The sequence below is a fragment of the Nonomuraea aridisoli genome, assembly GCF_003236395.1.
GTDB classification, from domain to species: domain Bacteria; phylum Actinomycetota; class Actinomycetes; order Streptosporangiales; family Streptosporangiaceae; genus Nonomuraea; species Nonomuraea aridisoli.
Genome location: NZ_POUD01000004.1, coordinates 55,183 through 98,753 on the forward strand (window position 1 = coordinate 55,183; position 43,571 = coordinate 98,753).

The following is a 43,571-nucleotide window of genomic DNA, read 5'->3' on the forward strand; positions in this document are numbered from 1 at the left end:
CGCGCCGCGGGGGATGAGGGCCTCGAGCTGCGCCAGCTCCTCGGCGCTGAGGGTGACGCGGCCGCTGTCGATCATCGTGGCGACCTGCGCCAGGCGCCGCGCGCCGACGACCGGCACGATGTCCTCGCCCTGGGCCGCGACCCACGCGATCGCCAGCTGCGCGACCGAGGCGTCCTTCGCCGCGGCCAGCTCCTCCAGCCGTGCGACGAGAGCCGTGTTGTGCTCGAGGTTGGCGCCCTGGAAACGCGGCGACATCGCTCGGGCTCCCTCGACGGCTCCGCTGCCGCCGATCAGACCGCGGGACAGCACACCGTAGGCGGTGACGCCGATGCCGAGCTCACGGCACACGGGCAGGATCTCGTCCTCGATGTCGCGGGTGAGCAGGGAGTACTCGATCTGCAGGTCGCAGATGGGTGCGACGGCGGCGGCGCGGCGGATCGTCTCCGCCCCGACCTCGCTGAGGCCGATGTGACGCACGTAGCCCTTCTCGACCAGCTCGGCGATCGCGCCGACGGTGTCCTCGATGGGTACGGACGGGTCGAGCCGGGCCGGGCGGTAGACGTCGACGTGGTCGGTGCCGAGGCGCTGCAACGTGTAGGTCAGGAAGTTCCCCACCGCGGCGGGCCGGGCGTCGATCCCGAGCAGCCCGCCGTCGGGGCCGCGCATGGCCCCGAACTTGACGGAGAGCACGACCTCGTCACGGTCGCGGCCCTGCAGCGCGCGCCGGATCAGCATCTCGTTGTGCCCCGAACCGTAGAAGTCCCCGGTGTCCAGCAGGGTGCCGCCGGCATCCAGGTACGCGTGCACGACCCGCACGCCTTCGTCGTCGTCCAGGGGGCCGTAGGCGCCGGACAGGCCCATGCAGCCGAGACCGGGCGAGGAGACGGTGGGACCGGTGCGGCCGAGGCGGCGGGCGCCGAGTTGCGTCTTCGTTGTCATGTCCCCACTGTGTGCCCCCGCCGCGCACCGGGAACAGGCCTGACCCATCCAGGGACAACCTGTCCCTGGATGCCCGGCGAGACGCGGCCGATACTGGTGAACGTGATCGACCGTGCCGGGCTCGCCGACTTCCTCCGCCGCCGCCGGGAGCTGCTGCGCCCGTCCGATGTCGGCCTGCCCGACGGCGTACGGCGCCGCACACCGGGCCTGCGGCGGGACGAGGTGGCCCAGCTGGCCGGCATGTCCACCGACTACTACGCCCGGCTGGAGCAGTGCCGCGGCGCGCACCCGTCCGAGCCGATCGTGGCCGCCCTGGCCCGCGCGCTCCGCTGCGACCTCGACGAACGCGACCACCTCTTCCACCTGGCCGGACTGACGCCCCCGGCTCGCCGTGCCGGCCGGCACATCCGCCCAGGACTGATCAGCCTGGCCGACCGGCTCACCGACGTCCCGGTCCGCATCTGCACCGATCTGCACGAGGTGTTGTGGCAGAACGCCCTCGCCGATGTCGTGCTGGGCCGTGAGGACCGCCACACCGGACGCGCGCGCATCGCCGCATGGCGCTGGTTCACCGACCCGGCGTCGCGCGCCCAGGCCCCGGAGGAGGACTGGCCACGGCTTTCGGCCGCGCTCGCCGGTGACCTGCGGGCGACGTACTCCCGCCGCGCCGGCGACGACGACGTCGTGGACCTCGTGCACGGGCTGGTGAGACGCAGCCCCGAGTTCCGCACGTTGTGGGAACGCCACGAGGTCGCGGTGCGACGTTCCGACCGCAAGCGCCTCCTGCACCCGGAGGTCGGCATGCTCCACCTGACCTGCGAAATCCTGCTCACCCCCGAAGAGGACCTCAAGCTGCTGGCCTTCTTCCCCACCGAGGGCACCGACGCCCGCGAGAAACTCGACCTCCTGCGCGTCATCGGCACGCAGAACTTCCGGACGACCGTGTGACCGAGCACCAGGGGCGTCCCGTTCAGCCGGCCGCTGCGGTCCGCAGGCTCTCTCGATGCGCTCGATTCGCGATGATCAGCCCGTCGAGGGCGTCGCGCGTGCGGATGAGGTCGGTGATGTGCTCGGAGAGCCGGTCGCGCTCCTGCGCCATCCGCTCCAGCGCGGTGTCGTCATTGTCCACGCTGGGCGTCTCGACGCACGGCAGCAGCTCGGCGATGGTGCGGCTGGACAAGCCGGCCGCATACAGCCGTTGGAGGAAGGTCACCCGCTCGACCGCGCCGTCGGTGTAGCGCCGCTGCCCGCTGTGGCTGCGGGTGCTGGTGAGCAGTCCCTGCTCCTCGTAATAGCGCAGGGACCGGACACTGACTCCGGTCCGAGCCGCGAGCTCCCCGATGCGCACGTCGTCCTCCTGGGTGTGATCTGCGGCACATGGCTTGCCTCTGACATGGATGTGAGGTTTTAGCGTAACCGACGTGCCCGAGACCTGGGCGCCACGGAACGAGGAGTGCTTGCGTGATGACGCTTTTCAGCAGCTATCAGCTCGGCCGCCTCACCCTGCCCAACCGGCTGGTGATGGCCCCGATGACGCGGGTCCGGGCCGCCGCCGGCGGTCTGGCGACGCCGTCGATGGCGACGTACTACGCACAACGAGCGACCGCCGGCCTGATCGTGACCGAGGGGGTGCAGCCGAGCCTGATCGGGCAGTCCAACCCGGGCACGCCGGGGCTGTACACCGATGAGCAGGTCGCCGCGTGGCGTCCGGTGACCGCCGCCGTGCACGCCAACGGCGGCCGGATCTTCGCCCAGATCATGCACGGCGGACGGGTCTCGCATCCCGACACCACCGGTACGCGGCCGATCGCGCCGTCGGCCGTCCCCGCCGCCGGCGAGGTGTTCACCCCGACCGGGCCCCGGCCCGCGCCGACCCCGCGCGCCCTGGACACCGCCGAAGTCGCTGAGCACGCCCAGGCATACGCCCAGGCCGCCCGCCGTGCCGTCGACGCCGGCTTCGACGGCGTGGAGCTGCACGGCGCCAATGGCTACCTGATCTCGCAGTTCCTCTCCTCCAACGCCAACCTGCGCACGGACCTCTACGGAGGTTCGGTGGTCAATCGCATCCGGTTCGCCGTCGAGGCGGTGTCCGCGACCGTCGAGGCCGTCGGCGCGCACAGGACCGGCATCCGCCTCTCTCCCGGTGGGACGTTCTGGGGCGTGGAGGAGACCGATGTCCCCGAGCTCTACACCGCTTTACTGACAGAGCTGGCCCGCCTCGGGGTGGCCTACGTCCATCTCGAAGCCACCGCCGAGGAAGAGGTGCTGGTCGGCCTGCGCCGCACGTGGCCCGGCACCCTCATCATGAACCCCGTGCCGGGGCTGGGAGCCAAGCAGGCCGGACGGGCCGACGCCGACCACTGGCTCGGGCTGGGGGCCGACCTCATCAGCTTCGGGCGCGCCTTCCTCGCCAACCCCGACCTGGTCGAACGGCTGCGTAACGCACTCCCGATCGCCCCCGCCGACGAGGCCACGTTCTACCAAGGCGGCGACAGGGGTTACCTGACCTACTCGGCGCATCAGTACGCGGCCTGACGGAGAAACGGCTCACGTAACGGTGCCGGGGCTCTGCTCCCGGCGGGCTTCGAGCGCGTCCAGGATCAGGTCCAGGCCGTAGTCGAACTCGCTCGCGTGGTCGTACTCCGGCCGCAGGGCGTGCTCGACGATCATCTCGGTCAGGTACGGCAACTCGTCCGCCGGCAGCCGTGCGAGGATGCCGCCGGCCACTTCCTCCATGTCGCCCGGTGCCGTCACCGGCAGGCTCGACTCCTCCAGGACGAACCCGCTGATGTAGCTGTCGATGAGCGAGATCGCGTGCGCGGCCATCGGCAGCGTGAACCCCGCCTCGCGGAGCACGCCGAGGACGGCGTCGTGGTGGCGCAGCGTCGCCGGCCCCGGGTTGCGGCGGGAGTCCATGAGGCCGAGAGCCCAGCTGTGCCGCGACAGGACCGCGCGCGCGGAGAAGGCGCGGGCGCGGATCGCCTCGCGCCAGTCGTCGCAACCGGCACGGGGCAGCTCGATCGCCGCGAAGACCATGTCGACCACGCCGTCGAGGATCGCGTCCTTGTTCGGTACGTGGTGGTAGAGCGACATCGCCTCCACGCCCAGCTCCTGCGCCACCCGTCGCATGGTGATCGCCTCCACGCCGCCGCGATCGGCGACCCGGATCGCGGCTTCCAGCACGAGACCTCTGCTGAGCGGTTGCGGTGGCGGTGACACGGCGACTCCGGGAGTGCGGTTGACAACCTTACGATCGTAAGTCAGCCTTACACACGTAAGCTACCTTACTGGTGTAAGGCCACCCGCCCTGTGAGAGGAGATCCCCATGCCGATGCCGAGCTGGTGGGGGCACGTGAACAAACGGGTGTTCAACCCACGCGCGATCGCCGGCGGGAAGTGGCCGGTGCTGACGCACGTCGGCCGCGTCTCCGGCAGGACGTACCACACCCCTCTCGACGCGTACCCCGTCGACGGCGGCTACGTGTTCGTCCTGGTGTACGGATCCCGCTCGGACTGGGTGCGGAACATCCTCGCCGCCGACCGCGCGCGGCTCCGGGTCGACGGGAAAGACGTGGAGCTCGTCGCCCCGCGCCTCATCGGGGAGCAGGAGGCGTTCCAGGCTCTCTCCGACGAGGTGCCGCGGCCACCGAGGCTGCTCCGCATCAGCGAGTTCCTCCGCATGGACCTGGCCGCTAGCTGACGATCCGGGCGGGTGCCCGTTCAGGGTGAGCGGGCGAGGTCGGCCTCGACGGCGGCCGCCGTACGGGAAAGGGCGTCGACCAGCGTCGGCAGCCGGTGCCGGTCGTAGCGTGCGCTCGGCATCGACACCGACAGGCCGGCGAGGGCGTGCCCGTCGGGGGCCCGTACCGACACACCGAGCGCCACCACGCCGCGCTCCGAACGGCCCTGGTTGAGAGCGAAACCGTTGCGCCGCACGCGGGCCAGCTCGATCCGCAGCCGGTCCAGGTCGGGCCGCTCAGCGGGCCGGTCGGCGTAACGTCCGGCCGGATAGACCGCCTCCAGCTCCTCGTCGGTCAGCTCCGCCAGCAGCAGCAGCCCCGCCGTGGTGTGGTGGGCCGGGAACACCATGCCCTCGCGGGAGCCCACCCGCAGGCTCTGGAAGCACTCGACGCTGGCGATGAACCGGACCGTGTCCCCGGTGCGCACCGCCAGGTTCGCGGACTCGTCGAACATGCCGACCAGCCGGTGCAGGTGCGGCAGCGCCGCCGCCCGCACCCGAGACGCGGCCGAGGGCGAGTGGGCCGCGAGCTCCAGGACCGGGCCGGCCCGGTAGAGACGCCGTTCGTCCTGGACCGCGAAGTCGCGGTAGACCAGCATCGCGAGCAGCCGGTGGGCGGTGGAGCGGGCCACGCCCAGCCGCTCGGCGACCTCCGATACGGTCAGCTCACCCTCCAGCTGCAACATCGCGGCGATCCGCAGCGCGTGGTCCACGCTGTTGATCAGATAGGTCGGCGGATTCTTCAGCGGCTTGCCCACAACCCCTCGATTCTGCAACGCAGAATTCCAGATTCCTCAAGGTGTCACGGCAGCAAGATTAGCCGTATGACCATGTCAGAGTCCCCGGTGCGGCTGCGTGCGATCGACGCGCCGGACCAACCCGATGTCACCCCCGCGCTCGAGGACCTCTACCGAGGTTTCGAGCAGGAACTGCTCGTGCCGCTGTGGACGGAGATCGGCGACCTGATGCCGGCTCATCCCCGTTCGCGCGCGGTGCCCCACGTGTGGCGCTGGGAGAGCCTGCGGCGGCTCGCCGCACAGGCCGGCGACCTGGTCCCGGTCGGCCGCGGCGGTGAGCGGCGGGCGATCGCGCTGGCCAACCCCGCGCTGGGCGGACGGCCCTTCGCGACGCCGACGCTGTGGGCCGCGATCCAGTACCTGATGCCGGGGGAGGACGCCCCCGAGCACCGCCACACCCAGCACGCCTTCCGCTTCGTCGTCGAGGGCGAGGGCGTGTGGACGGTCGTCGGCGGCGACGCGGTCCCGATGCGCCGCGGCGACTTCCTCCCGCAGGCCGGCTGGAACTGGCACGCCCACCACAACGCGACCCGCGAGCCGATGGCCTGGATCGACGGCCTGGACATCCCCTTCCAGTACGTCACCGAGGCGCAGTTCTTCGAGTTCGGCCGCGACGAGATCAGCGACGCCGAGCGGATCACCCCCGAGCGGTCCCGCTCCGAGCGGCTGTGGGGCCACCCCGGCCTGCGCCCGGTCTCGGCCGGCGAGCTCACCCCTGGCACCCCGCTGCTGTCGTACAAGTGGGAGTTCACCGACCGCGCCCTGGCCGACCAGCTCGCCCTGGAGGCCGAGGGCTTCGGCGGCACCGTCGAGCCCGGCCACGCCGCCGTCCGCTACGCCAACCCCGCCACCGGCGCCGACGTGCTGCCCACGCTCCGCGCCGAGATGCACCGGATCGCGCGCGGCGCCGAGACCGCCCCGGTCCGCGAGACCGGTTCGTCGGTCTACCAGGTCTTCGACGGCTCCGGCACCGTGACCGTCGGCGACAGGACCTGGACGGTCACCCGCGGCGACCTGTTCACCGTCCCGTCCTGGGAGCCCTTCTCGGCCCGATCCGAGGCCGGCTCCACCGACTCCGACTCGGGCGCGCTGGACCTGTTCCGGTTCAGTGACTCGCCCGTCTTCGAGGCTCTCCAGCTCAACCGCACTCAGCATGAAGGGACCACCCGGTGAAGCTCGCCACCCTCCGCGTCAACGGCTCGACCCGCGCCGTACGGCTCGACGGCGACCGGCTGGTCGACCTCGGCGCCGCCGACCTCGGCGAATTCCTCTCCCAGGAGGACTGGGCCGCCAAGGCCGCCGCCGACGCCGCCACGACGTACCCCGTCGAGGGCGCCGACTTCGCGCCGGTCGTCCCGCGGCCGTCGAAGGTCGTCTGCGTGGGCCTGAACTACAAGAACCACATCCAGGAGATGGGCCGCGACCTGCCGGAGCACCCCACCCTGTTCGCCAAGTTCGCCGACTGCCTCATCGGCGCCGCCGACGACATCGCCCGCCCGGAGGAGACCGCCGAGTTCGACTGGGAGGCCGAGCTCGCCGTCGTGATCGGAAAGCCGGTCCGCCGCGCCAAGGGCGCCGAGGCCGAGGCCGCCATCGCCGGCTTCACCGTGCTCAACGACATCACCTGCCGCGACTGGCAGTTCCGCACCCGCGAGTGGCTGCAGGGCAAGATGTGGGACTCCTCCACCCCGCTCGGCCCCTACCTCGTCACCCCCGGCGACCTGCCCGGCGGCGTCCGCCCCGAGCTCGAGGTCACCCTCAGCGTCGACGGCGAGGTCATGCAGCACGACAACACCGGCGACCTGCTCTTCGACCCGGTCGTGCTGGTCGAGTACGTCTCGACCATCGTGCGCCTCAACCCCGGCGACGTCATCGCCACCGGCACCCCCGGCGGCGTCGGCCACGCCCGCACCCCCAAGCGCTACCTGACCGGCGGCGAGCGTGTCGTCACCGAGATCCAGGGCATCGGCCGGCTCGAGAACACCGTGGCCAAGGACGGGGCGGCCTGATGCGCCGTACCTTCGGCGACACCCTGGGCTGGAGCGAGACGGGCACCGGACTGCTCCTCGGCACCGCCGCCGGATGGGGCGAGGAGCAGTACCTCGCCCCCTCCGGGCTCCCCGGCTGGACCCGCAAGCACCTGGTGGCCCACGTGGCGGCGAACGCCGACGCGCTGGGCAACCTGGTGCACTGGGCCGCCACCGGCGAGAAGACCCCGATGTACGCCTCGCCCCAGCAGCGCGACGCCGACATCGAGGCCGGCTCCCGCAAGCCGGCCGCCGAGCTGGCCGCCTGGCTGACCTCGTCCGCCGAACGGCTCGCCGCGGGCATCGCCGGGCTGGACGACGACCAGTGGAACGCCGAGGTCGTCACCGCCCAGGGCCGTACCGTCCCCGCGACTGAGATCCCGTGGCTGCGCTCCCGCGAGGTCTGCGTCCACGCGGTCGACCTGGCCTCCGGCGTCGCCTTCGCCGACCTGCCCGCCGGCTTCCTGACGGCCCTGGCCGACGACATCGTCGCCAAGCGCGGCGGCGCCGCCGGTCCCGCGGCCGTCCTGGTCGCCACCGACACCGGGGACCGCTGGGAGCTGCCCGGCGAGGGCGAGCCCGCCGCCGTCGAGGGTCCGCTCGCCGACGTCGCGGCGTACCTCGCCGGACGCCCGCACTCCCTGAGCGGTCGTGCGCTGCCGGCTCTGCCGGCGTGGTTGTGAGCGTCCTGCCTTCGAGGAGAGCAACGTGACGACGTCCCCCGCCTCCCCTGCCGACGTCCTGGTCGTCGGGGGTGGCATCGGCGGCTTGAGCGCGGCCTTCGCCCTGGCCCGCGAGGGGCTGCGGGTGCGCGTGCTGGAGCAGGCCCGGGAGTTCGGCGAGGTCGGCGCGGGCCTCCAGATCGCGCCCAACTGCACCCGGATCCTGCACGACTACGGCCTGCTGGAGGAGGCCAAGAGCCTCGGCGTGCTGCCGAGGAGCATGGTCATGCGCGACGCCGTCGACGGCAGCGAGCTGACCCGCCTGGACCTGCTCGACCTGGAACACGAGTACGGGTTCCCGTACATGGTCATCCACCGCAGCGACCTGCACGGCATCTTCCTGCGCGCCTGCCGGCGCGCGGGAGTCGACCTGGTCACCGACGCCCGCATCACCGCATACGAGAACACCGCGCCCGGCGCCCGGGTGCTGCTCGCGGACGGGCGCGCCGACCAGGCCCGGATCGTCATCGCCGCCGACGGCCTGCGCTCGGTCGCCCGCCGGTTGTTGTCCGACGACGAGCCGGTCAGCTCCTCCTACGTCGCCTACCGCGCCGCGGTGCCCATCGAGCAGGTCGGCAGGGACGTCGACCTCGGCGAGGTCTCCGTCCACGTCGGCCCGCGTTGCCACTTCGTCCAGTACGGGCTGCGCGGCGGCGGGATGCTCAACCAGGTCGCGGTCTTCGAGTCCCCCAAGGCCCTCGCGGGCGAGGAGGACTGGGGCACACCCGACGAACTGGACGCCGCCTTCGCCGCGACCTGCCCGGAGGTCCGGGCCGGCATCCCGCTCATGTGGCGGGACCGCCGGTGGCGGATGTTCGACCGCGACCCGATCATGACCTGGGTCGACGGCGACATCGTGCTGCTCGGCGACGCCGCCCACCCGCCGCTGCAGTACATGGCGCAGGGCGCGATCATGGCCATCGAGGACGGCTGGGTGCTCGCCAGGCACGTCGCCGCCAGCCACGCCGAGGACGGCACGATCGACTGGCAGGGCGCCCTCGCGGCCTACGAAGCCGTCCGCCCCGAGCACTGCCGCCGCGTCGTGACCACGGCCCGCGCCTGGGGCGAGCTCTGGCACCTGGACGGCGTCGCCCGCCTCCAGCGCAACGCGCTCCTGCGGGCCCGCGACACCTACGACTACTCCTTCACGGAGTGGATCTACGGTCCCACGGCACTGACGCCGGAGGAGGAACCGCCGATGTTCACACCGATCCCCCTGGACTCCGTCGACGTCGCGGACCTGATGGACACCGCGGAACCGGCCCCGTAAGAGAGGTTGGACAACTCCCGGCAAGGCTGGCAGACTCCCGAACCCCTGACGACGCCCTACCAGCCTCGGCAGCAGGTCCAGTACACCCTGGGGACCGCCAAGCTGAACAAGAAGTTCGGCACGCTGGGCACGGCCGTCTGGGTCATCCTCGGAGTGGTCCTGGCCGGCGGCGCGATCGTGTCGGTGGTGTCGCAGAGCGTCGTTCCGATCGGGCTCGTCGTGATCGCGTGCGTCATGGTGGTGGCGCGCCGGTTCCTGCGGCCCAGGCGGACCGGCGTGATCGGCAAGCAGGCGATGGGCACGATCACGATCGGCGGCCGGGGGATCGCGATCGCGAACGTCCAGGGCCGGGCGAACGTCTTCTCCTGGAACGAGATCGACGCCATCGGTGTGCTGCGCTGGAAGCAGAACATCGTGTTCCGCAGCGGCTCGCCCCGGGTGGCCCAGATGCTGCGCCCGATGCGGCCGGGCGTGTACCTGCCGATCTCCCTGCTCTACGTCGAGGCGCCCGACGAAGAGGTGATCGCCGCGCTGCACCACTTCGCCGGCCCCCGGTTCGTCGGCGTCGACCTGGAGAAGAACGCCCTCGGCGCATGACAGCCCACGTGGGCGCGACGGGCGGGGCCGGCGGGCGTTACGCGGGGGCGCGGTCGCAGATGGCGGCGACGAAGGCGTCGATCAGGTGCTGCCGCTTCTCGGGGGAGTCGGCGACGCCGGTGACGTAGACGGTGCCCGCGCGCCCGGCCCGGTCCCGTCCGCTGAACACCGAGGTCCCCGGCATGTCACCGGCGCCGAAGTAGACGTAGCCGCAGCTCGACCTCATCCGCGCCACCCCGTAGCCGTAGCGGGCGCCCTCGGGCCAACCGGCCTGGTCGACCGGAACGGTCCTGGCCGTCATCGTGCCCAGCGGCGCCCTGCTCCAGAACCGGTTGAGGTCTTCGGCGGTGGAGACGAGACCGCCGCTGGCCCCGAACTCGTACGTGGGCAGTTGGTCGGTCAGATCCACCTCGCCGTCCTCCGGACGGGCGGGGTGCACTCCGTAGGCGTGCGCGTGCGGCCCGCGGATGCCGTAGTCACCCTTGTCCGGCCAGTACGTGTCCCGCATTCCGTACGGCCTGAGGATCAGGTCCCGGCTCGCCTGCCGGAAGTCCTTGCCGGTCACCTTGCTCACGATCATGCCGGCGACCAGGTAGTTGGTGTTGGCGTAGGCGAACGAGCCGCGCGGCGTGGGCTTCAGCGTCAGCGCCACCCGCAGGAAGTCCGGGAACGGCTCCTTCCACGGAACCGCGTCGAAGAACTCGGGCAGTCCGCTGGTCTGCTGCAGCACCATCCGTACGGTGATCTTCCGCCCGTCGATCGCGGCGCCGTCGCCGGTGCCGCGCACCACCCCGGGCAGGTAACGCTCCACCGGGGCGTCCAGGTCGATCTTCTGCTGCTCGACCAGCCGCAGCACGGTGGCCGCCATGATCGGCTTGCTCATGCTCGCGATCCGGAACCGCCCCGCGGGACCCACCATCGGCCGCCCGGTACCCCGCTCCGCGGTCCCGGAGCGCCAGGTCACGCTCCTGCCGCTCGGTCCGCGCACCTGACTCAACGCCCCCGCCATACCGTCCTCGGCGGTGAGACGGTCAAGGCGGGACTGCGGTGAGGACGTTCCGGCGGCGGCGAAAGCAGGGGCGACGGGGACGATGACCAGGGAGCCGGCGACAACAGCGGCGAGCGATTTCCTCATGCCTCAAATGTGGCGGCGAGATCGCTCACGATCAGTCACGCGCGCACGCCTCCAGAAGTGGGGTATTCCCCACCCCCGATGGACAGGCCAGGGCGACCACCACGGATCGGAAGATCCGGTCGAGCCGTTCCAGACCCGGCCTGGTAGTACGACCGGCGCAGTAGTCCGAGCCGCGGCTGCTCCGTCCCGCGCACCCGAACCACCTTCCTGCAGACGACGACCGCTGCCGCAGCGCCGCGAGAAGCTCTTCCTCTGACAGGAGAAACCGGGAGCACTTCACGCGCACGACTCACCCCGACGACATGGAGGCCGACGATGACCGTCCAGAGAAGCTTCGCAAGGTGGGTCCGCGACCACGGAGTCGCCATGGACACCCTGGACCTTGAGGCCCCTCTGGACGATCTCGAACCACTCGGGGATGTCGTCGGGGACGCGCGGGTGGTGGCATTGGGCGAAAGCTCTCACCACATTCGCGAGTTCTATCAGGTACGCCATCGCATCCTGCGCTTCCTGGTCGAACGTTGCGGTTTCCAGGTGTACGCCCTGGAGGCTCCGTTCACCCAGGGTCAGGTCCTGGACGCCTGGGTCCAGGGCGCGCCCGGGACGGTGGAACAGGTCGCCGAGGCCGGCATCGCCATGTCCCTGGGGCGATGCCGGCAGATGTACGAGGTGCTGAGCTGGATCCGGCAACGGAACGAGAAGCGCGATGGACCGTTGCTCAGATGCGTCGGAACCGACCTACCCGGTGCTTTCGGGTCGCCCCTGCCCGCGCTCGACGAGCTCGCCGGCTACCTGAACCGGGTCTGTCCCGACGTGCTCCCCGCCGTGGAGACGGCCGTCGCCGTGGTCAGGCGCTTCCACGACCCGGTGACCATGCGAGCCTTCGCCCGCTACCAGGAACTCGGCCACGGCGAGCGGGACGCACTGACCAGCGCGCTGAGCCGGTTGACGGCCGTCATGCGGCGACTGACCTTCGTCCAGCGGAGCCGAGGCCACGGCGCGGAGCACGACACCGCGCTGTGGCACCTGCGTGGGGCCTGGTACCTGGACCAGCTGCACCGCGCCACCGCCGTGGAGGGGTTCGAGGCCGCATCGACGTTTCGCGATCTCTACATGGCGGAGTCCGTACTGCGACTCCTGGACGGGGACGCGGCGAACACTCGCGTCGTGCTGGCCGCACACAACTGGCACATCCAGCGGACTCCGGCCGAAGGCGCCGGCCGCCTGCTGCCGACCGGGGCCCATCTGGCCGCCGCGCTGGGGGACGACTACCGGGCCATCGGCGTGACGTCGAGCCACGGCCGTACCGCCATCGTGGGCGAACCGACGCCGCAGCACCCGGAGGGCACCTGGCACGACGCGCCACTCCCACCGCCTGCCGCCGGCAGCATCGAAGCGGCCTTCCCCACCGCCTCACTCTGGAGCCTCGCGAACCTGCGCGCGGCCCGCCCCCACATCGACGACGCGGAATCCTTCCAGCAGTCCCGCATGGCCGACTACTTCCTCGACATACCGGTGTTCACCGCCTTCGACGCCATAGCCCACATATCCCACACAACCGGCACCGGCCACGTGATGCAGCCTTGACCCAGTACCGTTCGGCGCACAGATGCGTGCCACTGCCTCCGGCGACAGGCGATCTGATCCTCGACGTCGTTGAGGGTCGGATCATGTACGTGGAGGTCTTGCACCACCCGGAGCCGCGGTCGGTTGAAGCCGTCAACTCGGGATCTCCGGATCTCGCCGCCTGCGGCGGGCACGGCGAAAACGATCATCTACCGAGTTCGGTGGGAAGGCGCGCGACGCCGGGGACGCCTCATCCATTCCCGCCACCTCGGCCTGCCTGAGCGGAGAACCGAGATTCGCGACGAACTCCGCTCAAGTCGGCGAGTTCGTTGGCTACGGCGGGACGGTGCCGCTGGTGCGGCCCGAACCGCATCGTCCGGGACGGGCTCCAAGCCGCATACGATCCGTGGGCGCGGACGGGCTAGCCACCTTGCGCGGCCTCTCGGAGCCGTGCCACGGCAAGCCTGGCTGCGGTCTCGGTCAGCGTGGGGTCGAACTCATCGACATGGCCATCGTGCTCCAGCGCGATCACGGCGTTCCCGACCCGGATGATCACGATGTCGATCGCGACCATCATGCCCGACATGCTGGCATCCGACTCCAGTTTGCTGTTCACGAGCCCATCGCGAAATCTGATCCCATAAGCGCCGTCACCGAGCTGACCGATGGACAGCTTGCGGATGATCACTTTGGCACCACTGGTCTTGATGGTTGTCTTGCCGCAATGGCGGATCACGGCCTTGGCTGCACGTTCCAGAGCGGAGAGCACACGGGAGGTGCCACTCACGATGTACTCGCTGATCCCCTCCCATCTGTCCGTGTGCTTCAGTGCTGTCGAGACCTTGGTTCGATAGACCGGGACGAGGTCCTTGACGGCTGTGGCGCAGGGCTTCGTGTGGGTGAATGCAGGATTCCGAAGCCCTCGGGTGCGAAATCTGTGACGGGCGAACTTTTCTCCGAGGTCCTCGGGTGCGAGAAGTGCGGCCTTGAACGGGTCAGGAGACCGCTGGGCAGACGAATCCTGAGCTGTCGCGGGGCTGACCCCCAGGAGAGACCCGACCAGTAAGGCGGCCAGAAGAAAGGAACGCTTGTTCGTCACGCTGGCCACATTAGACGGATGGGTTCGGAAAAGGGAGATGTGCTCTCTCTCGCAGGTCCTGACGCGATGCGCGTTGGAGGCGTCGCCGGCAGCTGGGAGCTCTTGTCGGTTCGCCTCAGCCGGCCCGAATAGCGAATGGCCGCCGCGGGACCGCACGGGTTACGTATACGCGCCATCGACGCTGCACATGCATAATTCGGAATTTTCCGGTAACTCGGCGTCCGGTGTCCGTGGAGGTTCGCTGATTTTCGCCGACGTTCGCCGGTTGGGCTGTACTCGCGCTGTAAAGCCTGTCCTGGCAACGGGCCTGATCCGGCGCCTACAGCCGAACCCAGGTCGGGTTGCGGGCAGTAGGCTTCGCCGATGACCGAATGTAGGCCGCCCGGCGGCGCGGCGCTCGATGCAGACGGGCTGAGTAGATCAGGATGCCTCGAGAGATCGCCCGGACCGCTGCACGCCCTCGCGCTGAAGCACCGTGAGCTGCTGAAGTTCGCAGTGGTGGGTGGAGCAGCGTTCCTGGTGGACAACGCGGTGTTCTATGGGCTGAAGCTGACCGTTCTGGAGCCGAAGCCGGTGACCGCGAAGGTCATCGCGGTGCTCGTGGCGACCATCGTGTCCTACGTGCTGAACCGTGAATGGTCGTTCCGCACCAGGGGCGGTCGCGAGCGCCATCACGAGGCTGCGCTGTTCTTCCTGATCAGCGGCGTCGGTCTGGTGCTCAGCTCCGTGCCGCTGTGGATCTCCCGGTACGTGTTCCTCCTGGAGACCCCGGACGTGAGCCTGATCACCCAGGAGATCGCCGACTTCATGAGCGCGCAGGTCATCGGCACGCTGATCGCCATGGTCTTCCGTTTCTGGGCGTTCCGGAAATGGGTCTTCCCCGACGAGGAGGCTCACCCCGGCCGCGTCCGGCTGGCTCCAGCTCCCAAGCCCCAGGACGAGGCGGCCTGATCCGCCCCCCTGTACCGGGTCGAAACTCACCGCGTCGGGCTTGAGCCGGAAGTTCTCCGAAGTGGCTACGCCACTCGGGCACTCATTGATCATCCCGCCCAGCATGCGGTCGGTGCACTCGGCTTCGCCTCGCCTCGGCCCAGCAGCACCAGCCGGCCGAACAACCGAATCCTGATCAGTCTCAGGAGACGGACAGGCACAAGAATCGATCTTGCCCGTACCGCCGCATCAGGGTTCTGAAGCGGTACAGAGGTCCTACGGATTTGAGATCCAGTTCGGGCCGTTCCAGATCGTTCAATGCCGGTCAAACGCCTGTACGCGGTCCATGAACGACCTCGTATTGCAATTCAAACTGCAACCGAGCTGCCCACAGCTCTACGGCTCGTGGCCGTTCCCCTGGTGGCGCACCCCATCGCCTGGAGGTCACCGAGACCTGCGCTCCTCCGAATAGATGTGCACACGGTGACCGTCGGTGTTGTTGATGACGGTTCTTCCAGCTAGTGGCCCCTTCAGTTGGAGCTTGACCGGGTGAGGGTGTCCGACCAAATTGGTGAGAACCTGTTCCTCCCAGGGCCACTGACGGGGACAGTCATCCTCCACCTGGATCCCGATGACGACCTTTGATGAGGACTCATTCACCTCTGTGTCTGTCACCCGCTCACAGACCTTCGCGTATCTGGAAGGCGCTTTGAACAGCAACTCGACCGTCAAGGTGTGTCCGTCGGCTGATACCCATGCTCCACTGATGTCCTCCCATGAGGAGGTGGCGCAGCCGGTAAGCACCAATGGGGCGCACCCCAGAGCGAGGAAGGCATTGCCAGGGGGCATGGAAGAAACCCTAGTACGTCTGCAACCCGCAGTTCGAAAATCAGCCACGTTACTCGGGTGAGCCAGGGTGAGGAAACGAAACCTGGATCGTCGATCGCCCTCCAAGCACGTTCGGTGACCGGCCACGCGGTGGCGATCGTGAGTGCTGCATCTGTTGGGCGGCGCGCCAATCCTGGCCGGAGCGTTCGGTCAGTACGGCGGGGCCGGCGTACGGCGCCCGGCCCGGTGTCCCGCCGCCGTCCGGGACCGGCCCCAAGGACGCCCGCGTGCACGGCGCCCGGCACACCGCCGCGACACTCCTCATCGAACAAGGCGTGGACATCAGCGTCGTTCAGGAAATCCTCGGCCACTCGCAACTGACCACAACGAAGCGCTACACGCACAACACCGCGTCACTCTCAACGGAAGCAGCAACCCGCATGGGTCGGGCGTTCTGGGGATGACTGCAACTGAAAATGCAACAGGGCGGACTTTCTGATCATGGAGATCGGGGAGTCCGCCCAGGTCGTTGGTGGTAGGGCGCCCGGGGCTCGAACCCGGAACCTACGGATTAAAAGTCGCAGTTCTAAATGCCGACCACTATCGAATCGTGTCTCATTGTGTCGCGGTGTCATGCATTGCCCGCACTCGAAATGTCCAAGAATGCCGCCCGGTGTTATGCCGTATCAGGTGCCGATGAGCATCCAACGAGCAACCATGGGGCGGATAGCATCCCTTGACCGTTCTTACTTTACCTCCGATTGGCGAGCTGACGTCCCGGATGGTTTGCGGTCCGGGAGGGGTTGATGAGGTCCCCAACGGACCTGTGGTGATCGTTCAGAAACGAGCGAATCCGGGATGGGGCCGCCACACGCAGTTCGGCGACCACGTCACCGGCTCCCCGGAACATCGACTCCTCCTGGTGGGCCGTCGCAACAAGGTGGGACGGCCTGCGCGTCAGCCGCGCCGGACGCCGTGCTGGTGGGCCGTGGTTGATGTATTTGTAGCGAAGCCTCTCGTCATCAACCACACGGCGAAGACAAGGCTCTGCAGGCCCAGTGGCGCATTCATGGCCAGGTAGAGTGGCGTGACCACGTCAGTTAGGCGAAGCAGCACCAAGAAGCTCGCCGATATAGCTGCTCCGATTCCCAGAAATCCCCAGCTGGATAGCCATCGAGGGACAGATCTCGACTGCCATAGAATGCGGAACAACAGGAGATCTCCGAGGCTCAGCGAGATGATCAATGCGACGTGATTGACCAAGTCGCGCGCTGTCCGCAGCAACTCGCCCACGACCTCGATGCGGGATGCGTCCGAAGCGCCGGCTTGGGTGAATCCATGGCCCAGCACAAGAAACAAGGGCAGGAGGATTACGCCTATGAAGTGGAATGTCGCTGCGATGAGCCTGAACCCAAGGAAACCCAGACTGAGCGCTTCGTTCTCCGCCCTCAATGTCGGATAAAGGTACAGCGCGAACCCGACATAGGCGGGGATCATGATGGACTGAGCAACTGCGCCGACGATGACCTGGCTCTCGTGTGCGGAAATGAGAGCGAGAGGGCGTGGCTCCTCGAGAGCGGGAACGATGCTCAGCGCACCGGCGATCATGCCTACGATGACCAGTGTGCCCGCAATTGCGGTTGCCCGCCTGTTTGTATGCACGATGCTTGTCCTGTTGTCGTGGTGGCGGAGTGGGTCGGCGCCGGATCGGCGAGCCGGTTCAGGCTTTCCGACGCGCAAGACGGGGACTGCCGAGGCGGCGGCCAGGGTCAGCCCGTGAGCAGGTCCATGCGGAGGAACTCGGTGATGCGGAGCAGCTTCGGTGGGCGTGCCACCTCATCGGGGAGGGCCTGGAACGCCTCCTCCTTACCGACAAGGCGTGGGGCGGTGAGTTCCACATCTCTCCCGTCGACCCGGAGTCGCGCACCTCTGGCCGCCAGGACGTTCTGCACCCAATCGGAGCGCGATCCATACACCAGAACGAACAGGTAACCGCTGTCGACGGGGTGCGCATCGAGCGGCGTGCGGTACGTAGCGCCAGAAATGCGACCGACGTGAATCAGCACCGGCCACCTCCCGCCGGTTATCGCGCGGGGATTGAACACTCTCTTGTTCAGGTGCCCCCACCACCTCGGCATCGGCATTGAAATCTCCTTCTCTCGCTCCGGCGGGGCACGTCACAGGTCAGGTGTTGGCTGAACCCTGGCTGACGCGAACCTGGATAGCCTTACACCGGTAAGGCTACTTACGGATGTAAGGCTGGCTTACGCTCGTAAGGCTGTCAACCCGCCCACACCCCGGAGTCGTCGTGCCACCACCACAACCGCTCAGCAGAGGCCTCGTGTTGGAAGCCGCGATCCGGGTCGCGGATCGCGGCGGTGTGGAAGCGATCACGATGCGCCGGGTGGCGCAGGAACTGGGTGTGGAGGCGGTGTCGCTCTACCATCACGTGCCGAACAAAGACGCGATCCTCGACGGCGTGGTCGACAAGGTGTTCGCGGCGATCAAGCTACCCGGGTGTGGCAGCGCATCATCGACATTGACCGGGAGCTGTTCATGCACGCCGTGGCCCAGGCCATCTCGGCGCACACGCCCACGATCGTGCCAATACCGCCCGGCCGCCTCCAGGAGGTGTCCGCGTGAACAAGCGAGACGTGGCCGGGCAGGCGGCCCCGCGCGCAGGCGGGAATGCCGCGCCGCGTCTTGGCGCGGCCCGGCCTGCGGATAGGGGCGGTGCTCCCCTTGCCGGACGCGCCCTCACGGCCGACCCATTCGAGTGGACGGCGTACGTCTCACTCGGTGGCACACTTCGGACCGCCCACACCTCGTGCTGCGGCCGATACGAGTTGGCGTCCCAGGGTGGCCAGTACTTCGTGCTGCGCCAGACCCAGGAGGGCGGCTACGAGGAGACGGGCCAAGGCCGCACCCATCCCAAGGTGGTCGAGATCTACACCGCCCTGATGATCGAGCATCACAACGACGAGCACGCCCGCCGCAGGGAAAGGCCGAAGCGCGACGACTTCCTCCTCTGAAGGGACGGCGTGGCTAATCCCCGGGACTGCCCCCAATAGCGACCATCGACCAGTTGTCCATGACGACCAAGAAAGGGGGACCCCACCCGTCACCACCGACAACGACGTCCAGGACGCCGCCGCCCTGCGTGACGCCATGACCACCGCCGTGGCGGCCAGGTGCGGAGAGTGGGGCTTCCCGCTCCCCGTGCAGATCGAGGCCGCGTTCCGTGCGGTTCCCCGGCATTTCTTCGCCCCCGAGGTATCGCCGGAGGCGGCGTACGCGGTGGACATCGTCGAAGGTGCGGGTCGTCACGGCCGACGCCGAACACGGCTGGGAGGCCGACGCCCCGTACGACCGGATCATGGTCACGGTGGGAGCGTGGGACATTCCTCCGGCTTGGCGCGGGCAGCTCGCCAAGGGCGGCAGGATCGTCGTTCCGCTGCGGATGAAGGGCATCACCCGCTCCCTGGCTCTCGAACGCACCAACGACCACCTGGTCAGCTTGTCTCAGGGGGTCTGCGGCTTCGTCAAGATGCAGGGCGTCGGCGCTCACGACGAGTACCTGTGGCCCCTCAAGGGCGAGAGGGTGGGCCTGCGGTTCGATGACGGCAACCTTGCCGACCGGCACAAATTGGACGGCGTGCTCACCGGCGAGCACGCCGCGGCATGGTCCGGGGTGACCGTGGCCCGCTCCGAGCCGTTTCCCGATCTGCCCCTGTGGATGGCGACAGCGCTGCCCGGCTTCTGCAACCTCACCGTGGACGTTCCCGAAGGGGAGGATCCCGGGATCGTGTCCGCGGAGGGAGGCAGATGGTTCCCCTTCGCTGCGGTCGTGGGCGACTCGTTTGCCTACCTGTCCGTCCGTCCGGCCGGGGAGGGCATTGTCGAGTTCGGGGCGCACGGCTATGGCCCGCACGGCGGCGAGGTCGCCCAGGCCATTGTGGAGCAGGTCCAGGTGTGGGATCGCGACTACCGTGGCGGCCCTGGCCCGCAGTTCGAGGTGTGGCCGATCGACCGCCCTGCCGAGGTGCTCCCCAAGAGCGTAGTCATCACCAAGCAGCACACTCACGTCACGATTTCCTGGCCGGAGGTGGGAGAGACAGTTCAGGACCAGGTTGCTCCACGCATCCAGCAACAGTGAGAGGAGACCCTCACCACACGGTCACAGGTCGAGCGCTCCGTCTCACATTGCCTATCTACGTGTGATACGGCCCGCGACAGAAACGGAGAGACCACGATGACATCGCCCCCGTCCCGGCTCGGTGCCCTCCGGGCCTCAGCCTGATCTGCAAGGCATGGGCAGCGCCCGGCTGACCATCGGCAAGACCTTCACCTTCGAGGCGTCCCACCGCCTGCATGGGCTGCCTGATGGGCACAAATGCGCCCGCCTGCACGGTCACAGCTACCAGGTGGCCGTCGAGCTCACCGCCGACCAGTTGACCGGCCCAGGATTCGTCACCGGCTTCGGCGACCTGTCGCCGTTCGGCACCTATCTCGCTGAGTGCTTCGACCATCGCACCTGAACGATGTGCTCGACGTCGAACCGGCCTCCGAGCGGCTGGCCATCCACCTGGCCAGGTGGTTCCTCGACAACGTGCAACCGGTCATCGCCGGGCGGCTGGTCGCAGTCACCGTGAGCGAGACCCCGAAGACGTGGGCACGCTGCACGGTCGGAGACGCATCATGACCGCCACAGCGGTGTCCGCACCGTCCCGCGCCGCAGAGCTCTTACTCGCCGAGCGCTTCGGACCGACGCTGCAAGGCGAGGGACCCAGCATCGGCCAGTCCGCGCTGTTCATCCGCCTCTCACGATGCAACCTGTCATGCACCTGGTGCGACACGCCGTACACGTGGGACAGCGCGCGGTTCGACCTGCGGCAGCAAAGCGAGCGCACCTCCGTCGCCGACCTGGTCGCGTGGGCGCTGGCCCATCCTGTGCCGCTGATCGTCATCACGGGCGGAGAACCGCTGCTACAGCAGCGCCACCTGCCCGCGCTGGCCGAGCCACTGCTGCAGGCCGGCCGCCGCCTGGAGATCGAGACCAACGGCACGGTCGCTCCCGATTCGGCGCTGCTGCTGGCCGGGCTGCGCTTCAACGTCTCTCCCAAACTGGCAAACGCTGGCGTGCCAGCCGACCGACGCATCAAGTCCGCCGCTCTGGAGGCACTGTCGGCCAGCGGGAAGGCGGTGTTCAAGTTCGTCGCCCGCGACGCGGCCGATCTTGCCGATCTCGCCGAGCTCGCCGAGCGGTTCGCCATGAGGCAGGTGTGGGTGATGCCTGAAGGCGTCACCGCCGATGACGTGCTGGGCTGCGCCCAGGCGCTCGCCGAAACGGTCATCGCCCGCGGCTGGTCGCTGTCCCTACGGCTGCACGTTCTGCTGTGGGGCGACGAACGTGGCCGATAACCGTGCTGCCGCTCACGCATGCACCCCCTCTGCCTGGCCGGTGACGGGCCACTTCTCCTGGCTCAGCCCTGGAAGTGAGGAAAAACATGACCACGAACGCCGTGCGGTCCTTTGATACGGCGCATCCCAGCCGAGCTGTTTCACGACCGACCGATGACATACCGGGCTCGACGGTAGACGTGCCCCGCGTGACCGAGCTCATCCGCGAACTGCTCATCGCTCTCGGAGAAGATCCCTACCGCGAGGGCCTGCTCGACACGCCGACCTGGCACCCGTGGAGTTCCACGCCGTCGAAGCCGGCCTCCACGGAACGTGAGGATCCGCTCGGCACGCCGCTGCCTGAACGGGGCAGCCGGGTCGTCATCACAACGGGCCGACAGTGACATCACGTCCTTCACCGATCGAAGGCGGACCGTCGCTTACAGCCAGTCGTGTTCGCGGGCGTAGCGCGCCGCGTCGTGACGGGTGTGGGTCTGGGTCTTCTGCATCGCGTTGGAGAGGTAGTTGCGCACCGTGCCCTGCGCGAGGTGGAGCCGGCTGGCGATGTCGGCGACCGAGTAACCAGAGCCGGTCTCCCGCAGGACGTCGAGTTCGCGGTCGGTCAGGGGGCAGTCATCGATGACGGCCAGCGCGGAGACCTCCGGGTCGATCCAGCGCCTGCCGGTGTGCAGGGTGGCGATGACGGAGGTGATGTGGGCCGGCTCGGAGGACTTGCTGACGAAGCCCTGGACACCGAGTTTCAAGGCCTTTCGCAGCACGCCCGGCCGGGCGTGCCGGGTCAGCATGAGGACCACCTGGTCCGGGCGCGCGCGGCGGATCTGCGCGACCGCGCCGAGGCCGTCCACGCCCGGCATCTCCAGGTCGATGACCAGCACGTCGGGTCGGTGCCGCAGGGTGGCTTCGATGGCCGTCTGTCCGTCTTGCGCCTCGGCGAGGACGGTGATGTCGCCCTCCAGCGGCAGTAGTGCGGCCAGGGCCGTGCGGAGCAGCACCTCGTCGTCGGCGAGCACGATGGTCGTCATCGGTCGTTCTCCCGCGCGGCCGCGGTCGTGCCGGTACGGGCGGGCGGGAACATCGCGGCCGTCCGGAACCGTCCGTCGTGCTGTTCCACGATCAGCTCGCCCCCGTCGCCGGACACCCGTTGTCGCAGGGCCGACAGCCCCCTGAGCTCCGGAGGTGAGTTGCCCGCCACCCCGTCGTTGACGATCGTGATACCCGCCTCGGAAAGCGTGATCTGCACCTGGGTGGCCTGTGCGTGCCGCAGGATGTTGGTGGTCGTCTCGCGCAGAACTTGGCCGAGCAGTTCGCCGGCTTGGGCGTCGACCTCGGCCTCCCGTGTCAGCCGCACCCGGATGCCTGCGGCCTCGAACAGGTTCTTCGCGTTCTCGATCTCCGCCGAGAGGTTGAGCCGCCGTTGGGCGTAGGCGAGTTCCTTGGTCTGCGCGATGGTGTCGCTGACCAAGGCGTACGTCTCGCGTAGTTCCTTCTCCGCCCGTCCGGCGTCGCGGAGCAGCATCTTCTGCGCCAGCGCGATCTTCAGCTTCACCACGTGCAGGGTGTGGCCCTGGATGTCGTGCAGGTCGCTGGCGAACCGGACGCGTTCTCGGACGACAGCCAGCTCCGCCTCGCGCTCCCGGGTCTGGTCGAGTTCCCGGATGAGGTCGTAGAACCGCTCGCCCAGCAGGGTCATGACCGTCACCAGGGCGGTGAGGGCAGTCGGGGTGAGGACGTAGCTGACCAGGACCTCGCGTACGTCGTCCCGCTCCACCAGGAGCCGCGCCGCGCCGACGACGGCGACGTAGGAGAACAGCCCGGCCACCGCCAGGGCCCGACGCCGCCGCACCTCGCGCAGGGCGAGGGAACCCACGGCGCAGACACCCCAGTACGCGTTCGGGCTGCCGGTCAGCAGTACCCCCAGCGGCCACACGGCTCCCGCCACGATCATGGCGGGCAGCGCGACCCGGGCGAGGTCGTTGGCCGTCCACCGTTCGAAGGCCACCAAAGCCGCCGCGAACCCCGGAGCCAGGACGACGACGTGCCACCAGGCATGTGCGTCGATGTACATGAGGGCTACCGCAGCGATCATGAGCGGCGGCAGTGAGGCCGCGAGATTGAGCCGGCGCAGCCGTCCCTGCGTCGACTCGGTGTAGCGCGGCGATCTTGTGGTCACCGTCCCAGTATCCGCCTGCCGACCGGCCGCGACCAGTGACACCACATCACATGGAGCCGTGACATGGTTGCACTGACGGGTGGCCGCGAGTCCCGCTGTCATGGATGCATGTCCAATACACCAGTCATCGAAGTCGAACGCCTGAACCTCACGTACGGCGACTTTCACGCGGTGAAGGATCTCTCTTTCGAGGTACGGCGGGGGGAGCTGTACGCGCTGCTCGGCACCAACGGAGCTGGGAAGACCTCGACGCTGGAGACCATCGAGGGACACCGGAGGCCGACCTCCGGCGCCGTGCGCGTCTTCGGGCGCAGCCCACAGGATCGACGCGCCGTACGTCCCCGGATGGGCGTGATGCTCCAGGAGAGCGGGTTCTCCCCGGACTTGACCGTCCGCGAGTCCGTCGGTCTGGTCGGCCGGCTCAGCCGGCGTACCGACGACGTCGACCGGTTACTCGACCTCGTCGACCTCACCGACCGGGCCGGCCGGAAGGTGTCCCAGCTCTCCGGCGGGGAGAAACGACGGCTGGACTTCGCTACCGCCGTCTACGGAACACCCGAGCTGATCTTCCTGGACGAGCCGACCACCGGCCTGGACATCCAGTCCCGCGACGCCGTGTGGGAGACGGTGGACCGGGTGCGTGAGAACGGCGCGACCATCGTGCTCACCACGCATTACCTGGAGGAGGCGCAGCAGCGCGCCGACCGCATCGGGTTGATGCACCAGGGCACCTTCCACCGGGAAGGCACGGTCTCCGAGCTGACTCGCACCCTGCCGGCGGTGATCCGCTTCTCCCTCCCGGCACCGGCACCGTCGCTGCCGTTGCAGGCTGTCGTCGACGCCGACGGCAAGGTCATGGTCGAGACCTTTGCTTTGCAGGAGGACCTGCATCTCCTGCTCCGGTGGGCGCAGGAGCACTCCGTGGAGTTGCGGGGTCTGGAGGCCGGGGCAACCCGGCTCGACGACGTGTTCCGTGCCATCAGCAGCTGATTCGTTCTTTCGAGAGGAGTGTCACCGTGTTGTCCATCGCTTCCAGTGAGCTGATCCAGATCTTTCGAAACCGTCTTGTGCTGATCACCAGCTTCATCATTCCCGTGGCGATCTGCGTGTTCTTCGTCCGTCAGCACGAGACCTTCGCGACCATCCTCAGCCTCGGCTACATCGCGGCGATCGTGATGTTCACCGCGGCCGCGTTCGGGCTCTACGCCACGGCCGTCACCACCCTGGCGTCCCGGCGTCAGAACCTTTTCCTCAAGCGGCTACGATCCACCGCCGTCGACGACGCCGGCATCCTCGCCGGTCTGTTGCTACCCGTCGTCGTCCTGGCCCTGGTGCAGATGACCGCGATCCTGACCGCACTGGCCGTGGTCGCCGGTGGGCCGGCCAACGTCGTCCTGCTGGTGGTGGCGGTCCTCGCGACCCTGGCCATGATGATCGGCCTGGCCCTGGCCACCGCGGGACTGACGAACTCACCTGAGCACGCCCAGGTGACCACCCTGCCCGTCACCGTCGGCGTGATCGCCGTGGCCACCTGGGTGGGCGTCAGCGGCACCGAGGACCTCACCCTGCTCAAGCGGCTCCTGCCCGGCGGCTCGGCCACCGAGCTGACCATGAACGCCTGGAACGGTGGAGTCGCGGTGACCGAGTCCCTTGCCCTGCTCGCACCGACGCTGGGCTGGGTCGTCGTCGCCGTCGCCCTCGCCACCCGGCTTTTCCGCTGGGAGCCTCGCCGATGACCGCCGCACCATCAGCCGACCTACCCGCTGTCAGCGGTCGGGTCTCCGAACGACAAGGAGTGATGATGGTTCTTTCGACACGACGTCTGGTAATCGCGGTGACAGCGGTCTCGGTCTTGGTTCCCCTGGCCGCATGCGGCACCGCCGACGCGGCTGAGCAGCCGACGTGGGACCGTCCGGTGACGGTCACCGCGTCCACCGCCGCCGATCGGGACCGGGAGTTCCGACAGCTGGAGCAGAGGTTCGACGCGCGGCTGGGGATCTACGCGATCGACACCGGTACGGGTCGGACCGTGGGTTACCGGGCCGAGGAGAGGTTCGCGTACGCCTCGACGTACAAGGCGTTGGCCGCCGCCGAGGTCCTCGACGAGACCAGGGACGCCGAGCTGGATCGTGTGGTGCGGTACTCGGCGGACGACCTGGTGACCTATTCGCCGATCACCGAGCAGCACGTCGCCGAGGGCATGACGCTGCGCGCACTCGCCGACGCCGCCGTGCGGTACAGCGACAACACGGCCGGCAACTTGCTGTTGCGGCATCTCGGTGGACCGCAGCGGTTCGAGAAGGAACTGCGGAAGATCGGTGACAAGGTCACCGACGCGGCGCGCTACGAGACTGAGCTCAACGAGGGGACGCCGGGCGACAGGCGGGACACCAGCACCCCGCGGGCGCTGGCCGGTGACCTGCGGGCGTACGCCGTCGAGGATGCCCTCGAGCCCGCAGACCGCGGCATCCTCAACGGTTGGCTGCGGGGCAACACCACCGGCGCCGCGCTGATCCGAGCCGGTGTCCCCGACGGGTGGGTCGTCGGGGACAAGACCGGGGCCGCCGGGTACGGCACCCGCAACGACATCGCGGTGATTTGGCCGCCGGATCGCGCGCCGATCGTCCTCGCCGTGCTGTCCAGCCGCGGTGAGAAGGACGCCGGCTACGACGACGCACTGATCGCCCAGGCGACGGAGGTGGTGATCACCCAGCTGTGACGGGGCTGGTGGCCGTGAGGTCCGGCGATGCCGCCGACAGATCAGTGGTGCTGACAAACTCCGTCGTGCGGATGCGTCGGCCGGTGTCCGGCGGCCGTCACGGCGATCGCACATTGTCAAGCTGCGGCGTCGCGGGCCGTAGCCAGTGACACCACGTCACACGGTGCTGTGACGTCCTGTTACTGACGGGTGGCCGCGAGGGCTGCTGTCATCGAGGTATGTCACCACACTGACTGTCGCTGTCGAAGGGAGCCCGACGTGGTCTCTGGCTTGGCTGTGCCGTCAGGCTCCTCTGGCTGACGGCCGCGTGGGCTTGCGTGACTCAGAGCATCCGGACCTGCCCGCCTACGTGGTCTCACCCTCGGTCTGGGCCGCGTTCATCGATGGTGCCAAAAAGGGCGAGTTCGACTTCTAGCCTCGACCGGAAGTGAGGGCCAAGGGCCTTCGGTGTTCACCGAAAGTCCTTGGCTCATCAAAGCTCCCAGCTGACCGTCCTGCAGACGTCTGGCCCCAATAACTCGGTTCCGACTTCACCCTCCTGTCCAAGGCAGGGAAATACACCGATGGATCTCCCCATCGATCCAGGAGACTTGCCAACGATCACGCGCTGCTTCGTTCATCAGCGCGGCAGCGCAACCGTGACGGGCATCATCACGGCTGAGAGCGGCTTTGCCAGTGCTTGGGAGGGTCTTCAGTCAAGTCGGGCGTGCCTCGCCCGCCACCCGTTCGGCTTGGGCGCTTCGCTTGGCCTTCTGGTGGGTCTGGCTTTACCGGCCGGGGTCGGGGGGCTCCACGACTGACCGCCCAAAGCGGACATCCTGCCCGGATGAACGCCCGGCAGCCTGCCGGATGCGTGCCGAAGAGCATGTGACGAGCATGATCTCGGCCGTTTCCGCCTCTCGGAGACGAGCCGAGAATCGAGAAAGCCCAGGTCAGATGGGGTATAGAGTGGTAGGGCGCCCGGGGCTCGAACCCGGAACCTACGGATTAAAAGCCGCAGTTCTCAATGCCACCCACTATTGAATCGTGTCCTTTTGTGTCGCGATGTTATGCATTGTCAGCGCTCAATGTGTCCGGGAATGCCGCCCGGTGGCATGCCGTATCAGGTGCCGGTGAGCATCCGATGAGCAACCGTGCAACGGTTGGCATCCCTTGGCCATGTGCGCTTCTCGGCTGGCTGGGCAGTGTGGCTGGGTGAATCTCGCTGATGTGGACCGCTGGTCGATAGGCATGGAATCCCCGATTACTCGGCTGTGAGGCCCGCATCGTTGAGCCGCTTGATGAGGCTGGGCTTGCCCTGGTGTCGTTCCCGCAGGTGGGTGAGGCGCTGGGTGAAGGTGGTGACATGCTCGTCGCGGAGGGCCAGGGTGTGCAGGTCGCGCAGGAGTTCGACGGCCTGGTCGTATTCGCGGGGCTTCTTGGTGGCGATGGAGGTCTCCACCACCTCCCACGCGGCGTCGAGATCCTGGGCGAGCCGGTTCAGGCGCAGTTCCCTGGCTTGTCGTCGCTCCTGTTCCCGTCGGGCCTGCTCTTCGGCGCGCTGGGCGGTTTCCTGCTGCTCGCGTACGTGGCGGCGGGCGGCGGCGGCGTCCAGCAGTTCGGCGACCGTCCGCCCCGTCTCCGTCTTCTGGCCGGTGGTTTCGCCGCCGAACTCGCGCAGCAGTTCCCAGCGGACGCTCGCGGCGTCCTCCTTGATCACCCGCAGCAGCAACGCGTCCTTGCGTTTGGCGGGCAGAGCGCCGATCCAGGCAGTCAGGGCCTTCCAGTCGTGCTGTACGGGTCGCGCCGGCGGGCTGGCTTCGGCGGCGGCCGCGAGCAGGTCTTGGTCCAGGCGCAGGAAGTCGGCCAGTGCCCGTTGCGGCTCGCTGAGCGAACCCAGCCCCGGCGGGACGGGCGGCTCCAGCGCGTCCTCTTCCTCGTAGTCGAAGGCGTCCTCGTCACGCTCCCATGTCCCATACGCCGACAACCAGGCCAGATAGAGCGGCCGCAGGTCACCGGCGGCCAGCTCGGCGCGGATGCCGACGATCGCCGACAGCGAGCGTTCGACGTCGTCTTCCCAATACTCCTCCTCTGCCTCGCTGGTGAAGTCGAGGACGAGGTGTCCGCCGCTGGTCCAGGCGCTGACCTGCTCGCCCACGCAGTAGCGCTGGGCCTGCTTGGGGTCGAGCACGGCCTTGGGCAGGCGCAGCATGATGCGATGGGTGCCCCAGTTGGCCAGATACAGGTGGGCGTCGTAGTAACGCTCCATCATCCGGGCCGGGTCGCCGCGGAAGTCGCCCCAGTGGTACTCGTTGGTGAAGCTGGTGGCGGTGATGTGGGCCCGGGTGGACAGGGCGCGCACCTCGGCCTGCTGCTGGTCGGTGAGCGGCCGGTCGATGGCCAGGAACTCGTAGTACTGGTATTCGCTCACTGCCCTTACCCAGCCCAGCGGCGGAACGCGTGGATCCATTCGGCCCCGGCCGGTGGTGGGTCGGGCTGCGGCAGATCGAGGATGCCGATCGCTTGCTCGTGCTCGCCATGGCGGCAGATCGCCACGATGCCACTTCCGACCTGAAAGTCGATCGCGGTGACGGTGACCGGCAGGCCGAGCACGGTCGTCTCGAACGGCATCGCCAGGTTGTCGCCGATCATCAAATGGAAGCCAGAGAGCTGTTCGTCATCGCCGTAGGCGTCCACGATCGCCTGCTCGATCAGCTCATCCAGATGGTCGTCAGAGGGACGGCGAGTCACAGAAGCACACGATACTCCCGCGAGGAACCCTGGCGATCACGCTTGGGCAGAGGGCATGCTGGACCGTCAGGGCTGGGCGGGGGTGATGTCGGTGTGCGGGAAGTCCTCGCCTTTGAAGAGCAGAGGCTGGTCGAGGTCTTTGGCGAGGGCGTAGGCGAAGCAGTCGCCCATGTTGAGCTTGGCCTTGGAGTTGTTGCCCTTGCCGTAGGTCTGGTACGCCCGGCGAGCGATCCTGGCCTGATGGGGTGTTACCGGCTCGATGATGAGGCCCATCTCATCAATGAGCGTGTCGAAGGCGGTGCGTATGGCCTCACCACGGTTGTCCGCCACGATGGCCGCTTCGACGTAGTTGACGGCCGAGATGCGACACACGTTTGCGGCGATGGTGTGAGCGAATGGGATGGCCTCTGGCTCACCGTTAATGACGGCAATGATGGCGCTGGAGTCGATGATCACGCGGGAAGACCGGTGTCCGGGTCGTACAGATCTTCAACGGACAGTCGGTCTCGACCGAGGTGGGTCCGCATGCCGGAGGCAACGCTCAAAATGCGTTCGGCCCTGCCGGCGGCTTCGGAGCGGCGTTCCAGCGCATCCAGGCGGCGTTCGAGCACTTGAGCGGCGTGCTGTGTTTCCTCGGCCAGCCGGATGACCCGGCGGGCGAGGTCATGAATGGGCTCATGTTCGAGGTCCACGCTCACCGTCGCTCGACTCCCTCCGTCGCGGTGCCTGAGTTGCACCTCCAGCGTAACTGGTGGCCGAGCTTCACTCTGGCCGATGGCCAGCGTCCTTCTGCGGTTTTCGCAGAATCAGGGATTCTCCCCTGGCGTGGTGCCGGCGGCGGCATGCCAGGCTTTCCAGATCTCGGGGCGGAGTCTGCCGCGGTCGGCGACCGGCAATCCTTGTTCACGAGCCCATGCGCGCACTTGCGATGGGGTCGGCTGCTGGTCGCTTGGCTGCGCGATCTCTGCTGACGTCTTCGGCGGGAAAGGGCGCGGGGGAGTGTCGGTGGCCGGTGGGTGCCCATCTGAGCCGGATGTTGTGGTGGTGAAGCCGAGGCGGGTGAGGGTGCGGCGCCGCTTGCCGTACATGCGCTCCAACTGTGGGACTTGTGCGTCAAGGTAGTCGTGTACCTCGACGTCGTGCTTGGCGGCGGCTTCTCGCATGATCCGGCCGACGTGCTGGATCACCTTGCCTTTGAACGAGATCGGCATCGCCAGGAACAGGGCGTCCAGTCGGGGCAGGTCGAATCCCTCCCCTGCGACCTTGTCGATGGCCAGGAGCGCCAGCGGGCCTGCTTTGATATCGGCAAGGCGGGTGCGGACGTGGTCGCGTTCTGCGGCGTTGAGCCGCCCGTGCAGGAGCGTCGCGGCCACGCCCTTGTCCTCCAGGGCCGCGGCCAGGCATTGGAGGTGTTCCATCCGATTGGTCAAGATCAGGCTGTTCCTGCCCCGGCTCGCCGCGTCCGCGACGTCGGCGGCAATCTGGGTGGTCCGAGTCGCGTTCGCGGCCAGTTCGCCGTAGATCGCTTGGAAAGAGGCGCCGTCGTTTCCGATCTCCTCGGTGCTGAAGCCGGTCGCGTGAACAATGAGCCGCTGGGCGAACGACACGTCAGGGGTGATCTCATGCCGGATCGGTCCGCACTGCATTGTAATGAGCGCGTCCATCTGGTCGGCCCGGTATGGCGTCGCCGAGAGCCCGATCCAGCGCTTCACGGCCACCTGACGGATGGCGGCTTCGGCGGCCGGAGCACCGACCGCGTGACATTCGTCGACGATGACCATGCCGTACGCGTTCAGTAGCGATGGGTCGGCGTCGCGGTGGGCAACGGACTGCAGCATGATCACATCGACGACTCCGTGCCGCTTGTCCTTGCCCTTGCCCTTGGCGCCCACCTGCGCTCCGTCGAGGTCGAGGAACGTCGCCAGTCGTTCTTTCCATTGGTCGAGCAGTTCGGCGCGGTTCACGATGATCGCAGTGGGTACTTGGTGCCGGGCGATCAGTGCACAGGCCATCACGGTCTTGCCCGCGCCGGGCGGCGCCATCAGGACTCCCGTGAGGTGCTTGGCCATTGCGGTGACCGCCTCGTCCTGTACGTTCGTCAGCTCACCGGTGAAACGCACCGCGATCGGGTCATGGTCCGGCACCGTGGTGGTGATCTCGATGGCGCCGCCCGCTGCCGCAATCAGATGTTCCGCTTGCTCCGCCAGCCCTCGTGGGAGTCGTAGCCAGTCGGGGTCGCTGTCGTCGAAGCAGCGTACGAATCGCGGGGTGGCGAAGGTCGAGTACCGCATCGACTGCCGCCGGTAGAGCTCTGGGTTATGAAAGGCGGCCAGGTGTTTGAAAGCGGCGATCAGCGGCGCAGGCAGGCCGTCGGTCGAGATCGCCAGCATGGCACCAAGCCGCGCCTGCACCCGTTGAGGAGCGACACCCAGCGCGCCCCTACGCGGCTTGGCCGGCAACCTGCCCGACGTCGACGGCCCGGCGTCGATCTGGCCGAACCGCTTCACCAGCGCATCCACCTCGACCGGACGTAGCCGGCGCACACCGGACAGGAACGCGAACTGATCCTCATACGGCTGCCAGGTGCACAGGTCGCAGAACAGTGTTGTGCCCTGCTCCCGGCTACCACCATGCAACGGCAGCGCGATCAGATTCCCGAACCGGAACCGAGCCGCCGCCTTGACCGGCAGCGAGTCCTGCGCGGGGAACAGCCGGTCATAGCTGGCCAGCGACATCATCCCGCGCTGGTCGATCGCCTCCCGCAACAGTCCCATGCCGATGGTCCGTGCTGAGGCGGCCAGGACGGGCTCGGTAAAGAACACCCACACGTGGGCGCCGGCTCCGGACCGGGAGATCTCCGCCGCCGTATGGATGCCCGCCCGCGTACAGGCATCTGCGTAGGCGGCGGCGTCGCCCTGCCAGCCCACGCCGTCGAAATCGCATACCAGCAACTGGCAAGTGTCGTCGGGCAGCATCGGATACAGCCCGACATGGCCGTCGCGCCCATCGGCGGGTCGGCTCAGGTGCGTGATGAGAACCTCGTCTGTCAGCGGCAGAAACTCCCGCTCGGCGTCGTCCCGTTTACGCCAGAACTCCTTCTCCGCAGGGCTCCACCCGTGCCGTCCGGACTTGCGGCTGAAGAAGCGGGTCGCGTACACATCGCGGCGGCCGACGAACAACGTCTTGAACAAGGCGAGCTTCTCGGACGGAGGTGAAGCCGCGTCCGCGTACGGCAAGCCATTCTGTGACAGTTTGCCGGGTATAGCGGAGCCTCGATCAGGTCCGATGGGGCCGCGCCCGATCGAGGCTGAGGCTTGCTGCCGGAGAAGTTGACTGAGCCGGTCATTCTCCTCACGCAGCTCTGCGATCTCGACCAACGCAGCGTCCAGCCGCATCCGAAGCTCAACCGGGTCGTTCCATTCGGCCCACAAGTCCACGGACCTATCCTGCGTGATTGCCGCCATGCATCCAAGCGCCCACCTGAGGTGACCGTTTTCAAGGTTCCGACACTCGGGCGCGGCTCGCATCGGACAGTCCGCATGCAGGGGGCACGCCGGGATGAGACGCCAAACAGCGGCGTCGACCCCCTCAGGACCGTAACCAGTGGCGCATTGGCGCGAAGGGCATGTCCGTGTTGGCGTCGGCCGTTATGGTCGTGGTCATGCTCAGCCCATACAACCAGAACGAAGTGCTGCTTTCGATGATGGACAGCCTCGTAGGGGACCGCGTTGATTTGGAGCCGATGAGAAAAGCGTTCGAATCCGCAGCGGGTGACTTCGCGGCGAAGTTCACCGCTGCGGTGCAAGCGCGTTTCGCTCAGCTGGTCGTGCCAGAGGTGTTCATTGACGTGCCTGAGCATCCGGAGGAACTTCGCAAAGCGGATCTGGAGACTTTGGTACGGCCCGCCGCGGGCTTTCTTCGCTCGAATCCAACCAAGCGGGAATTGTTGACCACGTTGGATCGCATCCAGTGGCGGCAGCAGCAGCGTCCATCATGGATTCCGCGTCTGGACCGGCATGGCAAGCCACGATCGGAGCCCGGGGCTGACGCGCTTGATCCGGAAGCTTTCCCTGAGCGGCCTCTGGTGGTGGGCGCCCTGGCCGAGCTCGGCAATGTGACTGTTCTCCTGCCTGCTTCTGACCCGGAGAGGCCGGAGCTGGCCATGCTGCCTGGGGGGATCGGGGAATGGGAGGTGGCTCTGTGCACGCTCCTGGGTGTCACTGGCGAGCGCGGGCCCGCCACGACTGTTCCGATCGACGCGGAGGCCAACGAGGCGTTGATTCCCGCGGGCAGGCGCTGGTGGGCGGTCGAACCGGCGAAGTCGTTGCAGGCGGCACAGGATCCGGGAGTGGCGAGCGAGCTGCTGGCCACTTTGGCGACGCTTGGAGGGCTGCCGGTCACCGACAACACGCCTCGAGATCGTGAGAGTTTCGCCATTGCCCTCGGGGCCGCGGGGGACTGGCGCCACAGCGTCCGATGGGTGCTGGACGGATGGGACCCCGGCGCGGATGCGCACATACTGGCCACTGCCCGCGCGGCCGTCGCCGGCTGGGCGGGTGTAGGCAGGAGCGGACTCATCGTGTACGTGTACGGAGGGGCCCTGCACGGCACCGAAGGCCTGATCGCTGAGCCTGGTCCACTGCATAGTTACCTGCTGTGCGTGAGCCGTTCCGTCCATGGTACGGACGTGGTGGACGCGGTGGATCGGGTGATTCTGGCGTGTCCGGGAGAGAACTGGTGCCACCGAGACGGTTGTCCCGTCGCCGACTTTCCAGAAGCAGCCGAGTTGCTCGCGGCGATTGTCACTACCGGTGATGTCGCTGAGGTGGCCGACCAGGACGGTGGTCGGGCAGGTGAGAGCTACCAGCGGTTGTACGGGGCCGGTGGCACCGATCACGATCCGGACAGCGTCTTGGACTGCTTGGAGATGGAGCTACTGGGCGCCGGTTGGGTGGAGTTGGAGCGATCGACGTGGGAAGGCGGGTTGGAGGAGTCGTTGCTGCGCCGCGGCGACCACTGCCTGATCGCCTCCTACGATCCGATCACCCGCCAGCTTCATCTCGCAGACGGCAAGTCCCAGCTCGATGGCATGCTCGATATGCTGGCCGACGATGGCGCGCTTACCGGCGAGGATGAGTACGTGACCGTAGACACCAGCGAGCAGGTGGTCGAGCGGTGGGGCACAGACATCCTGACCGCGGCGGAGGATCATCTGCGGGGGCGTATCCAGGATCTGTCGCAACTATCCGTCCCAGTCCGAGGCACACTACTCGGGCTGCATCCTCATGCGGACGGAACCCTCAACGCCCCCGAATCCACAGCACTCGCGAAGGAACAGCTCACCGTCCTCGCCCGCGTCGCCAGCCTGCTTGGCGATGAGTGATCCGAAGACCCCGACCGGCAACGGGGCTCTCGACAGTCGCGGTCGAGGTCGTCATGGCGGGCTTCTCATCAGCAGGCTGACCAGTGGACCTAGTACTCCAGTGACACTTTGTGATCATGGTTCGGATCTGCGCTGGTAGTGACAGCGTCGGGCTGTTGCTTGGTGGTGGCGGCGCCAGTCTGACCAGCGCAGAACGTGCGCGGTAGAAAGGCGCCGGGTCAGGACGAGTGAGGCCAGGAGCCGGCGGATCTCGGGCAGGGTGAGCGGGACGCGGTCGTCGGTGGTGGGGGGTTGGGCGGCGGCGATGGCTGCCAGCAGCGCCAGGGCGAGCATGGCATGAGTGATGTGCCGGTGCCAGGGTGTCCAGCCGCGCACTTGGTAGTGGTCCGGGCCGACCTGTCCTTTGGCGGCTTGGAAGGACTCCTCCACCGCCCACCGGATACCCGCGATCTTGACCAGGGCCATGAGTGGCTGCCGGTCGGGGGCGTAGCAGCGGTAGAACGCCAGTTCACCGGTTGTCAGGTTGCGTCGGATCAGCAGCCACCGATAATCGTCGGCCTGGCCTTCGTCGATGCGGGCCCAGGCCCAGGCGTACCAGCGTGGGCCTTTCGCCCCCTGACCGGCGCGGTAGCGGTGCCAGTGCTGATCGTCCACCCGCGCCGCGACCTCAGCCGCGCTCAGTGGGACGCCCTTCAGTTCGACGCGCCGGTTACCGGCGATGGCCAGCACATAGCCCGTCCGGCGCGTTTCTAGGGCGGCACGCAGACGCGGGTCTTGGCCGTAGACCTCATCACCCGTCGCCCAGGCCGCTTGCACGCCGGCCTCAAGCGCGGCCAGAAGCATCGCCGTGGCCAGGGCGGGCTTGGTGGCGAAGGCGGTCTCGTCCGGAACACCGGCGGCCTGGCAGCGGCCGGGGTCGGCCAGCCAGGTGTGTTCGGGCAGGTAGAGCCGCCGGTCCAGCAGTGCCCGCCCGGCCGGGGTGGCGTAGGCGAGGAATACCCCTACCTGGCAATTCTCGATCCGGCCCGCGGTGCCGCTGTATTGCCGTTGCACTCCGGCTGAGCGGGCGCCCTTCTTGACGAAGCCTGTCTCATCCACGATCAGCACGCCGCCGGGGCCGAGCCGGTCGACGGCGAAAGCGCGCACGTCATCACGCACGGCGTCGGCGTCCCAGCGGGCGGTGCGCAGCAGCCGCTGCAGCGTCTGCGGACCTATCAGTGCGGCGTGTTCGGCCAGGTTCCAGCAGTTCTTGCGGTCGATGTCGGCCAGCAGCCCGCGCACGTAAGCCCCAGCGGCGCGACGCGGTTCGACCCGGCCGAACCGAGAGGCGATCCGGGCCATCAGCTCGTTGAAGATGACCATCCAGCCATCAGGGTCTACGCTGTGGCTCGCGGCCACCGCACGATCTTTTGTAGTCCTCACAAACTTCGAATGATCACGCGGTGGCCGTCGCCATGTGACCCCAACCCCTCAAGATCGCGAAGTGTCGCTGGAGTACTAAGCGGCGTAATCGGTACGGCAAGGCGCTGTCGCCGTCCACTGTGCAGCGGGTCCACGCCACCTTGCGGGCGGCACTTAACGAGGCAGTCCGCGAAGGTCTGATTGATACGAACCCGGCACGCCGGTTGCGTCTGCCGCGAGCCCGGCGTCCCCATGCCCAGGTCTGGACCCGGAGCCGGGTGGTGGCGTGGCAGGCCACGGGCCAGCGGCCGGTGATGGCGGTGTGGACAACCGAACAATTGACGGCGTTCCTGAACTACGTTCGCGAGGACGTGTTGTATCCATTGTGGTGGCTGGCCGCGCTGCGCGGTCTGCGCCGCGGCGAGCTCGCCGGGCTGCGGTGGGTGGACATCAGCCTGGAGACCCGCGAATTGACCGTCATGCAGTAACTCATCCACGTCAACGGCCAGCTACGAGTCGTCCCGCCCAAGAGCGAGGCGAGCCAGCACACGATCGCCTTGGACACCGAGACGATCCGCCTGCTGCGTCGGCACCAGCAACGCCAGCACCTGAGCCGGCTTGACAGCGCTGGCTGGGTGTTCACCCGCACCGACGGCCAGCCGATACGCCCGGACTACCTGACCTACCGGTTCCGGTACTTGGTGACAGCCAGCGGACTGCCACCGGTACGGCTCCATGACCTGCGGCACGGTGCGGCCTCCACGGCATTGGCCGCGCACGTGGACCTGCGCACAGTGCAGGGGCAGCTCGGGCACGCCAGCATCGTATTGACCTCCGACACTTACACCTCGGTCCTGCCCGAACTCCATCACGAGGCGGCGGAGGCCACGGCACGCCTGGTCCTCACCACTGCACGAAAAACAGGTCACCGGCTACGGAAGCGGACACTGCAGCTCCAACGTCGCCCCATGAACCGGCCGCCATGCTGAGCGTGGTGCCATATAAGTCTCCTGGTGTCTGTTTGTCCCAGACGTGAACCAGCTATGACCACCTCCTGATTTTTGATCAAGATGTGGAGTGAAATCGCAGGTCGGAGTGGCAGGGCGCCCGGGGCTTGAAGTCGGAACCTACGGACTTAAAACAAGAGCTCTCGTCAGCATCTTTACGAGAACCATGATCGATCGTAGGTATATCGCGTTGTCTGAGCCGGTGGCCAACACATGTGCGGCGACCGTTTCGGTGCTGTGGTCGAATAGCCCCTGGGTAGCGTCTTCGCCAGGCTGTCCACTCGTGGGCGTCGAGGTTCATGGCTCGGTCGGAAGGTGGCGCGCCGAACAGCGGTGCTTGGTGGAACAACATGGTGATCTGTCGCACGCTCCTGGCTCCCAGGATGATGGCCAGTTGGACCAGCGCGATGCCGCGGTCTCAGTCCGGTAGGCGATCCCGTCGGGCGGCGCCAGCGGCGTAGGAAGTATCGCGCCCCTGTGCCCGACCTGTCTCCTTCCTTCCGCGGTCACAGACAGCCGGAGGTCTCATCCCGGAGTGTTCACCTGATAGGTGCACCCGATTGCCGCCTTGCCGGTTGCGACGTCAACATGCGCATCCCCGCATGTCCGGTGCACCTTTTATGCCGTTTGAGGTGATCGCCCAACTCTCATGAATGAATACCCGAGGTCATTGCGCGATCGGAACAGTAGCGCCGTCCATGTCCAGCAGAATTGGACATGAAGCGCTACGCTCGTGTGATGGCAACGGCGGGAGAGACGCTTCGGGCAACGCTCAGCGAGAGCGCATACGGCGCCCTCGAGATACTTGCCGAGAGCACCGTCCCGCTCTCCGGCCGAAAGGTCGCAACTGCTCTGGGCGTTTCCCCGACCACAGCGAACACCGCGCTGGCCACACTGTCAGATGCCGGGTTCGCCATCTCGAAGAGATCAGGGAAAGCCATCTTGTGGCAGCTTGCGGTCTCCAACCCTTCGATCAGCGCCTGGCTCGAGGAGACAACGCCTATCAGCGCAGTGCCTTCGGCTGGATCCAGTCCGTACTCGACGGGCGGCGGTGGCGTCCGCTTGGAGCACTCTTACGCGGCGTGTCTGATTGCCGGATTCCTCGCGGGTGAAGCCCTGCCCGAGCTTGGCGATGCCGTATCCGTCGACACCATTCGACTTCAGGCAAGCGATCTGAGCGATGTCGACGACATCCTCATCGAAGGGCGCGACTCTCACGGCGAGATGCACCGCTCCTCGATTGCCGTGCGCAGGAACCCTGCGCTCACCTCAAGCGATAGCGCGTCGGTTCCCCTGATCCGCGACTTCTTGACGGTCGTCACGGACCATTGGCCCGAGGCGGCTTCGGGGCGGTGGCGGATCGTACTCGCGGTATCAACGAACGCCAATGCGATAACACAGCTCGCTGAACTCGCGGAGCTTGCTCGCGCTCTTCCTGACGCGGCTGCTCTGGCGGATCGCTTGACGCAGCCGGGGCGAACGAATACCGAGATTCGCAGCCGGCATACCCACATCAAGGACCTGGTTCAGCAGGCATCGACAGGACTCGCCTCGACCAGCGGATTGGGCGTAGAGGAGCTGACCTGGCGACTCCTCTGGAGTCTCAGTACACGAAACCTGCGTCTGGAAAGGACGGACCGAGTAGATCGGACAACAGCGGTCAACACTCTGCAGCGCATGATTCGCGACGGCACGCCCGCCGCTGCCGACGCACTCTTCTCCCGAATCGAAGAGCTGGTGGGGGGATGGGCGCCGCAAGGCTCGGTGCTGACGCAATCGGTGATCCGCCGGAGCCTGAGCTCCTACTCGCTAGCGAGATCCGTCAGGTTCGCCAGCGCGTGGGAGACGTTGGATCGGCTCGGCGTTCGTCTGCGCGAGTCGATTCGGCCGGCGCTGCGGTCGGCGTCGCAGTCGCTGGAGTTGGAGCGCGCCAAAGAAAGATCGAGCCTCATCCAGGCCATGCGATCGGCGGGCGTGTCCGCCGGCGCTCTTGTGGTCACCGGCGATCCAGACGTCGGAAAGTCCGCCTTGTCACTACGCGCGGTCGAGAACCTCGAAATGGAGGGCGCCGCCGTCTCCAGTCTCAGCTTGCGCGATCTCCCCCATGCCCCAGCCGACCTCGAGACCCAGTTGGGTGGATCCGCTGTCGACGAGGTGATGGCAACTGGGGAAGTGCAGCCCATCCGTCTCCTTCTGATCGATGGCGCGGAGTCTGTTCTCGAAGGTAAGGGCCAGGTTTTCCGGACAGTCGCCACAGCCGCGCTGAGGGCTGGCTTCGGCGTGGTTGCCGTCACGCGCGGCGATGGCTCCCGCCAGGTTCGCGACGAGCTGGCTCGAGCCGTAGAGCTGGCTCAATCTGGCGGAGTCCCGGCCGAGTATGTGGTGCCGCCGCTGACCCACGAAGAGCGTCAAGCCCTTCCGGTGGCCTTCGCTGCCCTCGCTCGTCTGGATGACGACCCGCGCGCGGGGTGGCTTCTTGGCCGACCAGGTCTTGTCGACGTGCTGCTCCGGACGGGCGCGGCTCTCGATCCAGCCGACCTGCTATGCGAGGCGGACGTGTTTTCCGCGGTGTGGCGCAGTCTCATCCGTCGGGACGAGATCCATGCCCCAGGTACCGCATCCCCAGATGATCGTGAACAGGCCGCCCTGAGCGTGGCCAAACATGCTCTCGGCATCGCCGGCCAACCTCCTCATGGCAGCAGCTCCGCTGAGCTGCGCTCGGACGGCGTCCTTCGGGTGCCCAACAATCCCGCCTTTTCGCCAGGCGATGAATTCGCAACCGATCTGTTCCGTGACTTCGCACTCTGTCGTCTCTTCATCGCGCACGGATGGGATCTCCTTGCTTCGGCTGGCGCCCCACGCTGGTCGATCCGCGCGGCTCGCCTCGGGTGCCAGGCCGCATTGCTTCACCGCGACGACTCGAGTGGCTGGCTGAGTCTGTCGACGACCTTCGGTGAGATCGCCGATGTTCACGGCGATAGGTGGTCGGAGGTGCCGTATGAAGCCCTTCTGGCTCTCGGAGACGCGGAGTCGGCCATCCGCGAACTCTGGGGGCCTTTGACGGAAGACAGCTGTGCTGGCCTTGGGACCCTGCTCCGCCTCGCCCGGACCAGATATGTGACCGGCACGATGGGCGACGCCTATGCGCTCGCACCACTCGTGAAGGTGGTCTTCTGCGAGCGGCCCACGATCGAGCGCGGACCGGGGCTCGGCAGTCGAGCCATGCATGAGGCCGTCCAATACCTCGTCCTGGCTTGGCTCCGCGGTATGGCGAGTACCCGCCGACCGTCACATCCTCTGCGTCAAGAGGTTCGCGACGTAATCCTCGACAGCGCCCCGCCGTTCTACGACGACTTCGCCGTGGAGGCGCTCGCCTCCTTGGGGCCGGATCTCGACGACCGAGCGGAGGCGTGGCTCCGCGAAGTGGCCACGGACAGGCCGGGAGACCTCAACCCCGCGGTGGAGTCGGCGATCGTCGCAGTCAGCATGTCGCAGGAGCGGCCTAAGCTGCTGCTGGATCTCGCTGAGGCCTACTACATCGAACGCCCCGATCCACGTGATCGCTGGGGCGGCGGCTCTCCCCTCGACGATGGCATTCGGGACTTCCGTCACGGACTTACCCCCGGGTTCGCGGTACCGCAGGCTGCCTGGCACTACGGTCCCTTCTTCCGCCTGCTCAATACGATCCCGGTGGACGCCATTGGCTTCATCAACCGGATGCTTGATCACGCCGCCAAGTTCCGGGTTGAACAGTTGACCGCTCACGGCGACCGCTCCGCTGAGCCTGAGGGCGTATACCTCGATCTGCCCGGGGTCGGTGGTCGGCTCTATGTCGGCGACGGCCACGTCTGGGCATGGTATCGCGGCACGAGCGTCGGACCGCGTGCATGTACGAGCGCGCTTCTCGCGCTGGAGCGCTTCATTGGCCACCTCCTGGAGCAGCTGAACGTCCCAGCCCAAACGATCGTCGAACTTCTCCTTCGCCACTGCCACAACCTCGCGGTGCCTGGACTCGTGGTGGGCTTCTTGACTCGACATCGGGAGGTGGCTGGCACCCTCCTTGATCCTTTCCTTGCCTCCCCAGCCGTCTGGCACCTTGAGACCAATCGCGTTACCGGTGACTTCGGATTTCGAGGACGAGATGCGGATGCCGACAACTTGACCGGGGCTGACCGGCGTCGGCACACCTTCCATGAGACCGTCAGCGCGATGGTGATTAACGCTCGGCTCTCTGACGATGAGGATCGACTCGCTCAACTCCAGGCAGTCGGCATCCAACTTATCGAGAGTGCCCGCACCGAGCTCGCCGACGTCGAAGGCGATCAGGACGCCTACCTCGCGATGATCGAGAGCTGGGCGGAGGAGTTTCGCATCGAGAACTATCGAGCCAGCCGAGACGGGGACCAGATCGTCATCCGGTTCGAGCGACCCGAACGCATCGACCAAGTACTCGAGTCCCGCAGCGCCGATCTTCAGAGAGGAAACGCTCTACTCGGCCTCCAAAACCGCTACGGGCGCTACAACGATGCCCCCGAAAGCTGGCCTGTCGAAAACCTCGAAGAAGATCTTGCAACCGCACGTAAGCTCGTCGAGGACGAGCGAATCCCAGAAGAAGCGCTATGGCCGGAGAACGGCCTCGTGGCCGTCGCCGCGGCAGCAGTGCGAGCCCACGCTCTGGGACGCGCGAGGTTGGATATATCGAGCCTGACCTGGGCGATTGACGCTGTGATCTGGGCTGCCGAGAACCCACGAACTGATGAGATGACCTACAGCGGGACATGGTTCTCAATGGGGGCCGACCGTGCTGCGGCTGCGGCCGCTCCACTACTTCTCCTCGAGACATTCGACAACCTAGATCTAGACCGGCCGCGTGTTGAGAACTGTCTGCGGTCCCTCGCCACAAGCCTCTTCGATGAGGTACGTGCGATCTACGTCAAGGGCTGCGAGCCGATTTGGGCCATCCCGTGCGACATCGACGAAGGCTCGGCCCCATGTCGCCGGCACGGACCAGCGTGGATCGCCGCGACTGCGGGACTGATCGACTGCAGGCTAGGGCCGTGGAACCAAGAAACGCAGCAGCGGGAGCCTGATCCGCTGCCAGCGCCATTCCACGAGTCGCTCCCGGCCGTTGCCGACGGACAGCTCATGGTCAATCGGCTGCGGATGCCGTTGGCGTGCATGGTCGACGCCAGACGCGTGCCGTGCCTTCAGGATGCGGTCGGCGATCTCTGGGCGCCGCTCTGGGACGCCCACCGCAGAGGTCTCGCCCATTGGTGGGAGGAGGGATACGACCATCACGCGCACATCCACCACGAGCCGATCGCCCAGCGAATGATCACGATCGCATTGGATGGCGACCGAGACCCCATCAGGGCTCACATCGAGCATTTCGCCGCAGACTCCAACGCTCTGCACATGCTCTTCAGCGGATTCGGCACTGTCTTCACCTACGATGAGCAGCTTCGACGATCCATGGTCGATTTCTGGCCGTGGGCGCTGGAGGTCGCTCTTGATGCCGTTGGTGACGGAGCCGGGCTGCGCGCGCAGCGTCATCATTCGTTCGACTACATGACTGCGGCCCTGCTCCCCACCCCGAACGCAAGGATGTCGGACCCGGACATCGATGGCACTTTCGCTCGATGCCGCGAAAACTGGCTTCAGCCCGACGCTCTAGGTCAGCTTGCGGACCGCTGGCTACGCCTCGCCCGCTGGGAGCCCAAAGCCGCCGAGGCCGTGATCATCTTCGCGAAGAGCGCACCGCGACAGTGGCAAGCGACAACCGCGCTGGCCTGGATCGAGTCGATCATCGACCAGCGCTATGCTCTCTTCGCCAATCGTCTCTGGTTCCTGGAGGAATGGCTGGCGGAACTCCGCAACCGTGGTGTGATCGTCGGGGGCATTAGGAGCCGCTACCACCGGATCGTCGACGGCCTGGCCGCCGCTGGCGATCGAGCTGCGGTGAGCCTTCAGCAACTGGACGAGTAGTGATTTCGAGGGCGCGGCCACAGTGGCCGTAGCTGTGGGCCCAAGAACACAATTCTCGTCAGCGCGGGGTTCCGCTTTGTCGAGCCGAGCGTGCCCAGGGGAGCGGTCCTGCGCCGAGTCCGGCTTGTCCTCCGCCCGGACACCGTCCTGCGCTGGCACCGCGAGTTGGTGAAGCATCAACATACCCGTACCTGCCGGCCGACGCCGTGGGCGCTCGCCGACCGTCCGCTCCATCGGCGTACTCACCCTGCGCCTGAGTCGGGAGAACGCATCCTGGGGCTATCGGCGAGTGCATGGTGCACTCACCACGCTCAGTCTTAGGTCGCTGCTTCCACGGTCTGGGAATCCTTCAGCAGGAGATCTTGACCCAGCATTCGAGCGAGCCTCCGACCTGGGCTGCTTCCTGCAAGAGCGAGGCGATCCAGCACACGATCGCCTTGGATACCGAAGCGGTCCGTCTCCTACGCTGCCATCAGCAACGCCAGCACGTGCAGGACCTCGACACTGGCGGCTGGGCGTTTGCCCGCGCTGGCGGCCAGCCCGATACGCCCGGACTACCTGACCTACCGGTTCTGGTTTGGTGAAAGCCAGCGGCCTGCCGCCAGCACTGCTGTACGCACGACCTACGACACGGCGCCGCCTCCACAGCGTTGGCCGCGCACGTGAACCTGCGTACTGTCCAGGGACAGCTCGGGCACGCCAGCATCGTGCTGACCTCCGACACTTACACCTCGTTCTGCCCGAACTCCATCACGCGGCGGCGGAGGCCGCGGCACGCCTGGTCCTCACCACAGCGCGAAGAACAGGTCAAAGGCTACAGAAACGGACGACCCAGTTTCGGCGTCGTTCCACGAGTCGACCGCCACGTAGCGCCTTTGCCGGAAAGGTGTCGCGGTGTCGGTTTGTCCCAGGCGTGACCCAGCTATGACCCACCTCTTGATTCTTTGATCAAGGGGTGAGGCGAATCTGCAGGTCAGAGTGGTAGGGCGCCCGGGGCTCGAACCCGGAACCTACGGATTAAAAGTCCCGGGGAATTGCGTGTCGATCATTACCGAACAAGATCTTTCAGTGCCATCTGTGCAGCTCAGCGTTGTTTACCAACGCCA

Annotated in this window: 42 protein-coding genes and 1 pseudogene (1 of these 43 running past the window's edge); 27 read left to right on the forward strand and 16 right to left on the reverse strand. The window is 67.3% G+C overall.

Going from position 1 to position 43,571, the window contains the following annotated elements; translation table 11 throughout:
* Nucleotides 1-939: the 5' portion of an aldo/keto reductase gene (locus C1J01_RS01955; protein ID WP_220039699.1), read on the reverse strand. Its footprint begins 57 nt before the window's first position; the window shows 939 of its 996 coding nt (coding positions 1-939); the start codon lies at nucleotides 937-939; the stop codon falls past the left edge of the window.
* A gap of 102 nt (nucleotides 940-1,041) precedes the next feature.
* Between C1J01_RS01955 and C1J01_RS01960 the strand changes: the two genes are divergently transcribed.
* Nucleotides 1,042-1,887: a helix-turn-helix transcriptional regulator gene (locus tag C1J01_RS01960; protein ID WP_111175376.1), complete on the forward strand. Its 846-nt coding sequence runs from the start codon at nucleotides 1,042-1,044 to the stop codon at nucleotides 1,885-1,887.
* Nucleotides 1,888-1,909: 22 nt separating this feature from the next.
* On the opposite strand, the gene C1J01_RS01965 is transcribed toward C1J01_RS01960, so the two are convergent.
* On the reverse strand, nucleotides 1,910-2,287 hold the full coding sequence (locus C1J01_RS01965) for a MerR family transcriptional regulator (RefSeq protein WP_111175307.1): 378 nt from the start codon (nucleotides 2,285-2,287) through the stop codon (nucleotides 1,910-1,912).
* A gap of 116 nt (nucleotides 2,288-2,403) precedes the next feature.
* On the opposite strand from C1J01_RS01965, the gene C1J01_RS01970 reads away from it, so the two are divergent.
* Entirely contained in the window at nucleotides 2,404-3,474 is a 1,071-nt protein-coding gene (locus C1J01_RS01970; protein WP_438943085.1) for an alkene reductase, read from the forward strand.
* 12 nt (nucleotides 3,475-3,486) lie between these two features.
* On the opposite strand, the gene C1J01_RS01975 is transcribed toward C1J01_RS01970, so the two are convergent.
* Complete coding sequence (locus tag C1J01_RS01975; protein WP_111175309.1) at nucleotides 3,487-4,122, reverse strand: TetR/AcrR family transcriptional regulator; 636 nt, start codon at nucleotides 4,120-4,122, stop codon at nucleotides 3,487-3,489.
* 142 nt (nucleotides 4,123-4,264) lie between these two features.
* Between C1J01_RS01975 and C1J01_RS01980 the strand changes: the two genes are divergently transcribed.
* Nucleotides 4,265-4,639, forward strand: a complete 375-nt coding sequence (locus C1J01_RS01980; protein WP_111175310.1) for a nitroreductase family deazaflavin-dependent oxidoreductase — start codon at nucleotides 4,265-4,267, stop codon at nucleotides 4,637-4,639.
* Between the two features lie 20 nt (nucleotides 4,640-4,659).
* On the opposite strand, the gene C1J01_RS01985 is transcribed toward C1J01_RS01980, so the two are convergent.
* Nucleotides 4,660-5,436, reverse strand: coding sequence for an IclR family transcriptional regulator (locus C1J01_RS01985; RefSeq protein WP_111175311.1), 777 nt, complete (start codon nucleotides 5,434-5,436; stop codon nucleotides 4,660-4,662).
* A gap of 66 nt (nucleotides 5,437-5,502) precedes the next feature.
* On the opposite strand from C1J01_RS01985, the gene C1J01_RS01990 reads away from it, so the two are divergent.
* From C1J01_RS01990 to C1J01_RS02010, 5 genes are read left to right on the forward strand one after another with little or no spacing between them, the layout of a single operon-like run.
* The gene (locus C1J01_RS01990; protein WP_111175312.1) at nucleotides 5,503-6,648 is read left to right on the forward strand and encodes a cupin domain-containing protein; all 1,146 of its coding nucleotides are present in this window, start codon (nucleotides 5,503-5,505) and stop codon (nucleotides 6,646-6,648) included.
* Complete coding sequence (locus tag C1J01_RS01995; protein ID WP_111175313.1) at nucleotides 6,645-7,484, forward strand: fumarylacetoacetate hydrolase family protein; 840 nt, start codon at nucleotides 6,645-6,647, stop codon at nucleotides 7,482-7,484. Before C1J01_RS01990 ends, C1J01_RS01995 begins: the two co-directional genes overlap by 4 nt.
* A complete protein-coding gene (locus C1J01_RS02000; protein ID WP_111175314.1) occupies nucleotides 7,484-8,185 on the forward strand; it encodes a maleylpyruvate isomerase family mycothiol-dependent enzyme in 702 nt (233 codons plus the stop codon). Before C1J01_RS01995 ends, C1J01_RS02000 begins: the two co-directional genes overlap by 1 nt.
* 25 nt (nucleotides 8,186-8,210) lie before the next feature.
* Complete coding sequence (locus C1J01_RS02005) at nucleotides 8,211-9,494, forward strand: FAD-dependent oxidoreductase (protein WP_111175315.1); 1,284 nt, start codon at nucleotides 8,211-8,213, stop codon at nucleotides 9,492-9,494.
* A gap of 6 nt (nucleotides 9,495-9,500) precedes the next feature.
* Nucleotides 9,501-10,091, forward strand: a complete 591-nt coding sequence (locus C1J01_RS02010) for a hypothetical protein (RefSeq protein WP_111175316.1) — start codon at nucleotides 9,501-9,503, stop codon at nucleotides 10,089-10,091.
* Nucleotides 10,092-10,128: 37 nt separating this feature from the next.
* On the opposite strand, the gene C1J01_RS02015 is transcribed toward C1J01_RS02010, so the two are convergent.
* Nucleotides 10,129-11,226, reverse strand: coding sequence for a serine hydrolase domain-containing protein (locus C1J01_RS02015; RefSeq protein WP_111175317.1), 1,098 nt, complete (start codon nucleotides 11,224-11,226; stop codon nucleotides 10,129-10,131).
* A 366-nt stretch (nucleotides 11,227-11,592) separates the two neighbouring features.
* On the opposite strand from C1J01_RS02015, the gene C1J01_RS02020 reads away from it, so the two are divergent.
* Nucleotides 11,593-12,813 carry an erythromycin esterase family protein gene (locus C1J01_RS02020; protein ID WP_181448525.1) on the forward strand — a complete coding sequence of 407 codons (1,221 nt, stop codon included), beginning with the start codon at nucleotides 11,593-11,595 and terminating at the stop codon, nucleotides 12,811-12,813.
* A gap of 400 nt (nucleotides 12,814-13,213) precedes the next feature.
* Here C1J01_RS02020 and C1J01_RS48965 read toward each other — a convergent pair whose 3' ends face one another.
* Complete coding sequence (locus tag C1J01_RS48965) at nucleotides 13,214-13,891, reverse strand: hypothetical protein (protein WP_146615444.1); 678 nt, start codon at nucleotides 13,889-13,891, stop codon at nucleotides 13,214-13,216.
* 363 nt (nucleotides 13,892-14,254) lie between these two features.
* Between C1J01_RS48965 and C1J01_RS02035 the strand changes: the two genes are divergently transcribed.
* Together C1J01_RS02035 and C1J01_RS53425 are read left to right on the forward strand one after the other, a co-directional pair.
* Complete coding sequence (locus tag C1J01_RS02035; protein ID WP_235854185.1) at nucleotides 14,255-14,842, forward strand: GtrA family protein; 588 nt, start codon at nucleotides 14,255-14,257, stop codon at nucleotides 14,840-14,842.
* Nucleotides 14,843-15,936: 1,094 nt separating this feature from the next.
* Nucleotides 15,937-16,113 carry a tyrosine-type recombinase/integrase gene (locus tag C1J01_RS53425; protein WP_235854187.1) on the forward strand — a complete coding sequence of 59 codons (177 nt, stop codon included), beginning with the start codon at nucleotides 15,937-15,939 and terminating at the stop codon, nucleotides 16,111-16,113.
* 493 nt (nucleotides 16,114-16,606) lie between these two features.
* Here C1J01_RS53425 and C1J01_RS02045 read toward each other — a convergent pair whose 3' ends face one another.
* Together C1J01_RS02045 and C1J01_RS02050 are read right to left on the reverse strand one after the other, a co-directional pair.
* Nucleotides 16,607-17,311 carry a DUF4386 domain-containing protein gene (locus C1J01_RS02045; RefSeq protein ID WP_268958557.1) on the reverse strand — a complete coding sequence of 235 codons (705 nt, stop codon included), beginning with the start codon at nucleotides 17,309-17,311 and terminating at the stop codon, nucleotides 16,607-16,609.
* A gap of 107 nt (nucleotides 17,312-17,418) precedes the next feature.
* The gene (locus C1J01_RS02050; RefSeq protein WP_111175326.1) at nucleotides 17,419-17,793 is read right to left on the reverse strand and encodes a nitroreductase family deazaflavin-dependent oxidoreductase; all 375 of its coding nucleotides are present in this window, start codon (nucleotides 17,791-17,793) and stop codon (nucleotides 17,419-17,421) included.
* Nucleotides 17,794-18,166: 373 nt separating this feature from the next.
* On the opposite strand from C1J01_RS02050, the gene C1J01_RS52960 reads away from it, so the two are divergent.
* The 7 genes from C1J01_RS52960 (at nucleotide 18,167) to C1J01_RS51075 (ending at nucleotide 21,453) form a co-directional block, all read left to right on the forward strand.
* Nucleotides 18,167-18,292 carry a hypothetical protein gene (locus C1J01_RS52960; RefSeq protein WP_268958560.1) on the forward strand — a complete coding sequence of 42 codons (126 nt, stop codon included), beginning with the start codon at nucleotides 18,167-18,169 and terminating at the stop codon, nucleotides 18,290-18,292.
* A gap of 203 nt (nucleotides 18,293-18,495) precedes the next feature.
* On the forward strand, nucleotides 18,496-18,681 hold the full coding sequence (locus tag C1J01_RS02060; protein ID WP_111175328.1) for a hypothetical protein: 186 nt from the start codon (nucleotides 18,496-18,498) through the stop codon (nucleotides 18,679-18,681).
* Between the two features lie 209 nt (nucleotides 18,682-18,890).
* Nucleotides 18,891-19,805, forward strand: a complete 915-nt coding sequence (locus C1J01_RS02065; protein WP_111175330.1) for a class I SAM-dependent methyltransferase — start codon at nucleotides 18,891-18,893, stop codon at nucleotides 19,803-19,805.
* Nucleotides 19,806-19,959: 154 nt separating this feature from the next.
* On the forward strand, nucleotides 19,960-20,187 hold the full coding sequence (locus C1J01_RS51845; RefSeq protein ID WP_235854189.1) for a 6-pyruvoyl trahydropterin synthase family protein: 228 nt from the start codon (nucleotides 19,960-19,962) through the stop codon (nucleotides 20,185-20,187).
* 5 nt (nucleotides 20,188-20,192) lie between these two features.
* Nucleotides 20,193-20,351: a 6-carboxytetrahydropterin synthase gene (locus C1J01_RS51850; protein WP_235854190.1), complete on the forward strand. Its 159-nt coding sequence runs from the start codon at nucleotides 20,193-20,195 to the stop codon at nucleotides 20,349-20,351.
* Complete coding sequence (locus C1J01_RS02075; RefSeq protein ID WP_111175332.1) at nucleotides 20,348-21,070, forward strand: 7-carboxy-7-deazaguanine synthase QueE; 723 nt, start codon at nucleotides 20,348-20,350, stop codon at nucleotides 21,068-21,070. Before C1J01_RS51850 ends, C1J01_RS02075 begins: the two co-directional genes overlap by 4 nt.
* Nucleotides 21,071-21,156: 86 nt before the next feature.
* Nucleotides 21,157-21,453 (forward strand): hypothetical protein, encoded by a 297-nt coding sequence (locus tag C1J01_RS51075; RefSeq protein WP_220039702.1) that lies wholly within the window; start codon nucleotides 21,157-21,159, stop codon nucleotides 21,451-21,453.
* A 36-nt stretch (nucleotides 21,454-21,489) separates the two neighbouring features.
* Here C1J01_RS51075 and C1J01_RS02085 read toward each other — a convergent pair whose 3' ends face one another.
* Nucleotides 21,490-22,092 carry a response regulator transcription factor gene (locus C1J01_RS02085; protein ID WP_111175334.1) on the reverse strand — a complete coding sequence of 201 codons (603 nt, stop codon included), beginning with the start codon at nucleotides 22,090-22,092 and terminating at the stop codon, nucleotides 21,490-21,492.
* Nucleotides 22,089-23,240: a sensor histidine kinase gene (locus tag C1J01_RS02090; RefSeq protein ID WP_235854192.1), complete on the reverse strand. Its 1,152-nt coding sequence runs from the start codon at nucleotides 23,238-23,240 to the stop codon at nucleotides 22,089-22,091. Before C1J01_RS02090 ends, C1J01_RS02085 begins: the two co-directional genes overlap by 4 nt.
* A 63-nt stretch (nucleotides 23,241-23,303) precedes the next feature.
* Between C1J01_RS02090 and C1J01_RS02095 the strand changes: the two genes are divergently transcribed.
* The 4 genes from C1J01_RS02095 to C1J01_RS51855 all read left to right on the forward strand — a co-directional run bounded on the left by C1J01_RS02095 (nucleotide 23,304) and on the right by C1J01_RS51855 (nucleotide 26,374).
* A complete protein-coding gene (locus C1J01_RS02095; RefSeq protein WP_438943086.1) occupies nucleotides 23,304-24,230 on the forward strand; it encodes an ABC transporter ATP-binding protein in 927 nt (308 codons plus the stop codon).
* Between the two features lie 26 nt (nucleotides 24,231-24,256).
* A complete protein-coding gene (locus C1J01_RS02100; RefSeq protein ID WP_111175340.1) occupies nucleotides 24,257-24,976 on the forward strand; it encodes an ABC transporter permease in 720 nt (239 codons plus the stop codon).
* Between the two features lie 62 nt (nucleotides 24,977-25,038).
* The gene (bla, locus tag C1J01_RS02105) at nucleotides 25,039-25,959 is read left to right on the forward strand and encodes a class A beta-lactamase (protein ID WP_220039703.1); all 921 of its coding nucleotides are present in this window, start codon (nucleotides 25,039-25,041) and stop codon (nucleotides 25,957-25,959) included.
* A 307-nt stretch (nucleotides 25,960-26,266) separates the two neighbouring features.
* Nucleotides 26,267-26,374, forward strand: a complete 108-nt coding sequence (locus C1J01_RS51855; protein WP_235854193.1) for a DUF397 domain-containing protein — start codon at nucleotides 26,267-26,269, stop codon at nucleotides 26,372-26,374.
* Nucleotides 26,375-27,202: 828 nt separating this feature from the next.
* On the opposite strand, the gene C1J01_RS02115 is transcribed toward C1J01_RS51855, so the two are convergent.
* The 5 genes from C1J01_RS02115 to C1J01_RS02135 all read right to left on the reverse strand — a co-directional run bounded on the left by C1J01_RS02115 (nucleotide 27,203) and on the right by C1J01_RS02135 (nucleotide 32,126).
* A complete protein-coding gene (locus tag C1J01_RS02115; protein WP_111175344.1) occupies nucleotides 27,203-28,369 on the reverse strand; it encodes a hypothetical protein in 1,167 nt (388 codons plus the stop codon).
* Nucleotides 28,370-28,374: 5 nt separating this feature from the next.
* Nucleotides 28,375-28,689: a hypothetical protein gene (locus tag C1J01_RS02120; protein ID WP_111175346.1), complete on the reverse strand. Its 315-nt coding sequence runs from the start codon at nucleotides 28,687-28,689 to the stop codon at nucleotides 28,375-28,377.
* A 66-nt stretch (nucleotides 28,690-28,755) separates the two neighbouring features.
* The gene (locus tag C1J01_RS02125) at nucleotides 28,756-29,145 is read right to left on the reverse strand and encodes a type II toxin-antitoxin system VapC family toxin (RefSeq protein WP_111175348.1); all 390 of its coding nucleotides are present in this window, start codon (nucleotides 29,143-29,145) and stop codon (nucleotides 28,756-28,758) included.
* Entirely contained in the window at nucleotides 29,142-29,387 is a 246-nt protein-coding gene (locus C1J01_RS02130) for a hypothetical protein (protein WP_111175350.1), read from the reverse strand. The genes C1J01_RS02125 and C1J01_RS02130 overlap by 4 nt, the downstream gene beginning before the upstream one ends.
* 108 nt (nucleotides 29,388-29,495) lie before the next feature.
* Entirely contained in the window at nucleotides 29,496-32,126 is a 2,631-nt protein-coding gene (locus C1J01_RS02135) for a TOTE conflict system archaeo-eukaryotic primase domain-containing protein (RefSeq protein WP_181448527.1), read from the reverse strand.
* A 224-nt stretch (nucleotides 32,127-32,350) separates the two neighbouring features.
* On the opposite strand from C1J01_RS02135, the gene C1J01_RS02140 reads away from it, so the two are divergent.
* Entirely contained in the window at nucleotides 32,351-34,072 is a 1,722-nt protein-coding gene (locus tag C1J01_RS02140; RefSeq protein WP_146615445.1) for a hypothetical protein, read from the forward strand.
* Nucleotides 34,073-34,186: 114 nt separating this feature from the next.
* Here the strand turns inward: C1J01_RS02140 and C1J01_RS02145 are convergent, their stop codons facing one another.
* Nucleotides 34,187-35,413, reverse strand: coding sequence for an IS701 family transposase (locus C1J01_RS02145; protein WP_111175382.1), 1,227 nt, complete (start codon nucleotides 35,411-35,413; stop codon nucleotides 34,187-34,189).
* A gap of 341 nt (nucleotides 35,414-35,754) precedes the next feature.
* On the opposite strand from C1J01_RS02145, the gene C1J01_RS51080 reads away from it, so the two are divergent.
* The 4 genes and pseudogenes from C1J01_RS51080 to C1J01_RS53640 all read left to right on the forward strand — a co-directional run.
* The gene (locus C1J01_RS51080; protein WP_146615446.1) at nucleotides 35,755-35,961 is read left to right on the forward strand and encodes a site-specific integrase; all 207 of its coding nucleotides are present in this window, start codon (nucleotides 35,755-35,757) and stop codon (nucleotides 35,959-35,961) included.
* Nucleotides 35,962-35,964: 3 nt separating this feature from the next.
* A complete protein-coding gene (locus tag C1J01_RS02155) occupies nucleotides 35,965-36,462 on the forward strand; it encodes a tyrosine-type recombinase/integrase (RefSeq protein WP_111175358.1) in 498 nt (165 codons plus the stop codon).
* A gap of 735 nt (nucleotides 36,463-37,197) precedes the next feature.
* Nucleotides 37,198-42,465, forward strand: coding sequence for a helix-turn-helix domain-containing protein (locus tag C1J01_RS02160; protein ID WP_146615447.1), 5,268 nt, complete (start codon nucleotides 37,198-37,200; stop codon nucleotides 42,463-42,465).
* Between the two features lie 617 nt (nucleotides 42,466-43,082).
* Nucleotides 43,083-43,382, forward strand: a pseudogene (locus tag C1J01_RS53640) (site-specific integrase); the annotation flags it as partial.
* Nucleotides 43,383-43,571: the final 189 nt, after the last annotated feature.

What these genes read in the sequence shown, in the direction of transcription:
- C1J01_RS02095 (WP_438943086.1), top strand. Translation starts at nt 23,304, where the DNA reads ATGGTTGCACTGACGGGTGGCCGCGAGTCCCGCTGTCATGGATGCATG.
- C1J01_RS02075 (WP_111175332.1), top strand. Translation starts at nt 20,348, where the DNA reads ATGACCGCCACAGCGGTGTCCGCACCGTCCCGCGCCGCAGAGCTCTTA.
- C1J01_RS02145 (WP_111175382.1), bottom strand. Translation starts at nt 35,413, where the DNA reads ATGGCCCGGATCGCCTCTCGGTTCGGCCGGGTCGAACCGCGTCGCGCC.
- C1J01_RS51845 (WP_235854189.1), top strand. Translation starts at nt 19,960, where the DNA reads ATGGGCAGCGCCCGGCTGACCATCGGCAAGACCTTCACCTTCGAGGCG.
- C1J01_RS01990 (WP_111175312.1), top strand. Translation starts at nt 5,503, where the DNA reads ATGACCATGTCAGAGTCCCCGGTGCGGCTGCGTGCGATCGACGCGCCG.
- C1J01_RS51075 (WP_220039702.1), top strand. Translation starts at nt 21,157, where the DNA reads ATGACCACGAACGCCGTGCGGTCCTTTGATACGGCGCATCCCAGCCGA.
- C1J01_RS02085 (WP_111175334.1), bottom strand. Translation starts at nt 22,092, where the DNA reads ATGACGACCATCGTGCTCGCCGACGACGAGGTGCTGCTCCGCACGGCC.
- C1J01_RS02000 (WP_111175314.1), top strand. Translation starts at nt 7,484, where the DNA reads ATGCGCCGTACCTTCGGCGACACCCTGGGCTGGAGCGAGACGGGCACC.
- C1J01_RS02050 (WP_111175326.1), bottom strand. Translation starts at nt 17,793, where the DNA reads ATGCCGATGCCGAGGTGGTGGGGGCACCTGAACAAGAGAGTGTTCAAT.
- C1J01_RS02015 (WP_111175317.1), bottom strand. Translation starts at nt 11,226, where the DNA reads ATGAGGAAATCGCTCGCCGCTGTTGTCGCCGGCTCCCTGGTCATCGTC.
- C1J01_RS02140 (WP_146615445.1), top strand. Translation starts at nt 32,351, where the DNA reads ATGCTCAGCCCATACAACCAGAACGAAGTGCTGCTTTCGATGATGGAC.
- C1J01_RS01970 (WP_438943085.1), top strand. Translation starts at nt 2,404, where the DNA reads ATGACGCTTTTCAGCAGCTATCAGCTCGGCCGCCTCACCCTGCCCAAC.
- bla (WP_220039703.1), top strand. Translation starts at nt 25,039, where the DNA reads ATGATGGTTCTTTCGACACGACGTCTGGTAATCGCGGTGACAGCGGTC.
- C1J01_RS02020 (WP_181448525.1), top strand. Translation starts at nt 11,593, where the DNA reads ATGGACACCCTGGACCTTGAGGCCCCTCTGGACGATCTCGAACCACTC.
- C1J01_RS01980 (WP_111175310.1), top strand. Translation starts at nt 4,265, where the DNA reads ATGCCGATGCCGAGCTGGTGGGGGCACGTGAACAAACGGGTGTTCAAC.
- C1J01_RS02160 (WP_146615447.1), top strand. Translation starts at nt 37,198, where the DNA reads ATGAAGCGCTACGCTCGTGTGATGGCAACGGCGGGAGAGACGCTTCGG.
- C1J01_RS02035 (WP_235854185.1), top strand. Translation starts at nt 14,255, where the DNA reads ATGACCGAATGTAGGCCGCCCGGCGGCGCGGCGCTCGATGCAGACGGG.